At 45.1% G+C, this 56,698-nt stretch carries 58 protein-coding genes, 1 tRNA gene and 1 riboswitch (1 of these 60 only partly in view); of the genes, 45 read left to right on the top strand and 14 right to left on the bottom strand.

The window, feature by feature from the left end:
- Positions 1–828, bottom strand: the 5' portion of a protein-coding gene (locus AC5W14_RS03465; RefSeq protein ID WP_496059004.1) for a sodium-dependent transporter. 519 nt of this gene lie to the left of the window's left edge; 828 of the gene's 1,347 nt are visible here — the first part of the coding sequence; it begins with the start codon at positions 826–828; its stop codon lies off the left edge, out of view.
- Between the two features lie 205 nt (positions 829–1,033).
- Here AC5W14_RS03465 and yugI point away from each other — a divergent pair, with 205 nt between their 5' ends.
- The 5 genes from yugI (at position 1,034) to AC5W14_RS03440 (ending at position 3,711) form a co-directional block, all read left to right on the top strand.
- A complete protein-coding gene (gene yugI / locus AC5W14_RS03460; protein ID WP_496059005.1) occupies positions 1,034–1,477 on the top strand; it encodes a S1 domain-containing post-transcriptional regulator GSP13 in 444 nt (147 codons plus the stop codon).
- A gap of 157 nt (positions 1,478–1,634) precedes the next feature.
- Positions 1,635–2,987 carry a glucose-6-phosphate isomerase gene (locus AC5W14_RS03455; RefSeq protein ID WP_496059006.1) on the top strand — a complete coding sequence of 451 codons (1,353 nt, stop codon included), beginning with the start codon at positions 1,635–1,637 and terminating at the stop codon, positions 2,985–2,987.
- A 4-nt stretch (positions 2,988–2,991) separates the two neighbouring features.
- Entirely contained in the window at positions 2,992–3,213 is a 222-nt protein-coding gene (locus tag AC5W14_RS03450) for a hypothetical protein (protein WP_496059007.1), read from the top strand.
- Between the two features lie 52 nt (positions 3,214–3,265).
- Positions 3,266–3,341, top strand: a tRNA-Ala gene (locus tag AC5W14_RS03445).
- Between the two features lie 178 nt (positions 3,342–3,519).
- A complete protein-coding gene (locus AC5W14_RS03440) occupies positions 3,520–3,711 on the top strand; it encodes a hypothetical protein (RefSeq protein ID WP_496059008.1) in 192 nt (63 codons plus the stop codon).
- Between the two features lie 26 nt (positions 3,712–3,737).
- On the opposite strand, the gene AC5W14_RS03435 is transcribed toward AC5W14_RS03440, so the two are convergent.
- A complete protein-coding gene (locus tag AC5W14_RS03435; protein WP_496059009.1) occupies positions 3,738–4,100 on the bottom strand; it encodes a YhjD family protein in 363 nt (120 codons plus the stop codon).
- A gap of 212 nt (positions 4,101–4,312) precedes the next feature.
- Here AC5W14_RS03435 and AC5W14_RS03430 point away from each other — a divergent pair, with 212 nt between their 5' ends.
- From AC5W14_RS03430 to ytkD, 3 genes are all read left to right on the top strand, one after another.
- Entirely contained in the window at positions 4,313–5,476 is a 1,164-nt protein-coding gene (locus tag AC5W14_RS03430) for a MalY/PatB family protein (RefSeq protein WP_496059010.1), read from the top strand.
- Between the two features lie 69 nt (positions 5,477–5,545).
- Complete coding sequence (locus AC5W14_RS03425; RefSeq protein WP_496059011.1) at positions 5,546–6,022, top strand: YwpF family protein; 477 nt, start codon at positions 5,546–5,548, stop codon at positions 6,020–6,022.
- A 43-nt stretch (positions 6,023–6,065) separates the two neighbouring features.
- Positions 6,066–6,539, top strand: a complete 474-nt coding sequence (gene ytkD, locus AC5W14_RS03420; RefSeq protein ID WP_496059644.1) for an RNA deprotection pyrophosphohydrolase — start codon at positions 6,066–6,068, stop codon at positions 6,537–6,539.
- 36 nt (positions 6,540–6,575) lie between these two features.
- Here the strand turns inward: ytkD and pckA are convergent, their stop codons facing one another.
- Positions 6,576–8,174, bottom strand: a complete 1,599-nt coding sequence (gene pckA / locus AC5W14_RS03415; protein ID WP_496059012.1) for a phosphoenolpyruvate carboxykinase (ATP) — start codon at positions 8,172–8,174, stop codon at positions 6,576–6,578.
- A 211-nt stretch (positions 8,175–8,385) separates the two neighbouring features.
- A riboswitch (SAM riboswitch) is annotated at positions 8,386–8,499 on the top strand.
- A 178-nt stretch (positions 8,500–8,677) separates the two neighbouring features.
- On the opposite strand from pckA, the gene metK reads away from it, so the two are divergent.
- Complete coding sequence (gene metK, locus AC5W14_RS03410; RefSeq protein ID WP_496059013.1) at positions 8,678–9,889, top strand: methionine adenosyltransferase; 1,212 nt, start codon at positions 8,678–8,680, stop codon at positions 9,887–9,889.
- Positions 9,890–9,924: 35 nt separating this feature from the next.
- On the opposite strand, the gene AC5W14_RS03405 is transcribed toward metK, so the two are convergent.
- Positions 9,925–10,824 carry a helix-turn-helix domain-containing protein gene (locus tag AC5W14_RS03405; protein WP_496059014.1) on the bottom strand — a complete coding sequence of 300 codons (900 nt, stop codon included), beginning with the start codon at positions 10,822–10,824 and terminating at the stop codon, positions 9,925–9,927.
- A gap of 162 nt (positions 10,825–10,986) precedes the next feature.
- Here AC5W14_RS03405 and AC5W14_RS03400 point away from each other — a divergent pair, with 162 nt between their 5' ends.
- The 3 genes from AC5W14_RS03400 to AC5W14_RS03390 all read left to right on the top strand — a co-directional run bounded on the left by AC5W14_RS03400 (position 10,987) and on the right by AC5W14_RS03390 (position 14,753).
- Positions 10,987–11,115, top strand: coding sequence for a hypothetical protein (locus AC5W14_RS03400; RefSeq protein ID WP_496059015.1), 129 nt, complete (start codon positions 10,987–10,989; stop codon positions 11,113–11,115).
- A gap of 131 nt (positions 11,116–11,246) precedes the next feature.
- Positions 11,247–14,228 carry a formate dehydrogenase subunit alpha gene (fdhF, locus tag AC5W14_RS03395; protein ID WP_496059016.1) on the top strand — a complete coding sequence of 994 codons (2,982 nt, stop codon included), beginning with the start codon at positions 11,247–11,249 and terminating at the stop codon, positions 14,226–14,228.
- Positions 14,229–14,753 carry a helical membrane plugin domain-containing protein gene (locus AC5W14_RS03390; RefSeq protein WP_496193665.1) on the top strand — a complete coding sequence of 175 codons (525 nt, stop codon included), beginning with the start codon at positions 14,229–14,231 and terminating at the stop codon, positions 14,751–14,753.
- A gap of 79 nt (positions 14,754–14,832) precedes the next feature.
- Here the strand turns inward: AC5W14_RS03390 and AC5W14_RS03385 are convergent, their stop codons facing one another.
- A complete protein-coding gene (locus tag AC5W14_RS03385; protein ID WP_496193664.1) occupies positions 14,833–15,372 on the bottom strand; it encodes a gamma carbonic anhydrase in 540 nt (179 codons plus the stop codon).
- A gap of 102 nt (positions 15,373–15,474) precedes the next feature.
- Here AC5W14_RS03385 and AC5W14_RS03380 point away from each other — a divergent pair, with 102 nt between their 5' ends.
- A complete protein-coding gene (locus AC5W14_RS03380; protein WP_496059019.1) occupies positions 15,475–16,251 on the top strand; it encodes an alpha/beta hydrolase in 777 nt (258 codons plus the stop codon).
- A 54-nt stretch (positions 16,252–16,305) separates the two neighbouring features.
- Positions 16,306–17,364: a tetraprenyl-beta-curcumene synthase family protein gene (locus tag AC5W14_RS03375; RefSeq protein ID WP_496193663.1), complete on the top strand. Its 1,059-nt coding sequence runs from the start codon at positions 16,306–16,308 to the stop codon at positions 17,362–17,364.
- Positions 17,365–17,406: 42 nt separating this feature from the next.
- Here AC5W14_RS03375 and AC5W14_RS03370 read toward each other — a convergent pair whose 3' ends face one another.
- The 3 genes from AC5W14_RS03370 to mnmL form a co-directional block, all read right to left on the bottom strand.
- Positions 17,407–17,964 carry a beta-class carbonic anhydrase gene (locus AC5W14_RS03370; protein WP_496059021.1) on the bottom strand — a complete coding sequence of 186 codons (558 nt, stop codon included), beginning with the start codon at positions 17,962–17,964 and terminating at the stop codon, positions 17,407–17,409.
- A gap of 69 nt (positions 17,965–18,033) precedes the next feature.
- Complete coding sequence (mnmM, locus tag AC5W14_RS03365; protein WP_496059022.1) at positions 18,034–18,594, bottom strand: tRNA 5-(aminomethyl)-2-thiouridylate-methyltransferase MnmM; 561 nt, start codon at positions 18,592–18,594, stop codon at positions 18,034–18,036.
- Positions 18,591–19,556 carry a tRNA modification radical SAM protein MnmL/YtqA gene (gene mnmL / locus AC5W14_RS03360; protein ID WP_496059023.1) on the bottom strand — a complete coding sequence of 322 codons (966 nt, stop codon included), beginning with the start codon at positions 19,554–19,556 and terminating at the stop codon, positions 18,591–18,593. The genes mnmM and mnmL overlap by 4 nt, the downstream gene beginning before the upstream one ends.
- Positions 19,557–19,810: 254 nt before the next feature.
- On the opposite strand from mnmL, the gene leuS reads away from it, so the two are divergent.
- Both leuS and AC5W14_RS03350 read left to right on the top strand, forming a co-directional pair.
- Positions 19,811–22,231, top strand: a complete 2,421-nt coding sequence (gene leuS / locus AC5W14_RS03355) for a leucine--tRNA ligase (protein WP_496059024.1) — start codon at positions 19,811–19,813, stop codon at positions 22,229–22,231.
- Between the two features lie 283 nt (positions 22,232–22,514).
- Positions 22,515–22,895, top strand: a complete 381-nt coding sequence (locus AC5W14_RS03350) for a potassium channel family protein (protein WP_496059025.1) — start codon at positions 22,515–22,517, stop codon at positions 22,893–22,895.
- A gap of 67 nt (positions 22,896–22,962) precedes the next feature.
- Here the strand turns inward: AC5W14_RS03350 and AC5W14_RS03345 are convergent, their stop codons facing one another.
- The gene (locus tag AC5W14_RS03345) at positions 22,963–24,243 is read right to left on the bottom strand and encodes a BaiN/RdsA family NAD(P)/FAD-dependent oxidoreductase (protein ID WP_496193662.1); all 1,281 of its coding nucleotides are present in this window, start codon (positions 24,241–24,243) and stop codon (positions 22,963–22,965) included.
- Between the two features lie 121 nt (positions 24,244–24,364).
- On the opposite strand from AC5W14_RS03345, the gene AC5W14_RS03340 reads away from it, so the two are divergent.
- The 5 genes from AC5W14_RS03340 to AC5W14_RS03320 all read left to right on the top strand — a co-directional run bounded on the left by AC5W14_RS03340 (position 24,365) and on the right by AC5W14_RS03320 (position 29,120).
- Entirely contained in the window at positions 24,365–24,766 is a 402-nt protein-coding gene (locus AC5W14_RS03340) for a secondary thiamine-phosphate synthase enzyme YjbQ (RefSeq protein WP_496059645.1), read from the top strand.
- A gap of 104 nt (positions 24,767–24,870) precedes the next feature.
- A complete protein-coding gene (locus AC5W14_RS03335) occupies positions 24,871–26,487 on the top strand; it encodes a putative polysaccharide biosynthesis protein (RefSeq protein WP_496059027.1) in 1,617 nt (538 codons plus the stop codon).
- Positions 26,488–26,566: 79 nt separating this feature from the next.
- Complete coding sequence (gene ftsW, locus AC5W14_RS03330; RefSeq protein WP_496059028.1) at positions 26,567–27,703, top strand: putative lipid II flippase FtsW; 1,137 nt, start codon at positions 26,567–26,569, stop codon at positions 27,701–27,703.
- 57 nt (positions 27,704–27,760) lie between these two features.
- Positions 27,761–28,423, top strand: a complete 663-nt coding sequence (locus tag AC5W14_RS03325) for a hypothetical protein (RefSeq protein ID WP_496059029.1) — start codon at positions 27,761–27,763, stop codon at positions 28,421–28,423.
- Positions 28,413–29,120 carry a pseudouridine synthase gene (locus AC5W14_RS03320; RefSeq protein ID WP_496059030.1) on the top strand — a complete coding sequence of 236 codons (708 nt, stop codon included), beginning with the start codon at positions 28,413–28,415 and terminating at the stop codon, positions 29,118–29,120. Before AC5W14_RS03325 ends, AC5W14_RS03320 begins: the two co-directional genes overlap by 11 nt.
- A 79-nt stretch (positions 29,121–29,199) precedes the next feature.
- On the opposite strand, the gene AC5W14_RS03315 is transcribed toward AC5W14_RS03320, so the two are convergent.
- The gene (locus AC5W14_RS03315) at positions 29,200–29,418 is read right to left on the bottom strand and encodes a DeoR family transcriptional regulator (RefSeq protein ID WP_252314551.1); all 219 of its coding nucleotides are present in this window, start codon (positions 29,416–29,418) and stop codon (positions 29,200–29,202) included.
- Between the two features lie 239 nt (positions 29,419–29,657).
- Positions 29,658–30,590 (bottom strand): cysteine synthase A, encoded by a 933-nt coding sequence (gene cysK, locus AC5W14_RS03310; protein WP_496193661.1) that lies wholly within the window; start codon positions 30,588–30,590, stop codon positions 29,658–29,660.
- Positions 30,591–30,666: 76 nt separating this feature from the next.
- Between cysK and AC5W14_RS03305 the strand changes: the two genes are divergently transcribed.
- The 3 genes from AC5W14_RS03305 to AC5W14_RS03295 are packed head-to-tail and all read left to right on the top strand — an operon-like array spanning position 30,667 to position 32,706.
- Positions 30,667–31,032, top strand: a complete 366-nt coding sequence (locus AC5W14_RS03305) for a CidA/LrgA family protein (RefSeq protein WP_496193660.1) — start codon at positions 30,667–30,669, stop codon at positions 31,030–31,032.
- The gene (locus tag AC5W14_RS03300) at positions 31,025–31,714 is read left to right on the top strand and encodes an LrgB family protein (protein WP_496193659.1); all 690 of its coding nucleotides are present in this window, start codon (positions 31,025–31,027) and stop codon (positions 31,712–31,714) included. Before AC5W14_RS03305 ends, AC5W14_RS03300 begins: the two co-directional genes overlap by 8 nt.
- A gap of 50 nt (positions 31,715–31,764) precedes the next feature.
- Positions 31,765–32,706 carry an NERD domain-containing protein gene (locus AC5W14_RS03295; RefSeq protein ID WP_496059034.1) on the top strand — a complete coding sequence of 314 codons (942 nt, stop codon included), beginning with the start codon at positions 31,765–31,767 and terminating at the stop codon, positions 32,704–32,706.
- A 27-nt stretch (positions 32,707–32,733) separates the two neighbouring features.
- Here the strand turns inward: AC5W14_RS03295 and purU are convergent, their stop codons facing one another.
- On the bottom strand, positions 32,734–33,600 hold the full coding sequence (purU, locus tag AC5W14_RS03290) for a formyltetrahydrofolate deformylase (RefSeq protein WP_496193658.1): 867 nt from the start codon (positions 33,598–33,600) through the stop codon (positions 32,734–32,736).
- A 105-nt stretch (positions 33,601–33,705) separates the two neighbouring features.
- On the opposite strand from purU, the gene pulA reads away from it, so the two are divergent.
- From pulA to AC5W14_RS03250, 8 genes are all read left to right on the top strand, one after another.
- Positions 33,706–35,853, top strand: a complete 2,148-nt coding sequence (gene pulA / locus AC5W14_RS03285) for a type I pullulanase (RefSeq protein ID WP_496193657.1) — start codon at positions 33,706–33,708, stop codon at positions 35,851–35,853.
- A 41-nt stretch (positions 35,854–35,894) separates the two neighbouring features.
- On the top strand, positions 35,895–36,743 hold the full coding sequence (locus AC5W14_RS03280; protein WP_496059037.1) for a phosphotransferase: 849 nt from the start codon (positions 35,895–35,897) through the stop codon (positions 36,741–36,743).
- Positions 36,744–36,811: 68 nt separating this feature from the next.
- Positions 36,812–37,753 (top strand): carbohydrate kinase family protein, encoded by a 942-nt coding sequence (locus AC5W14_RS03275; RefSeq protein ID WP_496059038.1) that lies wholly within the window; start codon positions 36,812–36,814, stop codon positions 37,751–37,753.
- A gap of 18 nt (positions 37,754–37,771) precedes the next feature.
- The gene (trmB, locus tag AC5W14_RS03270) at positions 37,772–38,413 is read left to right on the top strand and encodes a tRNA (guanosine(46)-N7)-methyltransferase TrmB (protein ID WP_496059039.1); all 642 of its coding nucleotides are present in this window, start codon (positions 37,772–37,774) and stop codon (positions 38,411–38,413) included.
- A gap of 78 nt (positions 38,414–38,491) precedes the next feature.
- Positions 38,492–39,337 carry a YtnP family quorum-quenching lactonase gene (locus AC5W14_RS03265; RefSeq protein WP_496059040.1) on the top strand — a complete coding sequence of 282 codons (846 nt, stop codon included), beginning with the start codon at positions 38,492–38,494 and terminating at the stop codon, positions 39,335–39,337.
- Positions 39,338–39,590: 253 nt separating this feature from the next.
- Complete coding sequence (locus AC5W14_RS03260; protein WP_496059041.1) at positions 39,591–40,346, top strand: DeoR/GlpR family DNA-binding transcription regulator; 756 nt, start codon at positions 39,591–39,593, stop codon at positions 40,344–40,346.
- The gene (pfkB, locus tag AC5W14_RS03255) at positions 40,343–41,257 is read left to right on the top strand and encodes a 1-phosphofructokinase (protein WP_496059042.1); all 915 of its coding nucleotides are present in this window, start codon (positions 40,343–40,345) and stop codon (positions 41,255–41,257) included. Before AC5W14_RS03260 ends, pfkB begins: the two co-directional genes overlap by 4 nt.
- Positions 41,258–41,286: 29 nt before the next feature.
- Complete coding sequence (locus AC5W14_RS03250) at positions 41,287–43,203, top strand: PTS fructose transporter subunit IIABC (RefSeq protein WP_496059043.1); 1,917 nt, start codon at positions 41,287–41,289, stop codon at positions 43,201–43,203.
- A 279-nt stretch (positions 43,204–43,482) separates the two neighbouring features.
- On the opposite strand, the gene AC5W14_RS03245 is transcribed toward AC5W14_RS03250, so the two are convergent.
- The gene (locus AC5W14_RS03245; protein WP_252314565.1) at positions 43,483–43,788 is read right to left on the bottom strand and encodes a PepSY domain-containing protein; all 306 of its coding nucleotides are present in this window, start codon (positions 43,786–43,788) and stop codon (positions 43,483–43,485) included.
- A 149-nt stretch (positions 43,789–43,937) separates the two neighbouring features.
- Between AC5W14_RS03245 and AC5W14_RS03240 the strand changes: the two genes are divergently transcribed.
- Both AC5W14_RS03240 and AC5W14_RS03235 read left to right on the top strand, forming a co-directional pair.
- Entirely contained in the window at positions 43,938–45,011 is a 1,074-nt protein-coding gene (locus AC5W14_RS03240) for a M42 family metallopeptidase (RefSeq protein ID WP_496193656.1), read from the top strand.
- Between the two features lies 1 nt (position 45,012).
- Positions 45,013–45,522 (top strand): DUF84 family protein, encoded by a 510-nt coding sequence (locus AC5W14_RS03235; protein WP_496193655.1) that lies wholly within the window; start codon positions 45,013–45,015, stop codon positions 45,520–45,522.
- A gap of 45 nt (positions 45,523–45,567) precedes the next feature.
- Here AC5W14_RS03235 and AC5W14_RS03230 read toward each other — a convergent pair whose 3' ends face one another.
- Positions 45,568–46,008, bottom strand: coding sequence for a YtoQ family protein (locus AC5W14_RS03230; RefSeq protein ID WP_496193654.1), 441 nt, complete (start codon positions 46,006–46,008; stop codon positions 45,568–45,570).
- A 130-nt stretch (positions 46,009–46,138) separates the two neighbouring features.
- Here AC5W14_RS03230 and AC5W14_RS03225 point away from each other — a divergent pair, with 130 nt between their 5' ends.
- The 11 genes from AC5W14_RS03225 (at position 46,139) to AC5W14_RS03175 (ending at position 56,522) form a co-directional block, all read left to right on the top strand.
- The gene (locus AC5W14_RS03225) at positions 46,139–47,149 is read left to right on the top strand and encodes a PTS sugar transporter subunit IIC (RefSeq protein WP_496193653.1); all 1,011 of its coding nucleotides are present in this window, start codon (positions 46,139–46,141) and stop codon (positions 47,147–47,149) included.
- Positions 47,150–47,166: 17 nt separating this feature from the next.
- On the top strand, positions 47,167–47,493 hold the full coding sequence (locus AC5W14_RS03220; RefSeq protein ID WP_496059048.1) for a thioredoxin family protein: 327 nt from the start codon (positions 47,167–47,169) through the stop codon (positions 47,491–47,493).
- Positions 47,494–47,578: 85 nt separating this feature from the next.
- Positions 47,579–48,379: a DUF1444 family protein gene (locus AC5W14_RS03215; protein WP_496059049.1), complete on the top strand. Its 801-nt coding sequence runs from the start codon at positions 47,579–47,581 to the stop codon at positions 48,377–48,379.
- Positions 48,380–48,448: 69 nt separating this feature from the next.
- A complete protein-coding gene (gene ytpR, locus AC5W14_RS03210) occupies positions 48,449–49,081 on the top strand; it encodes a YtpR family tRNA-binding protein (protein ID WP_496193652.1) in 633 nt (210 codons plus the stop codon).
- Between the two features lie 103 nt (positions 49,082–49,184).
- A complete protein-coding gene (locus AC5W14_RS03205; protein WP_496193651.1) occupies positions 49,185–51,680 on the top strand; it encodes a DNA translocase FtsK in 2,496 nt (831 codons plus the stop codon).
- A 175-nt stretch (positions 51,681–51,855) separates the two neighbouring features.
- Positions 51,856–52,044 (top strand): hypothetical protein, encoded by a 189-nt coding sequence (locus AC5W14_RS03200; protein WP_496059052.1) that lies wholly within the window; start codon positions 51,856–51,858, stop codon positions 52,042–52,044.
- A 156-nt stretch (positions 52,045–52,200) separates the two neighbouring features.
- Positions 52,201–53,301 carry a nicotinate phosphoribosyltransferase gene (locus tag AC5W14_RS03195; RefSeq protein WP_496193650.1) on the top strand — a complete coding sequence of 367 codons (1,101 nt, stop codon included), beginning with the start codon at positions 52,201–52,203 and terminating at the stop codon, positions 53,299–53,301.
- Between the two features lie 17 nt (positions 53,302–53,318).
- On the top strand, positions 53,319–53,978 hold the full coding sequence (locus AC5W14_RS03190; protein WP_496059054.1) for a hypothetical protein: 660 nt from the start codon (positions 53,319–53,321) through the stop codon (positions 53,976–53,978).
- Positions 53,979–54,100: 122 nt separating this feature from the next.
- Positions 54,101–55,408 carry a UDP-N-acetylmuramate--L-alanine ligase gene (gene murC, locus AC5W14_RS03185; protein ID WP_496059055.1) on the top strand — a complete coding sequence of 436 codons (1,308 nt, stop codon included), beginning with the start codon at positions 54,101–54,103 and terminating at the stop codon, positions 55,406–55,408.
- 200 nt (positions 55,409–55,608) lie between these two features.
- Entirely contained in the window at positions 55,609–56,067 is a 459-nt protein-coding gene (locus AC5W14_RS03180) for a DUF948 domain-containing protein (RefSeq protein ID WP_496059056.1), read from the top strand.
- 5 nt (positions 56,068–56,072) lie between these two features.
- Positions 56,073–56,522, top strand: a complete 450-nt coding sequence (locus AC5W14_RS03175) for a YtxH domain-containing protein (protein WP_496059057.1) — start codon at positions 56,073–56,075, stop codon at positions 56,520–56,522.
- Positions 56,523–56,698: the final 176 nt, after the last annotated feature.

Genomic DNA, 56,698 nt, shown 5'->3' with positions numbered 1-56,698 from the left:
GAAAGCAAACACCCCGGGGAAAATAGCCAGTCCGGCAAGAAAAGCAATCAGTATACTAAGCCCGACGACAGATCCTGCAGAATGAACCAGGCTGTCCTGTTTTGACAGGTAGGAGCTGTAGGTAACCATGATAGAAACGCCCAGGCTTAAGGAAAAGAAAGCCTGCCCTAACGCAAATAATATCGTTTCGCCGGTAACCTGGCTGAAATCAGGCATGAGGAAGAAGGAAATGCCTTCCATCGCACCATCGAGCGTGACAGCACGGACAACGAGCAGCAAAAAGATAATGAACAACAGCGGCATCATTATCGTACTTGCCCGCTCAATTCCTTTCTGGATACCGTTTTGTACAACAAAAATGGTAATAATAATAAAAACGAGGTGGGCAGTACCTACTTCCCACGGGTTGGAGATAATGGAAGCGAACAGCTCGCCGTATTCTTCACTGGACCGGCCGGTCAGACCGCCGGACAGGCTTCGGAATAAGTATGTAACAATCCAGCCGCCGACCACCGCATAAAAAGACAGAATCAGGCAGGAAGAGAAAATACCGAGCACCCCAATGAAATACCAGGGAGAACCTGGAGCCAGCTCTTTATAGGCAGAAATGGGATCTTTCTGCGTCTTTCTTCCAATAATAAACTCGGCAAGAAGAAGAGAGGTGCCGAGCAGAAGCGTAAACAACAGAAAAATCAGGAAAAAAGCGCCTCCTCCATTCGTTCCTGCTACATAAGGCAGGCGCCATACGGCACCAAGGCCTACTGCAGAGCCTGCTGCCGCTAAAATAAATCCAATCTTGGATGTCCATTGTTCTCTTGCCTGTTTCACTGTATATACCTGCTTTCTTCTATTAAAAAATGTTTAGTCATGTTTTACACACAGTGTTAAAGAGTAGCTGAATTTTCAGCCGGTTGTCAAGAAGTTTATCAAAAAAGAAGTTAATTATCCAAGAAAAATATTCAGACTTCAAATTGCAGGAAAATAGGAAATATGGTATAATCATTAAGTTAATAAATAGTTAGGAGATGTTTGCATGACGGTACAGCAGTATGAGGTTGGTAGCATTGTTGAAGGAAAGGTAACAGGGATTAAACCTTTCGGAGCGTTTGTTGCCCTTGACACAAAAAAACAAGGTTTGGTTCATATCTCTGAAGTAGCGCATGGGTATGTGAAAGATATAAATGACGTACTTTCTGTCGGTGATGAGGTAAAGGTTAAGATCAAATCTATTGAAGAAGCTTCCGGGAAAATTTCTCTATCTATCCGTGATACACAGGAAGCTCCAGAGAAGCCCGAAAGAAAAGAAAGAAAAGATTTCGGAAGCAGCGGCCGCGGTGCAGGATATGCAGGCGCTTCCAAGAGTGCTCCAGTCCAGCAGAAAAGCCAGGGCTTCAACACGCTTGAAGACAAGCTTAAAGACTGGTTGAAGCAGTCCAACGAAATTCAGGCAGACCTTAACAAAAGAATCCGCAAGTAGAAAGAAAACAGCTGTTCTTTGAGGACAGCTGTTTTTTTTTGTATAAACGCTTCATTTGACGGATTAGAGGCGTTGTTTCAGAAAAAAATCTTGCTTTGCCCTCATTCCTTCTTTACATTGGAATAGAGGATATAAATGGAAGGGAGCATGATGTAACATGTCAAATCATATTCGTTTGGATTACAGCAATGCGCTTAACTTCTTTAATGAAAAAGAAATGCACCAGGCACAGGCTGCCGTTTCGACCGTGCATAAACAGATTCATGAAAAAACAGGGGCGGGCAGTGAATACTTAGGATGGGTCGACCTGCCGGAAGATTACGATCAGGAGGAATTTGCAAGAATCCAACAGGCGGCGGAACGAATCCGCAGTCATTCGGACGTGCTGATTGTTATTGGTATCGGTGGTTCCTACCTTGGAGCTAAAGCGGCACTCGAAAGCCTTTCCCACAGCTTTCGCAACCAGCAGTCCTGCGAAAAACGGACAGGTCCTGAAATATACTTTGCCGGACATCAAATGAGCCAGGCGTATCTACGGGATCTTCTGGAGATTATTGAAGGCAAAGATGTATCTGTCAATGTAATTTCAAAATCCGGAACGACCACAGAACCGGCTATTGCATTTCGTGTATTTAAAGAATGGCTGGAAGCTAAATATGGTCAGGACGAAGCGGCAAAACGCATCTTCGCAACGACAGACAAAAGCAAAGGGGCACTCAAGACATCTGCCGACGGACAGGGGTATGAAACCTTTGTGGTGCCTGATGATGTAGGAGGACGCTATTCTGTTCTTACAGCGGTAGGTCTGTTGCCGATAGCCGCCGCCGGGCTCGATATTAACAAAATGATGCAGGGCGCCCAGGATGCCAGAAAAGAACTGGCCGGCGAAAGCCTGGCTGACAATGATGCTTATCAGTATGCAGTTATCCGTCAGGCTTTTTATGCAAAAGGGTATGTGACGGAGCTTCTTGTGAACTATGAGCCGCGGCTTCACTTTGTCAGCGAATGGTGGAAGCAGCTGTTCGGCGAAAGCGAAGGCAAGGATAATAAAGGCCTGTTCCCGGCCGCGGTTGACTTTTCCACAGACCTTCATTCCATGGGTCAGTACGTGCAGGAAGGCAGACGCAACCTTTTTGAAACGGTGCTGCACATTAATTATACCGGTGAAGATATTCTGATCAAAGAAGATAAAGAAGATTTGGACGGTCTTAACTATCTCGCCGGGGAGTCGATTGATTACGTAAACAAAAAAGCGTTCCAGGGAACTCTTTTGGCCCATACGGATGGACAAGTGCCAAACCTTATCGTTGAGATACCAGAAATGAATGAATACTATTTCGGCTATCTTGTGTATTTCTTCGAGAAAGCTTGTGCGATGAGCGGATATTTGATGGGAGTTAATCCTTTCGATCAGCCGGGCGTGGAAGCATATAAAGAAAATATGTTTGCGCTTCTCGGCAAACCGGGATTTGAAGACCAGAAAGCAGAACTTGAAAAACGATTAAAATAAAAATATGGCAGAGCATCCGTTCTCTAAACAGAGGACGGATGTTCCTATTAAAAAGGCGGGGCTTATGTTTATTGAAGCGTTCATATTTGGATTGGCCATCTTTATTGGCTGGATGATTCTTGATCTTGTCAGGGAAAAGTCATTTCGAAAAGAAAGTATCTATCAGTCCTTAATTACCGGTATTGCAGCGGCGTTGGGGTGGATCGTACTGGAATTAATTTTTTAACGTTGACACGCGGTGTAAATCCACTTATAATAAAACTTGTCGTTCCAAGTATGGGGCATTAGCTCAGCTGGGAGAGCGCTTGGCTGGCAGCCAAGAGGTCAGCGGTTCGAGCCCGCTATGCTCCACCATACATATAAGACTAACAGCAATGGTTTGAGGATACACTCAGCCCATTGCTGTTTTTTTATGTTTTCTGCTGAAAATAACATCGTTTTATGACCCATTTCTGCTTTAATTTCGTTAGCTTAGTAACAGAGATAAAAGACCCGACCCTGGAATTGAAAACAGCCGGAGGAGGCATGACAGATGAAATATGCGATTAATCGTTACCTTCATTTGGTAGATGAGCAGATGCTGCTGGAGCTTTTGGACGAACCGACGCATTCGATTACGGCGGAAATGCGTCTCATTAAGCGAACGATGCAGATGGCGGGACAATTCGAAGGGTTCAAACAAGAAGTGACAAAAGAAATGCAAAGACAAAAAAGCACCGGATAGGAGGAACCCTCCGATTCTGTGCTTTTTTATACCGTGGAAAGACCGGCTTTCCGACGGGCTCTGCTGATGAAATACTTACCGGTTATACGTTTTGTGTCCTTGGAAGGGATAGAAAGCTCCTGCCAGCATCCGTTGATTTCCACATGGAAAAGCAGTACTTCTGTTTTGTAAGACGGCGGGAATAAAACACGAAGCTGCTTTTCTTTCATCTCCTGCTCAAGACGTTCAATGTGCTGGTGCAGGTCTTCTATTAATTCCCTGAAATATAACTGATAGTGAAGCTGAAGCGCAAATTGCCCGTTTAACTGCCTGGAGTCATGCTGTAACGTTTTTAAAAGAAAAACAGAATAAATATAATTGTCGATTAAGCCCTGGCAGTCTTCGTTCATAATGAATCTCCCTCCTTTGTTCTCTTATTATTATTATACACGAACATACGTTCTTTTAAACCTGTTTGCTCTTCATTTCTGCAAAGGACAGGACCAAAAACGGAGAAGAGAGATACAACCCCTTCCTCTTGAAAAATGAAGGTAAAAGAGGCAAACTAAAGAAAGATGTATAAAGATTAAGAAAACAACAGCTATTGGGAGGCCGACAGGACATGGTTTTTGAAAATGTAATCGATAGAAAGAAAACGAACTCAATGAAATGGGACTTTACCGCAGAGCGCTACGGATCCAGTGATTTATGGCCGATGTGGGTAGCAGATATGGACTTTCAGGCGCCAAAGCATGTACTCGATGAAATGCAGAAAATTGTAGAACACGGAGTGTTTGGTTACCACCGCAGACCTGAGAGCCTGCAGGAAGCAACGCTTGCGTGGATTGAAAAGCGTTTTGACTGGAAAGTCGAGAAAGAGCAGCTTGCCTTTACGCCGGGTGTAGTTCCTGCGATCAGCCACTTGATTCAAACATTTACCGAAAAAGGCGACGGTGTGATCATTCAGCCGCCGGTTTATTATCCGTTTTATGCACTCATTGACAATAACGAAAGAAAAATGATGAAAAATCCTTTAAAAGAAACAGAAGAAGGATTTACATTCGATCTGGAAGATCTCGAAGAGCAGATGAAGCAGGGAGCGAAGATGCTTCTACTCTGCAGCCCTCATAATCCAATCGGCCGTGTCTGGAAAAAAGAAGAACTGCAGGGAGTAGCCGCACTCTGTAAACAGTATGGTGTGTTTGTCGTATCGGATGAAATACACGCAGATTTAATTCTGGAAGGCACGCATATTCCATTCTCTACCATCGCAAAGGAGTACGGAGTGGAAACGATGACGTGTATGGCGCCAAGCAAAACCTTTAATTTGGCAGCTTTGTCTTTATCCTATGTCGTGTTTGACAAGGTAGATTCCAGAAAAGCCTACGAAAAACATCTGGCAAATGAATTTGTAGAAATCAACAACCCGTTTGCCACGGCTGCAGCAGAAGCTGCCTATCGTGAAGGCGAAGAGTGGCTGGAAGAGCTGCTTGTATATCTTCGCGGAAACGTAGAATATGTTAAAGAATATATAGAAAAAAACATGCCGGATCTTCATGTTATTAAGCCGCAGGGCACTTATTTAATCTGGATCGATATGAGAGCCCTCGGTCTCTCTGCCACAGAGCAGCAGAGCTGGCTTCGTGAAGAAGGCAGGCTTGCTGTAAGCGACGGCCATATCTTTGGAACAGAAGGCGCGGGCTTTATCCGTATCAATGTAGCCTGCCCGCGTGCGAACGTGGAAGAAGGACTGCAGCGTCTCTATAAAGCGTATCAGGCTCTTTAAGATAACAGTCACCAAAAAGAGGCCGGTTTTCGGCCTCTTTTACATAGAATGACTCAGGAGGAAACCAGAATGAAGACATTTCGGCTAGTGTCATTTCAATGCCTGGAACAAGAGAACGGACAGATTGTTCATCTTCCAATTCCTTTAAAAGAAGGGTTAATTATCAACCGGGAAGAAAAAGACGGAAGCTGGCTTATTAATGCAGTAGTGGACCGGGACCAGGAGAACTGGTTTATTCATTCCAGAGACCAGGAAAATCCGCTCGTTATGGAAGTTACGATTACCGACCCCCGAAATGAACCGGCAATTATGACAGGCACGGTAATGGATGAATCTGATTTAAGCGAAGGGATCAGCCTGTTAATCAAGGCAAAAATGGCAGGCGGCAAGGAAGATGTGTCGCAGATGATTTTAGAAGACCTGGCAGAAGAAGGCTATACGGGCCCGGAAATGATCGCAGAGTTTCAAGTACGCAAAAAGAATTCCAGCATAAGGTCAGCGAAAATGGCCCAGCGGATTTTCGAATCGTTCCGCAGCAAAAATTAAAGCAGGGCAGCAGGAGCACAAGCTAAAGGAGCCTTTCATGAACATTTTTACATTCCAGGATTATTATAAAAATGAAGTACAGCTGACATTTAACGATCGTGCTTTTATTTCTGAGCCGCGCCATGTACTGGTGATCTGTCGATACAGCGGAAAATGGCTGCTTACGAGGCATTCGCGGCGCGGATTGGAATTTCCGGGCGGGAAAGTGGAAGCTGGAGAACTTCCGGAGCATGCAGCGGTGCGGGAAGTCTGGGAAGAAACGGGAGCCAGGCTTGCTTCCATCGAATGGCTGGGACAGTACAAAGTAACCGGAAAAGCAGAAGTTATCTACAAAAATGTATATTTTGCACGGGTAGAAAAGCTTGTCCAAAAAGAAGATTACATGGAAACGCTTGGACCCGTGCTCTGCACGGATCTCCCGGCAGATTTAAAAAACGACGTATCCTTTAGTTTTCTGATGAGAGATGACGTTATTCCTTACTGCCTGAACGAATTGAAACAAAGAAATTGGACATAAAAAAGCACTGCCGCTGGCCGGCAGTGCTTTTTTTGTTTATTCTGCTGAAGCAAATACACTCGGGCCTGCTGCACGGATATTATCAGACACTGAAGTGAATTTTTTAAAGTTTTCCTGAAACTGCTGAGACAGCTCTTTTGCTTTTTCATCATAAGCTGCTGTATCTTTCCACGTCTGCCTTGGCTGAAGCACCTCATCGGGAACACCGGGGCAGCGAAGTGGGATATGCAGACCGAAAAATGGATCTTTAACCGTTTCACAGCTCTGCAGTTCTCCCTGCAGTGCAGCCTGAACCATAGCTCTTGTGTACGCAAGGTTCATTCTTTCCCCTACGCCGTATGGCCCGCCGGACCACCCGGTATTGACAAGAAATACATTGACCTCATGCTGCTCGATTTTTTCTCCGAGCATTTCCGCATAACGGGATGCTTCCAATGGAAGGAACGGAGAACCGAAGCAGGTGGAGAAAGTAGCTTCCGGAGCCGTAATGCCGCGCTCTGTTCCAGCAAGCTTACTCGTGTAGCCGCTTAGAAAATGGTACATAGCCTGCTCTTTGGAGAGCCTGCTGATAGGTGGCAGCACGCCGAAAGCATCAGCCGTTAAAAACACAATCGTAGACGGATGCCCGGAAACACTTGGCATCATCGTATTTGGGATACTGTCAAGCGGGTAAGCGGCCCGCGTGTTTTCCGTTAAGGATACATTATCGTAGTCGGGAGTCCGGCTGTCTTTGTCTGTTTTAACATTTTCAATCACTGCTCCAAAATTAATGGCATTCCAGATCTGCGGTTCTTTTTTGAAAGATAAGTTAATACATTTGGCATAGCAGCCGCCTTCAATGTTAAATACGCCGTTATCAGACCAGCCGTGCTCATCGTCGCCGATCAGGTAGCGGTTCGGATCCGCAGAAAGAGTGGTTTTTCCAGTACCGGAAAGGCCGAAAAACAAAGCCGTGTCGCCTTCTGTACCAACGTTCGCTGAACAGTGCATGGACAAGACATTCTGCTGGGGAAGAAGGTAGTTCATGACGGAAAAAATCGATTTTTTCATTTCTCCGGCATATTCGGTGCCGCCGATTAGTACAATACGTTCTTCAAATGAAATAATAACAAACGCTTCCGAGGACGTTTTGTCCACAGCCGGATCCGCTTTAAAGTGTGGAGCGGAAATAATCGTAAAGCCGGCTTCATGTGTCTGCAATTCTTCTTCCGACGGGCGGATAAACAACTGCTTGGCAAAAAGATTGTGCCAGGCATCTTCGTTAATCACCCGGATAGGAAGACGGTAGGCAGGGTCTGCACCTGCAAAGGCCTGAGTGACGAACAGTTCTTTTTGTTCAGCAAGATGAGCCATTACTTTTTTGTAAAGGTCTGTAAAGACCCGTTTGGATATCGGCTGGTTTACTGGTCCCCAGTCAATATCATTAAGTACGCTCTCTTCCTCAACAATGAACTTGTCTTTTGGAGAACGGCCCGTATATTTACCGGTTTCTACACTAAGGGCTCCACTGGCTGTAAGAATGCCTTCTTTTCTGGCCAACGCTCTTTCTACAAGGTGTGAAACAGGCAGATTCATATGAATGTTGTCACCATGAAGAAGGTGGTGAATTTCATTGGAAAAATTTAAAGTAGTCATGGCGGCAAAATCCTTTCTTTTCTTGAATAGTATCATCTAATTGTTAATTAGTATAACACATTAAAATCATTAGTCTATACTACAAATGGAAATTCCCAAAAAATATATCAGGCTATTCTGTGAATGGAAAAACATTTTTTGTGGATAAGAAAGGGAGATTGCTTTATTTGACAAGAGATTGGAACTAAGGTAACATATTTTCGAACGGATACTCTTATCCCGAGCTGGTGGAGGGACAGGCCCTGCGAAACCCGGCAACCATCCGTAAGTACAAAACGGAAAGGTGCTAACCTGGAGAGACGACTGTCGTCTTGGAAGATAAGAGGCGAAAAAGGAACGGATAGAAACCCCCTTTTCCTCGCCATGGAAAAGGGGGTTTTGTGTTTTCTTTCTCTTCTTCTTCTATATAATAAGGCGGCTTAGGCAGCGTGCATATGAAATATGCAGCAGGCAGAAGTACGGCAAGATAAGTTATAAGCAGGATAAAAAGGAGGATATATTTCATGGAAACAATTGGACGCCGCCTGTTTACATCAGAGTCCGTTACAGAAGGGCATCCTGATAAACTGTGTGACCAAATTTCAGATGCAATACTAGATGAGATATTGTCGCAGGATCCTAATGCGAGAGTAGCTTGTGAAACAGTAGTGAATACAGGCCTTGTGCTTGTTGCTGGAGAAATCAGTACATCTACGTATGTAGATATTCCGAAAATTGTAAGAGAAACATTAAAAGAGGTAGGCTATACGAGAGCGAAGTACGGATTTGACTCCGAAACATGTGCGATTCTTACTTCTATTGATGAACAGTCAGCAGATATCGCTCAGGGAGTCGATGTTGCGTTGGAATCACGTGAAGGTTCCATGACAGAGGATGAACTGGAAGCAATTGGAGCCGGAGACCAGGGTCTTATGTTTGGTTATGCTGATAACGAAACAAAAGAATTAATGCCTCTTCCGATTTCTTTAGCTCATAAATTAGCCAGAAGGCTGACTTACGTAAGAAAAGAAGGAATACTGCCTTATCTTCGTCCTGATGGTAAAACACAGGTAACAATCGAATACGGTGACGACGGCAAACCGCTTCGTGTAGAAACGATTGTTATCTCCGCCCAGCATCAGGAAGATATTACATTGGAACAGATCGACAGCGATCTGAAAGAACACGTTGTTGATGCGGTAGTCCCGGAAACTCTTTTAGATGAAGAAACAAAATACTTTATGAATCCAACCGGACGGTTTGTTATTGGCGGTCCTCAGGGAGATGCCGGCCTGACCGGAAGGAAAATTATTGTTGATACGTATGGAGGATACTCTCGTCACGGCGGCGGGGCTTTCTCAGGAAAAGACCCGACAAAAGTGGACCGTTCTGCATCTTATGCAGCCCGCTATGTTGCGAAAAATATAGTAGCTGCTGAACTGGCAGACCGGTGCGAAGTACAGCTTGCATATGCCATTGGAGTAGCGCGGCCTGTCTCTATTGCCGTTGAAACGTTCGGTACCGGAAAAGTATCAGAGAGCGTATTAGTAGACCTTGTAAAGGCGAATTTTGACCTTCGTCCTGCAGGTATTATTAAAATGCTGGACCTGCGCCGTTCTATTTATAGACAAACGGCTGCATACGGCCACTTCGGACGTACAGACGTTAATCTTCCGTGGGAAAAAACGGACAAAGCTGAACTGTTAAGCCAGCTTGCAAAAGCAAATAAGCAATAAAAAAGGACGGCCCTGCAAAAGGGTCGTCTTCTTTTTTATTCATAATGTGTTTCTTTTAGTACGCCTTCCTTGATAAACTGATTCAACTCCTTCTCCATTAAATCTACGAGTTGCTGCTGGCGTGTGGATTTGAACATGCCGGATGCATCATTCCAATGCTCGAGCCCTTTTTTCGTTTCCCCAAGAAGCAGCAGGTTCCGGCCCTTCTGGTAAAGCAGTTCCCCGAATACATACATCGTTCTTGTTTCGAGACATCGTTTTATACCTTGTTCGCACCACTGCGCCGATTCCTTATACCGTTCTTGTTTCGTGAGCGATATAGCGAGCGTATACGTTAATCTCGTTTCAATAGAGGGATCTTTTCTTTTTTTCATCCCTTTCCATTTAGTAAGCGCCTCTTTACAAAGTGTTTCCGCATCTTCGTAGCGTTTTTCCAGATTGTAAAACACAGCTAAAGAATTGCTTATTTCGGCTTTTCTTTCCGTGAAAGAAGGATTAGGGTCAATCGAGATGGAAAAGAGAAGCTGCTCGAAGGCTTCTTCGGTTCTTCTATAAAGATGGTATAAAAATATCCCTTTATGCCAGGCTATGTACTGTTTATACAGAGGAGGCGTAAATAGAGGGTTGTCTTTTTCATATAAAATCAATGCTTCCATCTGCTTATAATCCTGTGTGAAGCGGCAGTGTTCAAGCTGGTCAAAAACGTCCTGTACATAATCAGGCCGCTCCGAAACAGCCTCTTCAAAGAAATAATACATGTCTGCGCCAAGTTTTTCGGCAATTTGGAACAGCGTATTAGAATACGGAATAATTGATCCGTTTTCAATTTTGCTGATTTGAGCCTGAGTACAGATCCCATCCGCAAGATCAGCCTGGGTCATTTGATGGTACTGGCGCAGCTCCTGAATTTTCTTCCCTACTCTCGAAAAATCCACTAGATTTCCTCCTTTCTATGTATTCCTATAATTATTATAACAAACAGGTACTAAAGGTGGAAGTAAAAAGTCTATATAAAATAGCTATAAATGGCATTTTAAAGAAAAATCAAATGAATATTAGTTATATTATACTAATTTAAGAGAAGAGAGGTGATTTGAATGAATAAAACAGGGTATGGTATTTTTACTGCAGCTGCGTTAATCGTCCTAATAGGTTATCAGGGAACAGAAGGTCTTTTGGCAGGCATTTCACAAATAATGCCGCTTAACCTTCCCCATAAACATTAATTAACCAGTAATACTAGTACTTTACATAATTTGGATCATTTTCCTCAACGTTTGTCAAAATCCAATTAAGGGTATATTCTTGATATAGTTTGGGTTTATAACTCAAGAAGTATAGAAAGGGATGATGATCGTTGCCGGAAAGAATTCAAATCACCTTTAACGGTGAAAAGAAAACAGTAGAAAATGACCAGAGTGTCCTGCAATATACAATCGGAACACCGTCAGAACTTCCTAATGTATGCTATCATCCAAGCCTTGGTGCTATTGAAACCTGCGATACATGCATGGTGAAAGTGAACGGGGAAATGGTACGAGGGTGCTCCACGCCTTTAAATGATGGAGACGTTGTAGATTCTGTGTCATCAGATGTACAGGAAGCGCAAGTTGTGGCAATGGACCGGATCCTTCATAACCATGAATTGTATTGCACAGTTTGCGACTATAATAATGGCGGCTGTGAAATACATAACACGGTTAAGGAAATGCAGGTCGAGCATCAAAGCGAACCTTTTGAACCAAAACCGTATGAAGAAGATAATACAAACGCGTTTTACCGTTACGATCCGGACCAGTGTATTCTTTGCGGACGCTGCGTAGAAGCCTGTCAGGATATTCAGGTAACGGAAACGCTTTCGATTGATTGGGAGCTTCAAAAGCCCCGTGTTATCTGGGACAATGATGTGCCGATCGATGAATCTTCCTGTGTTTCCTGCGGCCACTGCTCTACAGTATGCCCATGTAACGCTCTTATCGAAAAATCAATGGTAGGGGAAGCCGGCTACATGACTGGAATCGATCAGCAGACGCTTCGTCCGATGATTGAAGTAACCAAGCAGGTCGAAACGGGTTACAGCTCTATCCTTGCGATCTCCGATATGGAAGCAGCAATGCGTGAAAGCCGCATCGAAAAAACAAAAACAGTATGTACATACTGTGGAGTCGGCTGTAGTTTCGATGTATGGACAAAAGGACGGGATATTCTAAAAATCGATCCGCAGATAGAGGCACCGGCAAACGGAATTTCGACCTGTGTGAAGGGTAAGTTCGGCTGGGATTATACAAATAGTGAAGAACGTATAACCAAGCCGCTTATCCGTAAAGGTGACTCCTTTGTAGAATCTACTTGGGATGAAGCTATCGCTCTTATTAAATCAAAATTCACTTCTATTAAAGAAGAGCACGGACCTAATGCGCTCAGCTTTATTAGTTCTTCAAAAACAACGAATGAAGAGTCATACCTCATGCAAAAGCTTGGCCGAGGCATTATTGGTACGAATAATATCGATAACTGTTCCCGTTACTGCCAGTCTCCCGCTACAATGGGACTTTTCCGCACAGTAGGTTACGGAGGAGACTCCGGCGGCATTGAGGACATTAAAAACTCCGAGCTTGTGATTGGTGTAGGTACGAACACTTCAGAGTCCCACCCGGTTCTTGCAACAAGAGTAAAAAGCTCGCATAAGCTGAGAAACCAGAAGCTGATTGTGGCGGATCTTCGTAAGCACGAAATGGCAGAACGCTCTGATTTGTTTATTCGTCCGAACTCCGGTACAGATCTCATCTGGCTTTCTGCCGCAGCGAAATACATTCTTGATCAAGGCTGGGAAGACAAGAAGTTCCTTGAAGAGAGAGTAAACGGTCTGGATGAATTCAAAGCCAACCTCGATAAGTACACCCTTGACTATGCTGTTGAAAAAACCGGCGTAGCTAAAGAGGATATTATTGAAATTGCCACAAGCATTTATGAAGCGAAAACGACCTGTATTCTTTGGGCTATGGGTGTTACGCAGCATCTAGGAGGAAGCGATACGAGTACCGCGATCTCCAACCTGCTATTGGTTTCAGGAAACTACGGCAAGCCGGGCGCCGGCTCGTATCCTCTTAGAGGCCACAACAACGTACAGGGTGCCAGCGACTTTGGAAGCATGCCGGACAAAATGCCTGGATATGAAGATGTTATGGATGAAAAAGTCCGTGAAAAGTACAAAAATGCCTGGGGTGTAGAACTTCCGGCTGATAAAGGCTTAAATAACCACGAAATGATTGATGCGATCCATGATGGCAAGCTGAAAGCTATGTACTTGAAAGGCGAGGAAATGAGCCTGGTTGATTCGAATATCAATTACGTTCAGGACGCTCTTGCCAAGCTGGATTTCTACGTAGTGCAGGATGTATTCCTCAGCCGTACGGCCCAGTTTGCAGACGTAGTACTTCCGGCAAGTCCAAGTCTTGAAAAAGACGGCACATTTACAAATACGGAGCGCCGTTTCCAGAGACTGTATAAAGCGTTGGAGCCAATGGGTGAATCCAAGCCGGATTGGCAGATTATTATGGAAGTGGCTAACGCAATGGGAGCTGAATGGAATTATTCCCATCCATCTGAGATTATGGATGAAGCCGCAGCGCTTGCAGAAATTTTTGCAGGGGTTTCCTACGACCGCCTGGAAGGCTACAACAGCCTGCAGTGGCCGGTATTTAAAGACGGCACGGATTCTCCTGTACTGTTCCTGGATGAATTTCCATTCCCGGACGGCAAAGCAAGATTGTATCCTGTAGATTGGACCATTCCTGTCCAGTATGATGAGCAGTATGACCTGCATGTGAACAACGGCAGAATGCTTGAGCATTTCCATGAAGGAAATATGACTTACCGGTCTAAAGGTATCAAAGACAAAACACCGAATAACTTTGTTGAGGTTTCTCCTGAACTGGCGATTGAACGAAATGTAAAGGACGGTTCTCTTGTCCGCATCATTTCTCCATATGGAGCCATTAAAGTGAAATGTTTAGTTACAGAAAGAGTAGCCGGTAATGAGCTGTATGTAACAATGAATGACAGTGGAGATGCAGCTATCAACCTGTTGACAAGCAGTTATTCAGATAAAGATACGGACACACCTGCATATAAAGAAGTAAAAGCAAAAATGGAAGTATTGGAAGTAGAAGGCGAAACACCGCTTCCAAAGCATAACTTCCGCTATGGTAATCCCCAGCCTCAAATTGGGGTGGAAGTGCACCGCAAATGGCAGCGCGATGATTATGAATTCCCAGGTGACACGGTTAAAAAGAACCGTGGTTTAACTAAAAGCCTAGTGAAAAAGGGGGACTCTTAAATGGCAGAGCCGATTACGTCGATTCAAAGGCGCACCCTGAGTAAGGAAGAACAGCAGAAGCAGGATTTAAAAGAAATTGAAGAGGTTCTGTTAGCCAATAAAGAAGGAATCCTGAGCTCTATTGAAATTTTAAATGGCCTTCAGAGCAAAGGCGTTCTTACCATTATCAACGGCCTTCTGAAAGAAGGGGAAGAAGTAATGGATATTCTCGTGAAAACCGTCGATCAGCCGGGAGTAACGAAAAGTATCAGAAACCTTCTTCTCATGGGCGGACTCGCAGGTTCTATCGATATAGAGAAGATCAAGCCGATGCTGGATCGTTTGAACAACGGGTTGGAACGGGTTTCCAACGAGGAAGAAAATCCACAAAAAACAAGTATTTTCTCCCTTCTTAAGCTGTTGAGAGATCCGGAAGTCAACCGCACTATTACCCTGATGGTAAGCTTTCTTCAGGGAATGGGGCAGGATCCTTCTGAGAGTGAAGCAATGCCAAAAGACAAACAGACTCCCGAAACAGACGTATAAAAACAAAAAAGCACTCATCCTCTGGATGGGTGCTTTTTTTCATTTTACAAGCAAAATAAGCGTCAAACCGAAAAATGTATCAGCTGTTCTGCTTATTTTTTTCTTCTTCCGCGATCCGTTTATAATACTGTCCCTTTTCTACATAACTTTGGCGGATTCGTGCCATATCTTTTCTATCTTCTTCATTCAGCTCGCGGATAACCTTAACTGGACTTCCAAATGCAAGTGAATGAGGGGGAATCGTTTTTCCGGGAGGAACAAGACTGCCGGCACCGACAAAGGCGCCTTCGCCAATTTCTGCGCCGTCGAGTATGGTGGCCCCCATGCCGATTAAAGCGTTTTTACGTATAATGGCACTGTGCAGCATCACTTTATGACCGACTGTGACATCATCTTCTAGAATAAGAGGGTTTTTTGGACTCTGGTGCAGCACTGAATGATCCTGAATGTTTACCCGGTTTCCGATAACGGTAGGGGCAACATCTCCCCGGATAACCGTATGAAACCATATGCTTGATTCCTCGCCTATTTTTACATCACCTGTAATAATAGAGTAATCAGCAAGGTAGACACTATCCGCGATATCAGGATATGTTCCGTCGTAAGGATATATTTTCATGAAGTCCTCCTATATGAGTTAATATATTGTACACTTATAGTACTAGTGTATCAAAGTTGAAATAAACAGAGAAGTAAGCAGGAGAGGCGGGTCAGGAACGTAATGAAAACATGGTTAGTCGAAAGGCCGAGGGCGACCGTCGTTATTGTGCATGGCAACGGGGAACACCATGGAAGGTATGAGTGGATGATTGAACAGCTGAACCGCCAGCGGTTTAACGTCGTAAGCGGGGATCTGCCGGGGCATGGAAGAACCCGTGGGAAGAGAGGGCATGTAGACAGCTTTGACCAGTACATAGATGCCGTATTCACCTGGTATACAGAAGCTGCAGGGTATGAACTGCCTGTCTTTTTATTCGGGCACAGTATGGGCGGATTAATTACAATCCGTACATTAATGGAAAGGCGAATGCGGATCCGGGGAGTTGTATTATCCTCACCTTGTTTGAGCCTTTATCAGCGGCCGGGCCGGATGAGAGACTTCAGTACAAAAATGCTGCACCGCCTAAATCCGACATTCAGCTCGAAATCAGGCATTCAGGCAGCGGATGTAACACGAAATGAAGAAGCAAGAGCCTCTTATGAAACAGATGAGTGGAATACCTCCACGGTAACCGTACGCTGGTACCAGGAACTAGTCAAAGCGATGAGGCAAAGCCACGCAGATGCTCTGGAATTTCCGGATGTCTCGCTTCTTGTCATGCAGGCAGGTATGGATTTAATAGTAGATAAGCATGCCACCCACCACTGGTTTAACAAACTTGAAATTACAGACCGGTCGCTGCGGGAGTGGAAAGGATTATATCACGAATTATTGAACGAGCCGGAACGTGAAGAAATATTTAGGTTTATGATGTATTTCATTCACATGAGATTATAAGGTACAATGGCACCGTGTTGATATTTTATTACGCAATAGGAGGATTTAATTATAGTGAGCGCCCCGACGACAATGTGGACTTTGATGTACCACATAAAAAAAGAAATAGTTCCGCGTGTCCACAGTATTTTGGACGAATGGCGCGTAAAAGCAGCCGGTATTCCAAATGAAGAGCTCCGCCGGCATGCATTGAACAGCATTAACGAAAATACATTTCACAGCGAAGGAGGAGGCGTCTATGCTCTTTTAACCAGAAAAGAAGCCCGGGACGACCTGCTTCGCTTTATTGTTGCTTATCAGATTATCTGTGACTATCTGGATAGTTTATGCGATGAAACAGATTCGTTTGACAGAAGAGACTTCCGTTCTCTTCATGAAGCACTCCGGCTGGCTCTGGCGCCGGAAGAGAAAACATATCCGTACTATGAGCATCACCCGGAGTCTGAGGATAACGGCTTTCTCCAGGAGCTTGTAGAAGCCTGCCAGAAGCAGGTGGCAGCTTTCCCCGGTTTTTCCCATGCGCGTGCTTCCATGGAAGAGCTTTCCCTGCATTACCGAAACCTGCAGGTGTATAAGCATGTGAAGAAAGAAGACCGGGAAGGGCTGTTAACGGAATGGTTTAAAGAAGAAAAGCAGCGCGTGCCGGACATGTCCTGGTACGAGTTCAGCGCTTCAACGGGCTCCACTCTTGGCATCTATGCGCTGGCATCGTATGCTTCGCGCAGCCATCTGGCAGAGTGGCAGGCAGAAACCATAAAAAACAGCTACTTTCCTTATGTACAGGGAATGCATATCCTTCTGGATTACTTTATTGATCAGGAAGAAGATATCCGGGACGACGAATTGAATTTCTGCACCTACTATCAGGACGAGGAAACGATGGTGCGCCGGATGGAACTGTTCAAGCGGGAAGGCGGGAAGCGGTTAAAACGCCTGCCTGACGCAGCTTTTCACTCGTTATTAAATAAAGGAATTATTGCAATCTATTTAGCAGATGAAAAAGTTCAGATGCGTCCGGAGTTAAAGAAAACTGCGAACCGTTTTATTCGGTTCGGCGGGCTTCCGACTGCCTTTTTCTATTTGAATTCCTGGGTATTCCGTAAAACAACATAACAGAAGAGCCCTGCCGGATGGCAGGGCTCTTCTGTTATGTTGTTATTCGGCTTTGTCGACTACAGTTAATTCGCCGGTTTCAGGAGAAATGACAAGTCCGTGAACCGGAGTGCCCGCGGGAAGAAAAGGATGCTCCCGTATAAGCTTTACGCTTTGGCGCACACTGTCTTCAACGTTTTCAAAGCCTTTCAGCCATTCCCGGACATTGCTTCCGGAGGCTTCTATTTCAGCTATTTTTTCATCGGTTAATCCATTATTATAGGCTTTTTCAAGAATAGGTTCCGGCTTCAGGCCGGCCATGCCGCAGCCATAATGGCCGACAACAGCAACTTCTTCTGCCTGCAGTTCATACAGCGCTACAATAATACTTCTCATAATACTTCCGTAGGAATGGGAAAGAACGGCGCCGGCATTTTTAATGATCTTGGCGTCTCCCTGCTGTAGGTTCATGGCTCTTGGAAGAAGCTCTGATAATCTGGTATCCATGCAGGTTAAAACAACCAGTTTTTTGTCAGGAAACTTAGACGTTTTGTATTCCTCATATTCTTTGTTTTGTACAAATGTCTGGTTAAATTCGATAATCGAGTCAATCGTTGGCATTGTAACGGCCCCTTCCCTGATATATTCGTGCGGCAGCTGCCTCACACTTCCATTATTATATAGTAAGATTTATCTTTTTTCCAAAGCATATACGAGAGGCGGGTTATTTATCTGATTGATAAACTGGTATTTGGCTGCATGAAAGGCGTGCTGATCGATCGCTGACACGTATTTGTCCACTGCAGTCTGCTCGCGTGCACCTTCATCGTGCCCCGGGTAAGCGGTAATAAGGATGACGCATCCTTTAGATAGAACAGGAAGCAGGTGATCCAGCGTCTGAAGCGTGGATGATGTCGTTGTCGTAATACTTTTATCCCCGGAGGGCAGGTAACCTAAATTAAACACTACCGCAGCTGTTTTATGGAGTACTTCTTTCGGCACCCGTTCCACTATATTTTCATGACTGTCATGAATAAGGTGTACATTGGTGAACCCGGCGCTGTCTACACGTTCGGCTGTGGCGTCAATCGCCTGCTTTTGAATATCAAACGCGTATACGACAGCAGCCCGTTCGGCCAGAAACAAGGTGTCGGCGCCTTTGCCGGCCGTGGCGTCAATAGCTGCGGCTCCTTTATGAAGGTATTTTTCCAAAAGAAGCCTGCCAAAGGGAAGAACACCGGGTATTTTCATTGGGAAGCCTCCCGGAAGCCATCGGCAAACTTACCCTGCCAGCTTCCGCGTCGTTTCAATTCATCATCGATGCCATTTAATACGCTCCACTTATTCATGCTCCACATCGGCCCTATCATCAGCTCGGCCGGCCCGTCACCGGTTAGGCGGTGAATCGTAATAGAAGCGGGAAGCCTTTCAATCTGGTCCGCCGTCAGCTGAATATAATCCTCCTGTGACATCAGCTCGACAAGTCCTTTTTCATATTGTTTTACCATCGGGGTTTTCTTTAACAAGTGCAGCAGGTGAATCTTAATGCCCTGAATATCAAGTCTGCTTACTTCCTCTACTGTTTCGAGCATCATCTCAGGCGTTTCCAGAGGAAGGCCGTTGATCACATGGGCGCAGACGTTAATATTGTGTTTTCTGAGCTTTTCTACGCCTTCTTTATAACAGTCGTAGTCATGAGCCCGGTTAATTAACAGGGCGGTTCGTTCATGAACCGTCTGGAGGCCGAGCTCCACCCAGAGATGGGTCCGCTGGTTTAATTCAGCCAAATAGTCAACCACATCGTCGGGCAGGCAGTCCGGTCGTGTTGCAATAGATAGTCCCACAACATCCTCTTGCCTGAGGATACTTTCAAACATTACTTTTAATTCTTCGACCGGAGCATACGTATTGCTGAACGCTTGAAAATAGCCGATATATTTTCCTTTTTTCCATTTTCGGTTCATTCGGTTTTTTACCGTGTGGAACTGGTCAATAATATCTTCTCCGCGGTCTCCGGCAAAATCTCCGGACCCCCGCTGGGAGCAGAACGTACAGCCTCCGGAAGCCACGGCCCCGTCCCGGTTGGGGCAGTCAAACCCCCCATCAAGAGGAACTTTAATAATTTTTTCGCCGAAATGATTTTTCAACTGATGATTCCATGTATAATATCGTTTGTCTCCCCAAAATACCGGAGAGGCTGTATCTGCATTCATGTGTATCTCTCCCTGTATAAGTACTTCTAGTGTATCCTTTATTCTATCACGCTTATTTTTGAAAACCCAGCGGTGGAATGGGAGTATACCTGCTCTGCCTTGACAGGCAAGGGGTTAATCCATAAAATATCATATATTGATTACCATTCTTCAGTGAAGAAAGCGAAAGTACGATATAATGTATTTATACATAGTATCTCTGCGATAGAAAGCATAGGAATAATCGTGATATAGAGAAAGAGGAGGCTGCAAACATGGCATTTCCGCATCAGGAAATTGAACAGAAATGGCAGAAGCACTGGGAAGAAAATAAAACGTTCCGCCTGGAAGATGAACAAAACGGAAATCCGGATTATTATGCACTGGATATGTTTCCCTATCCATCAGGATCAGGGCTTCACGTAGGCCACCCGGAAGGCTATACGGCTACGGATATTTTATCAAGAATGAAACGGATGCAGGGCTACAATGTGCTTCATCCGATCGGCTGGGACGCATTCGGTCTGCCGGCGGAACAATTTGCACTGGATACCGGAAAGCACCCGCGCGATTTTACGAAATCCAATATTGATACGTTTAAACGCCAGATTAAATCTCTGGGGTTTTCTTATGACTGGGACCGTGAAATCAATACAACCGATCCGGAGTATTACAAGTGGACCCAGTGGATCTTCATCCAGCTTTACAAAAAGAACCTGGCATACATGGATGAAATCGCTGTAAACTGGTGCCCGGCGCTCGGAACCGTGCTCGCCAATGAAGAAGTCATTGATGGAAAAAGTGAACGCGGCGGCCATCCGGTGGAACGCCGTCCGATGAAGCAGTGGATGCTTAAAATTACGGAATATGCCGATCGTCTTCTCGAGGATCTTGAAGAACTGGACTGGCCGGAAAGCATTAAAGATATGCAGCGCAATTGGATTGGGCGTTCGGAAGGCGCAGAAGTTACCTTTAACGTGAGAGGATCCGCGAAGTCTTTTACCGTGTTTACAACACGCCCTGATACATTATATGGAGCCACTTACTGCGTGCTTTCTCCTGAACATGAGCTCACGCCGGCTATTACAACGGCCGATCAAAAGCAGGCAGTTGAAACCTACCAGAAAGAAGTAGCAACAAAAAGTGACCTGGAACGTACTGAGCTTCAGAAAGAGAAAAGCGGTGTATTTACCGGTGCCTATGCGATCCATCCGGTTACCGGCGAAGAAGTACCCGTTTGGATTGCGGATTATGTTCTTTCCACATACGGAAGCGGTGCTATTATGGCCGTGCCCGCCCACGATCAGCGTGACTATGAATTTGCGAAAAAATACGATCTGCCGATTATCCAGGTGTTGGAAGGCGGCAGCATCGAAAAGGAAGCCTATACCGGTGACGGAGACCATATTCATTCTGGATTTTTGAACGGACTTAGCACAAAAGAAGCGATTGCAGCAATGATTAAGTGGCTGGAAGAGAAGGGAACCGGAGAAAAGAAAGTGACGTACAGGCTCCGTGACTGGCTGTTCAGCCGCCAGCGCTACTGGGGCGAGCCGATTCCTATCATTCACTGGGAAGATGGCAGCATGAGTGAGCTTCCGGAAGAAGAGCTTCCTCTTGTATTACCGGATATGGATGAGTTTAAGCCGTCAGGTACAGGGGAATCCCCGCTTGCCAACGCAAAAGACTGGCTGGAAGTAACCGATCCGGTAACGGGAATGAAAGGACGCCGTGAAACGAACACGATGCCGCAGTGGGCAGGAAGCTGCTGGTATTACCTTCGTTATATTGATCCGGATAACACGGAAAAGCTGGCAGACGAAGAAAAGCTGAAGCGGTGGATGCCGGTTGATATTTATATCGGAGGCGCCGAGCATGCCGTGCTTCATCTGCTGTACGCTCGCTTCTGGCATAAGGTGCTTTACGATATTGGAGTTGTTTCAACGAAAGAGCCATTCCAGCGCCTGTACAACCAGGGAATGATTCTTGGAGAAAATAATGAAAAAATGAGCAAGTCAAAAGGGAATGTAGTAAATCCCGATACGATTGTAAAAACTCACGGCGCGGACACGCTGCGTCTATATGAAATGTTCATGGGGCCGCTGGACGCCTCCATCGCCTGGTCGGAAAATGGGGTAGAAGGTGCCCGTCGCTTTTTGGATAGAATCTGGCGTCTGCTTATAAAAAATGATAATGAGCTGAGCCCGGCGGTTACAACAAAAGTAACGTCCGGTGATTTTGAGAAAACGTATCATAAAACAGTCGCCAAAGTGACGGAAGAATTTACACACCTTCGCTTTAATACAGGGATCAGTCAGCTGATGATCTTTATTAATGAAGCATATAAGCAGGATGAACTGCCTAAGCCATGGATAGAAGGGTTTACAAAGCTCCTTTCTCCGATTGCTCCCCATCTTGCAGAAGAGCTCTGGGCATATCTGGGCCATGAGGGTACAATCACGTATGAACCGTGGCCGGTTTATGATGAAAAAATGCTGATTGAAGATGAAGTAGAAATTGTCGTGCAGGTAAACGGCAAAGTGAAAGCCAAGCTGCTTATTGCAAGAGAAGCAGATAAAGCAGCAACGGAAGAACTTGCTATGGCCCAGCCGAAAATTAAAGAAGAAATTGAAGGCAAAACGATCCGCAAAGTTATCGTTGTCCCTGGAAAGCTCGTAAATATTGTAGCTAATTGAGGCTGTAGAACTTGTGAAGCCAAAGAAAGTCTATCCTCTTAAAAAAGTGGCTGTTGAAAAATCTGTCACTGTTAGATTCTTTAAGTCGATGATCATTAATAAAGCCGCTGATTTTCCAAAAACATGGAAAGTCAGCGGCTTTTTTTTAGAGTTTTGCTTTTCCTTGTAAAAGATCTTGTCAAAAGTTTTCTTCAAAACGCTGTACTTATCGGCAATAGGACGAAAAAAGGATTTTTGCACCAGGACGGCGAAATTTGTTACAAGGAAAAAGGGGGAGTGGAGCATGGTTTCATTTCTATTAGTATTTCGAAGGATAGTTAAGGCCATTCTTCGAGGGTTGCAAGAGCCGGAATTTCAGGTGCTGCTCTCTCTTACCGGAGGAATGCTGCTCTCCGGAACATTGTTCTACAGTAATGTGGAAGGACTATCATTGCTGGATGCGCTTTATTTCAGCGTGGTTACGCTGGCAACGGTTGGTTATGGTGATTTCTCCCCACAAACGAACTTTGGGAAAATATTTACTATCATTTACATACTGAGCGGTGTTGGGTTGATTTTGGCGTTTGCAACAAAAATTCTTTATTACATGCAGCAGTCAAAACTGAGCGATAAAGCTGCTAAACGAGAAAGACAGCTTAAAAAAAAGGAGGAAGATAATAATTGATTCGTGAAGGGATAGCACAGATGAAAGATTGTCTGTGAAAAGCACTATCCGCGTGACCAGTTTTGAATTATTTTGATAAAGGTGCCGTGTTTTTCAGTTCAGCGGCGGCGGTACCAGCAGAATAGCCGGTGGAAAACGCACAGGTGATATTAAAGCCGCCTGTATAACCATGCACATCCAGAATTTCTCCGCAGAAAAATAATCCTTCTGTCATTTTCGATTCCATCCGTTTCGGGTCAATTTCTTTAATTGAAATGCCTCCTCCGGTAACGAATGCTTCTTCAATCGACAATGTGCCGTGTGCTTCAATACGGAAGTCGGTTAGAAGCTCTGCGAGTCTGCGCAGGGCATCATTGGTAATCGTATTTAACGGTTGATCGGCAGCTATTTCTGCCCTCTCCAGGAAAAACACGAGGGACTTTTCGGGCAGCCATGATTTCAAGGCATTTTTACTGTTTTTTGTACCGTTTGTTTTTTTAAGAGTAATAAACTGCTGAAAAATAGATTCCGGACTGCTGTCCGGGTAAAGAGCTAGTGATAAAGAAATGGTGTCTGTTTTGTACTTTTTTAAGGCTTTTACAACATATTGGCTGCAGCGCAGGCTGATCGGTCCGGATACGCCAAAATGAGTAAAAATAAAACCGCCGCGGTGGGTTTTTATCTTTTTTCCTTTCGGCTGCATAACAGTTAAGGCTACGTCCTGAAAAGAAGCTCCCTGCAGTACTTTCTGCTGAATAAACGGTTCGCTGGACGTAATCGGAACTTCGGTAGGATAAAGCTCCGTAATCGTATGGCCTGCAGCTTCCGCCCACGGATAGCCGTCTCCGGTGCTGCCGGTCTGCGGAACAGATTTGCCGCCGGTCGCGATAATGACAGATGGTGCATACAGTTTTTCCCCGTCTTCGAGCACGAGCCCTTCTATTTTATTGTTTTCCATAAGAAGAGAAGCCACTTTTGTCTGCTTTCTCGTTTCAACCTGCAGCCTTTCAAGCTCCTGTAAAAGAGTCTGTACGACGGTAACAGCTTTATCGTTTACCGGAAACATCCGTCCCATATCTTCTTCTTTCAATTCAATGCCCAGTCCTTCGAAATAGGCAATAATGTCTTCATTGTTAAAATTGGAAAAAGGGCTGTACATAAATTTCCCATTACCGGGTATATGCTCAATAAGCTGTTTAAGTTCCATCCGGTTCGTAACGTTACAGCGGCCGCCTCCGGAAATCGCGAGCTTACGGCCGAGTTTCTTTCCTTTATCAAGCAGGAGGACGCGTGCCCCGTGCTCCGCGGCTGCAGCGGCCGACATCAAACCGGCAGGCCCGCCTCCTACTACTATCGTATCGTATCGCATAATAATATCCTTTCTCTGTGTAAACATGTAATAATCATTATATATCTGTAAAGTAACCCTATCATAACAAATAATCGTACTGTCTCCCACTTTAGAGACAGCCATAAAAAGGAGCTGGGAAATAATGAAGAAAATGCAGCTGAAAACAAAAACGAGAGACCAGTTTATTGATATTACAAGAGAAGTAGAAAAATATGTCCGCGAAGAAGAAATGGACGAAGGGATAATTACGGTGTACTGTCCGCACACGACGGCCGGTATTACGGTTAATGAAAACGCCGACCCCGACGTGAAGAAAGATATGATTATGAGGCTCGATGAAGTCTATCCGTGGGATCACGAGAAATACCGCCATGCGGAAGGCAATACCGCCTCCCACCTGAAAGCAAGCACAGTAGGCACAGGGCAGACGATCATTGTGGAGAACGGCGCATTAGTGCTCGGCACATGGCAGGGAATCTATTTCTGTGAATTCGACGGTCCCCGAACGAGAAGCTATTATCTGAAAGCTTTGAAAGGATAAGCGGATAAATTATTTGTTCATCTCCAATGATTTACAAGATTCTCAGAGAGAATTATGGTAAAATTCTCAAGGATGAGATTTAGTAACTAATTGGAGATGAATGTATGACCGACTCGAAATTTTTACGTGGTACGATGATTCTAACGATGGCAACGTTCGCCTCAAAGATTCTTGGCATGGTATATGTATTTCCTTTTGTCGCAATGGTGGGCCAGCAGGGACTGGCACTTTACCAGTACGGCTACCAGCCCTATGTTATCCTGCTCAGCATGGCAACGCTCGGCGTGCCTATGGCTGTCTCAAAATTTGTTTCCAAATATAACGCAATGGGAGATTATAAAACGGGTCAGCGCCTGTTAAAAACCGGTATTTTATTTATGAGTATTACCGGCTTCCTGGCATTTCTTGTATTGTTTTCGATGGCTCCTGTTATTTCCGGATGGATTATCAGTGATCCAGGTGATCTGGATGGAAACTCCCTGACAGATGTTACCTTTGTTATCCGCATGGTCAGCGTAGCATTAATTATTATCCCTGCGATGGCAGTTATCCGCGGGTTCTTTCAAGGAAATCAGTCAATGGGCCCGACAGCTGTTTCCCAGGTGCTGGAACAACTCATTCGGATCGTATTTATTCTCAGCATGGCTTATTCTGTTCTTTACATAATGGATGGAGACCTTGGCACGGCAGTAGGATTTGCTACATTCGGTGCTTTTGTCGGCGGCCTCGGCGGCCTGGCAGTCCTGTTGTTTTATTGGAAAAAAAGAAAGTATTTTATTCAGAAGCAGGTACAGGAAAGCACGGTTGACCATAATCTGCCATTAACCAATATGTATAAAGAGCTTATTATGTACGCTCTGCCGTTTTCGTTTGTGGGACTGGCTATTCCGCTTTTCCAGCTGGTGGACTTATTTACATTCAACAACGCCCTTACCGCCTCCGGCTATACGCTTGGGCAGGCGGAAACAATGTACGGCGTGTTCTCCGGTTCGGCACACCGTTTAATTCTGATTCCGGTAGCCATTGCAACAGCAATGAGCATTACGTTAATTCCGGCTATCACCAAGTCTTTTACAAGCCAGAACGATGAAGTGCTTCAAAACCAGATTACCCAGGCTTTTCAAGTAATCATCTTTTTAGCATTACCGGCTTCAGCTGGTTTAATGATATTGTCTTATCCTACATTTGCGCTTTTGTTTGGATTAAATGATATCGAGGTCGGCGGCTATATTCTGCGCTATTATGCACCGGTAGCCATTTTGTTTTCGCTTTTCTCTGTCAGCGCAGCGATGCTTCAGGGCATCAACCAGCAGCGGTTTGCGGTGCTTTCCCTTATAGTGGGGATCATCATAAAGTTGATTCTAACCTATCCGCTTTTAATTGCACTCGGTTCCATGGGAGCTATTATCAGCACGTTTCTTGGCTTTACTGCAGCGATTGTCTTTAATTTAGTGATTATCGCGAAATATGCTGATTTTGATTTTCTTCCATTGATCAAGCGGACCATTTTAATTGTGGCCGTAACGCTTGTAATGAGCCTTGGAGTGATTGTTGTAAAAGAAGGAGCAGAGCAGCTGTTTCCACTCGTTTCCTGGACAAACGCCCTCTTTGTAGAAGTGTTTGCCATGATCACAGGGATTCTTCTTTATTTCATCCTTACGGTAAAAATCGGTTTAGCCGGCCAGATCCTTGGCGACAGGTTCTCTATCTTGAAAAAATAAATAGCTGCCCCTTGAACTTAAGTGGTTCCGTACATGCTATACTCTAAAAAAAGAAAGGCCTTCGAGGTGAATAATCAACGTGCAAAAATATAAAAATTACGACTGGTGGATGATTGGTGCTTCGTTTGCGCTTGCTATTTTCGGGATGGTCATGATCTACAGCGCCAGTTTTCCACTTGCTATTGATTTATATGACAACCCTGCGCACTTTTTTCAAAGACAGCTTGTCTTTTTTATTCTGGGGACAGTGTTTTTTATTTTCTTTATGCACTTTCCTTACAGGCGGTTTCAAGTTTTTATTCCTTTCATGATGCTGGCATCGATCCTATCCCTTCTTCTTGTACTGCTTATCGGCAACGAAGTAAATGGGGCGACAAGCTGGTTTAACGTTGGTCCGTTTACGATTCAGCCTGCTGAATTTGTTAAAATAGCTGTGATTATTTATCTGGCTTATGTATATTCAAAAAAACAAACGTATATTAATCGTTTAGTTACCGGCGTTATGCCGCCGCTTGTGATGATTGTCATCGTTTTTGCTTTAATTGCCCTTCAGCCTGATATAGGAACGGCGGCTTCGATTATAATGACGACAGGAGTTATCGTCTATCTATCCGGAGCAAAAATAACACACATTGCCGGACTCGGAGCAGTCGCAGTGGTAGTTATAGGTATACTGGCCGCGATTGAGCCATACCGGGTCCAGCGGCTGACTGCATTCCGCGATCCTTTTGAAGTAGCGGAAGCAGCGAGTGGAAGCGGCTATCAGCTTATACAATCGTACATCGCTTTTGCCCACGGCGGACTGTTTGGAACAGGGCTGGGGCAGAGTGTGCAGAAAATGCATTTTCTGCCGGAGCCTCATACAGACTTTATTCTTGCGGTAGTGGCAGAAGAACTTGGTATTTTTGGTATTGGTTTTATTCTTTTATGTCTTGGAACGATAGCATGGAGAGGTTCATTGATTGGAATCCGCAACCGTAACCAGTTCGGCACGCTGCTGGCATTTGGAATTGTTTTTCAGCTTCTCAGCCAGGCTATCATTAACGCCGGCGCTGCAACAGGGTTAATGCCGATTACCGGTCTTACTTTTCCATTAATGAGCTATGGTGGTTCTTCTCTGCTGGTAACGATGATTCTGCTCGGGATTTTAGCTAACATCTCAAAATACACATCAATGGACCGAAAAAGGTCTGCTCAGGAAACCAACGCTATCTAGAGTCATATAGGTAGCGTTTTTCCTTTTAACGTATATTTATAAAAAGGAGAATCAGCCATGTTAATTATAGGATTTGGAAAGCTTGCAAAAATGATAGTGAATGGCCATCCGGATAAACCGCTTCCGGTATACAACAGAACAAAACAGCACGTGGAAGAAAATACAAATGCTTATTACGCACCGCCTGAATCGTTCGCCGAGTATATGAATGTGATAGTAGCACTCCCGGAAAAAGCTACGTTATCTTTTTTGGAAACACATATTCATGAATTTCCTAAACAGGCGGCTGTTTACATTACATCCACATCGATCCGCACGGAAGAAATAGCCGAACGGTATCCGGATTACAAAATGGTGCCGGCAAAGTTTGCCGGGCATGCGCTCCAATCCAATCTGGAAAAGAGTGGAGGAACATTTGTAGTGCCGGCAGCCTTTCCCAGGGAAAAAGAATATATTGAAAAATGGCTTCAGGAAGCTTTTCACGTGATACATGGAGAGGAAACAGAGGTGCTCGAAGCCAATCAGACAGCGGTGGAGGAGACAGTAGATCTTATTTTGCGGCTGGAAAAGCAGCTTAAAGCTAAAGGGATCCCAGAGCCGGTCAGAACGGCCGTTCTGCAGCAGATTCCAGCCGGGGTGATTCATGCGCATATCCGCGGAGAACATGGAGGTTTTGTACAGAAAATCTGGAAACAGAAGGAGGCGCAGCATGAGGATTGATAAACTCCTGGCCCATACAGGATACGGCACGAGAAAAGAAGTAAAAAAGTTAGTAAAGCAGGGAGCCGTTGAGGCAGACGGCAAAAAGATAAAAAGCTTTTCTGCGCAGGTGAATCCGGATAAGGACGTCATTACGGTGAAAGGGGAAACCGTAGAGTACAGGGAATTTGTGTATCTGATGATGAATAAACCACAGGGCGTGATCTCGGCAACGGAAGATGACATGCATGAGACGGTTGTTAACATATTGGAATTTGATGACGTGGTCCGGCAGCCTTTTCCCGTAGGACGGCTTGATAAAGATACAGAAGGCCTTCTGATTTTGACTAATGATGGTAAGTTTGCCCACGGCATCACTTCTCCCAAAAAGCATGTCCCTAAAGTATATGAAGCTGTGCTGGATCAAACCATTACAGAGGAAGACAAAAAACAGTTTGCAGAAGGCATTATCCTGGACGATGGATACCAAACAAAGCCAGCCGGCCTGGAGCAGGTGGACAGTGAAAAAATGCTGGTGCATATTACGATTTCAGAAGGGAAGTTTCATCAGGTGAAAAGAATGTGCCATGCTGTCGGTAAAGAAGTGCTGTTTTTGAAGAGAATTCAAATTGGCGGCATTATGCTGGATCCTAAACTGGAACCCGGGGAATACAGAGATTTACGGGAAGAAGAAATAGAGGAACTGCAGAATTCATAACAGACAGCAACCCTCCGGCTGCGCGCTGGAGGGTTGTGTGCTTTACAATCAGTTGGGGATAAAAGCAGCTTTCGGTATATCAGGATGCTTTAACGCGCTTTCGGGTAGTTGCCCACTTTCCTCTAGAAGGACTGTGAACAAGGTCATTATACTCCAAAACATTTAAATCTCTCTGAATCGTCCGCTGTGTGATTCCGAACTCGTCAACCAATTCTGTCGTTGTCACTGTCCCTTTCTGCTTAATATAAATATAGATGGACTTTACTCGTGTGATCATACGGTCGGTTGAAGTTCTCAAAAAACCACTCCTTATCCATGATTTATAAAGCGCTGTGTATAGGGGCTGCTTTACGTAATAGATCGATGGGTTGTGGGTCTGCTGGTATAAATAGAGTGTATGCAATAGACAAATGGTAGTATATGTTTACAAAAAATAGCACCCTTTACTCTCTTATTGTACAATAATTCAGAACCTTTTCCAATTTTCTAAATAAAACTCCATATAATCTTAATATATGGAGTCTTTTTACCTACCATTTACTCAAATTCAAATAAATCGGTGCTCAAATACCGTTCTCCGGTATCGCAGGCAATCGCAATGACGATCTCACCAGGAGAAAGGGTTTTTGCTTTTTCCAACGCGGTATAGCAGGCCGCGCCCGATGAGGGCCCAACGAGAATCCCTTCTTCTTTGGCCAGTCTTCTTGTGATATGATAAGCATCTTCATCGGTAACCGTATCGATACGGCTGTATACGTTCTGATTGAGTATCGGTGGAATAAACCCGGGACTCGTACCGACGAGCTTGTGCGGACCTGGTTTTCCTCCTGAAAGAACCGGTGAGCCAAACGGCTCAACAACAAGAACCTCAAGATCAGGATAAAATTCTTTTAATTTTTCACCGGTGCCGGTAATGGTGCCGCCGGTTCCGGAAGCAGCGACAAAAGAGGCGAGCGGCCGGCCGATTTCTTCCACTGCCGCCTTGATTTCCAACGCGGTAGTCAGGCGGTGGGCGTCCGGATTAGCTTCATTTTCAAACTGCATAGGCATATAGGCATTGGGAATTTCGTTTACAAGTTCATGGGCACGTTCAATAGCCCCGGGCATTTTTTTGTCTCCTGGTGTCAGCTCCACCTTTGCACCATAAGCCTTCAACAGGTTAATTCGTTCAAGCGACATCGTATCAGGCATAACTAAAATAGACTGGTAACCCCGGGCTGATGCAGTCATAGCGAGTCCGATGCCGGTATTACCGGATGTTGGTTCAATGATAACGGTATCCTTATGAATAAGACCCTGCTCTTCCGCGGTTTTAATCATATTTAAAGCTGCACGGTCTTTTACACTTCCGCTTGGATTCTGGTATTCCAATTTTAAATATACATCAGCGCCGGCCGGATCAGGCAGCCTGTTTAATTTAACGAGTGGCGTGTTTCCTACTAATTCTGATACATTGTTTACAACAAGCATGCAATCCCTGCTTTCTACACATTATTATCAAGGTTCCAACAGAATTTTACCATATCGTAAAGAGGTGTCCCACTAAATGGCTTTATTTCGCGTTATTCTGCATATTGCCGTCCTGTTTCTATTTTTCGGTGCGGGCTCTCTGCTTCAGCAGTGGCTTCAGCTGCCTGTACCGGGAAGCATACTTGGCATGATTCTTTTATTTCTGGCACTTTCAGCACGTCTTATCGATCCACGCTGGATACAGGAAGGAACGGCATTGGTTCTTCGGAATATGCCGCTTATTTTTCTCCCGGTTACTGTTGGTATCATGCAGTACTATTCGTTGTTTACGGGATCGGGTATATGGCTTGTAGGTATAACGCTTGCGAGCACCTTTATCGTAATGACTCTTACAGGTGTTACCGCGCAGCAGTTGATGGGGAGGAAACAAAAACATGAATGATGTGATCACTGCTGTAATAATGATCCTTTTGACAATAGGAATGTATTTAGCAGCAAAGAAACTGTATAAACGCTTTCCTTCCCCCTTTACCCTTCCTGTCCTGATAGGAACGGTGCTTATTATCATCGTGCTGGAAGCGGGAAATGTGACGTATACGGTGTATATGGAAGGGGGCCGGTGGATTGAATATTTCCTTGGACCGGCCGTCGTTGCCCTGGCGTATCCGCTGTACAGTCAAAGAGAAGTGCTGAAGCGCTATTTAATTCCCATTCTCTGCAGCTCCGCTGTAGGGGCGGCAGCAGGAACAGCTTCCGGTTGGGGTCTGTCTATATTGGTAACAAAGGAGCAGGAGCTGCTTGCTTCTGTTCTGCCTAAATCCGTCACGGCACCGATTGCGATGAGTGTAGCTGAATCTTTGGAAGGAATACCGGCCCTTGCGGCGGTATTTGTAATGATTGCCGGCATCGGCGGCGTCATGATGGCGCCGTATGTAACCCGGTGGTTTCATATTACCCATCCGTTTGCCAAAGGAATGGCATTGGGAAGCGGAGCTCACGCTATCGGAACTGCTAAAGCGCTTGAAAACAGCGAAGAAGAAGGGGCAGCCAGTTCTGTTGCCATGACTGTTAGTGCGATTATCGTTTCTATTATCGCACCGTTGCTCGCTTTTCTCGTTTTTTAAATAAGCAGGTGGAAGATTGTGTATACTATATATAAGAGAGGAGGGCGATTATGGCCCAGCTTTTAAAACTATCTGACTATGCTTCACGGTATGAGCTCGATATGTATCATTATTCCAGCCAGTTTTCCAGGTTTAAACAGGAGCGCTGGAAAAAAATGAAGACGGCCTGGCTTGAAGCCAATACTTCTTCTATAAATGAAACGCCGGGGGAACCGGATGTGGTGGAAGAGGAATGGTTTGAACCAAAACCCAGCTTCTTCAGACGAACAATTTTAAAGAAACGCCTCCGGGCGGCTGAACAACCTGCTTTACTGGAAAAAACATCCCCGGCCCAGGACAAACTGGCTTTTTACCGTGGAAAAACGAAAGAACAGCTTATTGAAGCGTTTTACGAAGAATTATTTCAATCCCAGCTGCGCTGGGCAAGCTCTTCTCTACTGGAAGAGTCGACTATCGCACCAGCACTGCGTTACAATCAGCATTTGAAATATTTCTTAAGGGAATGGCCGGATAATTTCTTTGTCTTATTCCGTCCTGTTTTTTATATAAAAAATGCTCCAGTAGAATTGGATATTATCGTGATAACCCCAACAGAAATCATCTGCATGCTTCTGTTGGAAGGAAAGATGAACAGCGTATTCGATACATCGACTGGAAGATTCTGGAATGAGTATGCAGAAGGAAAGATTACAAAAACCCTTAACCCTGCCATCCCGATGCAGCGTATGAGCAGCATGGCGGCAACTATTATGGAAGCCGATGGGATTGAGCTGCCAATTAGAAAAGAAATAATTGCTCCCGGTTCGATTATTGACCGCAAAGGGTATGCCGGAACGGCTGAATTAATAGACAAACAGACGCTCCCGACCTGGCTGGAAGCAAAAAAAAGAAACCCGGCTCCTGTAAAGCTCGCTCAGATTCAGGCAGCAGAAGCTCTTTTTAAACATACGTCCACGCAATCCCGCCTGAAAAACCGGCCGCCCTCTAATTAGTAAAAGAGGACGGCCGATTTATCACATTTATGGAAATACAATGGTTTTATTCTGGTTTACGAGAACTTTGTCTTCCGTGTGCCATTTCACCGCACGGGCGAGAGCTAGTTTCTCTGCATTTCTGCCAGCTACTTTTAGTTCCTTAACAGAATAGCGGTGGTTTACGCGCAGAACATCCTGCTCAATAATTGGGCCTTCGTCCAAATCATTCGTTACATAATGGGCAGTGGCCCCAATTAGTTTAACGCCACGGTCAAACGCTTTCTGGTAGGGATTGGCGCCAATAAACGCCGGCAGGAAAGAATGATGAATGTTAATGATTTTATTTTCAAGCGATTCTACAAAGGATTCGCTGAGAATCTGCATGTAGCGGGCGAGAACCACTACATCGATACGATGGGAATCGATTAACTTTAAAGCTTCAGACTCTGCAGACTGTTTATTCTTTTTATCAACAGGTATATGATAAAAAGAAATACCATAGCTTTCCGCGACATCTTTCATTGTTTCATGATTGCTGATGATGAGGGGGATTTCCGCATCCAGTTCACCGGAGCGCCAGCGCCATAACAACTCAAGGAGACAGTGATCCTCTTTTGAGACAAAGATGGCTATTCTCTTTTTTATTTGTGCATCTTCGAGGCGCCAGTCCATCTGAAATGAGGAAGCGACAGCGGAAAAAGCTGCCCGAAGCTCCTGCACAGACGCTTTCTGATTTGTATCAAGTTCGATACGCATAAAAAACATGCCGTTTTCCGGATCGGTCGTATACTGATCCGACTGCACGATATTAGCGCCCTGTGAAAAGAAAAAATCCGATACAGCGGCAACAATGCCGGGCTGGTCGGCGCAGGAAATAAGAAGCCGTGCTCTATGCTGAGATGATTTACTCATAAATATCCTCCTGTTTGCTGGAACTGCATTTTTATAATGGAACGGATAATACTATATCACTCTTTCTTTAGAAAAAAAAGATTACAACATGAGGAGCAAAAGAAGATGAATGCATCTGCTGCGGTAGAAAGTAACACGATCAGAGCCAGTATGAATGATATGCAGACCGTTACGGTTATTCCCACGTCAGGTATTAATAACGAAACACTGTATCTTATACAAGAGCCTGGAAAACAAAAGCTTGAAATAGAAAAAGTGGAAACTGTAGAAGAACGGACGATACTTTATCTGGCAGAAGAGCTTGAAGCGGGCACGAGGTACCGGATTTTATCAGAAGAAGAAGAGCTGGATATTCCGGTGGAAACCGGAGAAAGTCCAAGGTCACCGGCGTTCGAAGAAAAATACTATTACGATGGGGGGGACCTCGGTGTTTTTTGTGAAAAAAACAGAACCAGTTTCGCCGTCTGGACTCCAGTAGCAGAAGAGGCATATATTCTGCTGGTAAATATGGAAAACACGGATATTGTACTTGAAAGGCTTCCGATGAAACGAACCGAAAAAGGGGTGTTTCGTTTTTCTACTATCCGCTCTCTGCACGAAGCCGCATATCAGTACGAAGTGCTGATTAACGGGGAGTATAAACGGACGGTGGATCCGTATGCAATATCGTCCACTGTAAACGGCCGGGCTTCCGTCGTCGTGGACACTGAAAAACTGGAGTTCGGGAAGCCGGTTTCGCTTCCCGCTTTTTCGAGTCCGGTCGATGCCGTTATTTACGAAGTGCACATGAGAGACTTCAGCGCTCATTACAACAGCGGAATGTACCAAAAAGGAAAATACGGTGCCTGGACAAACATGGGAAAAAATAGAGAGGCGGTTTCTCCCGGGCTGGCCTATATTAAAGATTTAGGGGTCACACATGTGCAGATTCTGCCGCTGCACGATTTCGGCAGTGTAGATGAAGAAGAGTATCCGCCTGCCTACAACTGGGGATATGATCCGATTCACCATTTTGTGCCGGAAGGAAGCTACGCAGGGGACCCTCTTGATCCGATGGCAAAGGTTAAAGAATGCTGGCAGTTTATAAACCACCTTCATGCCCATGGCTTACGGCTTGTGCTGGACGTTGTATACAACCATTTTTATGATGAAGAAACATCGCCGCTGTCCATTCTCGTTCCGGGCTATTATTTCCGGTATACCGAGACAGGAGAATTATCGAATGGGACCGGAGTTGGAAATGATACAGCGTCTGAACGTGGAATGATGCGCAAATATATACTGGACAGTCTGAAGCATTGGATAGATTTCTACCACGTAGATGGATTCCGATTTGACCTTATGGGCATTCATGACATTGAAACTGTACGTCAGGCAAAGGCACTTGTATCTGCCCGCAAAAAAGACAGTTTGTTCTACGGAGAAGGCTGGGATCTCGATACGAGCCTCCCGCCGGAACAGAGAGCCACGCATCATCACGCGGGAGAGCTTCCGGACGTCGGCTTTTTCAATGACGGGCTGCGGGACTTTTCCAAAGGAAGCCATATGGATCTGGCGACTCCCGGGTTTGTAAATGGGGCAGGAGAAAATGCCGCGGAGCTTCCTTTTTACTTGAGCGGTTCGGTATTGGAAGAGATGGAACAGGGCCCGTTGTTCGAGTCACCTCTGCAGTCAATCAATTATGTGGAATGCCATGATAATTATACGCTTTGGGATCAGCTGGTTCAGACTAGGCCCGAGCTTGAAAAAGAAGACATTAAACGCATGCACAAACTGGCTTCTGCTCTCGTCATTCTCTCGCAGGGCGTGCCCTTTCTTCATGCGGGCCAGGAGTTTTACCGGACGAAATTTGAAGTGGAAAACAGTTATAAATCGCCTATCTGGATCAACCAGCTGGATTGGGAGCAGAAAGACCGCAACCTGGATACGGTGATTTTCACGAAAAATCTGCTGGACATTCGAAAGAAGTATGCCGTTCTCCGGCTTGATAATAAGGAAGACATCCGCAATGCCTTTGATGTGCTGTCCGCAGAGAATGGCTGTACGGCAGTGAAATGGGAAAACGAGGAAGAAGAGCTGCGGCTGTTTTTTAATGCCTCCCCGTTTGAACAAACCCTTCCGCTGGAAGAAGCGAAAACGTTTCATATGATCGTTGACGGAGATAGAGCTTCTTTGATACCATTAAGAACGATTCGCTCTAATAGGATAACGATACCGCCGTTAAGCACCGTTGTTCTTGCTGTGCACGTATAAAATAAGCCTTTACAGGCGAATAAATAATAAAGGATTCCATTATGAAAAACTCAGATGACACAAACAAAACGAGAGTGAATATATTGGAATTTCAATTAGGAGACGGATGGAACGTAAAGCCGGCAGGAGGATCAAGCGGAGAAGCCTATATTGCCTGGCTGGGTGAACGGAAAATTTTTCTAAAAAGAAATTCCTCTCCTTTTCTGGCTGTTCTTTCTGCGGAAGGCATTGTTCCGAAGCTTCTGTGGACAAAGCGTCTGGAGAATGGGGATGTTATTACAGCACAGAAGTGGGTTAACAGCAGAGAACTGCGTGCCAAAGACATGGGAGAACCACAGGTGGCGGAGCTTCTTTCAAAAATTCATTCATCGGCAGAGCTTCTCGATATGTTTCAGAGAATCGGCAATAAGCCGAGAACGCCGGAACTTATCGTGGAAGAGCTGGAAAGCAGCTACGAAAATCTCGGGGAAAAACATCCGGCGATGACAGATGCCCTCTATTATTTGAAAGAGGAGCTTCAGTATGTATATCCGGCTAAAATGGTCGTATGCCACGGAGATATGAATCATAATAACTGGATCGTCAACAGCCGGGGGGACCTTTATCTTATAGACTGGGACAGCGCTTCGGTAAGAGACCCCGCCTATGATATCGGCCTGCTGCTGCATGAATATATTCCCGAAAAAGAATGGACCACCTGGCTTGATCATTACGGGTTATCTTTGACAGAAACCCTGAAAACGAAAATGAACTGGTATGTTGTTTCGCATGCGTTTCAGCAGGCAGTGGAACATCAGCGGAAAAATGATCTGCTGACTGCTTCGCAGTGGGTAACCTATTTACAGACTGCTTCTTTTAAAACAACCGCAGAAAAAAAGCGGGAACAATAATGAAATTTATGCCTCTCTGGTTCTCAGAGGGGCATATTTTCCAGAATCATACATAAGGAGGAACAACAATGAAAAATGGTGTAATTTGTTTAGGAGAAGCACTTATTGACTTTATTCCCGCAGACAGCAGCAATTCTCAATTTATTAGAAGCCCGGGCGGCGCTCCAGCCAACGTTGCAGTTGGTTTGGCGAAAATGGGGATCGATTCCTATTTTGCCGGTAAGCTTGGAGACGATGTAATGGGAAGGTTTTTATTTGACACACTGCAAAATTTCGGAGTTAAAACAGATATGATTTCTTTTACAAAGCAAACCAAAACGGGTGTCGTGTTTGTTACGAACAGCAGCGATGGAGAAAGAGCGTTTGACTTTTATATTAACCCGGCTGCCGATCAGCTGCTAGAAGAAGCAGATATTAAGCAAGACCTGTTTGAACAGGCGTCTGTCCTGCATTACGGCTCTATTTCACTAATAGGGGAGAGCACCCGTCGTGCGACGTATAAAGCGGTGGATACCGCGAAAGAAAAGCAGATGCTGCTTTCGTTTGATCCCAACATCCGACCAGCCTTATGGCCGTCGATAGAAGAAGCCGTCGAGCGGATTAAGGATATGCTGCCTAAAGCAGATATTGTTAAAGTCTCGGAAGAAGAGCTGGAGCTGATCAGTGGGGAATCAGGAGAAGACAAGGCGCTTCAACAAATGCAGGCGTATACTATCCCGGTTCTTATTATTACAAAAGGGGAGCTTGGCAGCACGCTTGTAGTAGGAGAAGAAAAATGGGATATTCCCGCTGAAAAAGTACATGCGGTAGATACGACTGGAGCAGGGGATGCCTATGTCTCCGGGCTGCTCAGTGCCATCATTGAAAAGGGCCGCCCTATTGAACAATTATCAAAAGGAGAATGGCTGGATATCGCTCATGCGGCAAGTGTGTCAGGGGGACTGGCAGCTTCCGTCAAAGGAGCCATGGCGGCCCTTCCAACAAAAGAAGACGTCAACAGCCGAAAATAAATAAACAAGGAGTATGCTATGAGATTACGATACAAGCCGTGGGCTTCAGATTATATTAACGAAAACAAAAAGTATGTAAAACTGGCTGAAGATGCGCCTGCGGGCAGCTGGAAAAAAGAATTTGGAGAAGATCGACCGCTCCATGTGGAAGTAGGGACCGGCAAAGGTAAATTTTTGAATGACATGAGCCTTGCCAACCCGGATATTTCCTATGTTGGTGTAGAAGTCTACGATAGTGTTCTTGTAACCGGTGTACAGCGGGCCGTAGAAGAAGAGCCGGATAATTTATGCTTTATAAACGGCGATGTGTTTTTTTTGGAGGACATGTTTGCCGAAAACGAAGTAGATCAGCTGTATATTAACTTTACGGACCCATGGCCGAAAAAAAGACATGAAAAGCGAAGACTTACCTATTCTTTGTTTTTAGAGCTGTATAAAAAAGTGCTGAAACCAGATGGTTTGCTTCAATTTAAAACCGATAACCAGGGGCTTTTTGAGTATTCATTGGAAAGCATGAGCCAATTTGGCATGAAGCTGGAAACAGTGAGGCTTGACCTGCATCATAGTGAAGAGGCAGAAGGAAACATTATGACAGAATATGAAGCGAAATTTTCTGAAAAAGGACAGCCGATTTATATGGTACGTGCCCGTTTTCAATAGATAAGAGGGGCTCCGGCCTCTCTTTAATGATATACTAAATAATGTTAGCGATTACATAAAAAGAGAGGGGACAGCCATATGGATACACTTCGTATTGGAGATTACACATTAACCTGGCTCCGCGGCGGCGTGACGCATCTGGATGGAGGGGCTATGTTCGGGGTCGTTCCGAAAGCCTTATGGTCAAAGAAATATCCAGTGAATGAAAACAATCAGATTGAATTAAGATCCGATCCTATACTCATCCAGGGACACGGAAAAAATATCCTGCTCGAAGCAGGGCTCGGCAATGGCAGATTTAACGAAAAACAAATGAAAAATCTTGGCATAACCGAAGAATCTTTTGTAGAAGAAGATCTAAAGTCTCTTGGACTGGAGCCGGAAGACATTGATGATGTATTAATGACCCATATGCATTTTGATCACTGTGCAGGACTGGTAAAATGGGAGAATGAAAAGGAAGTACCATCTTTTACAAAAGCTGCGGTTCATATTTCACGGACCGAGTGGAAGGAACTGACGAATCCCAATATCCGTTCTAAAAGCACGTACTGGGAAAACAACTGGAAGCCAATTGAGCATCAGGTGAAGCTGTTTGATACAGAACTGGAGCTGCTGCCGGGGCTTAAGCTTCAGTGGACGGGCGGACACAGCGCAGGCATCAGTCTGCTGACGATTGAACAGGAAGACGATATGCTGATTCATATGGCTGATAACATGGGTACTCATGCCCACCAGAATGTACTGTGGGTTATGGCTTATGATGATTATCCAATGGATTCGATCGCCGTTAAACAGAAATATATGGATATAGGCTACAATAATGAAGCGTGGTTTACCTTTTATCATGACTACAAGTACCGGGCTATCCAATACGACAGCAGCGGCCAACCGAAACAAACGATAGAAAAAGGGAATGAATGAAAGGACGCCGGCAGAAGCTGCCGTCTGATAATTCTTTCTAAAACAGCCGATTGGCTGTTCTTTTTTTGTTTTATCGTGGCTGTTTTTGAATGAAAATGAATGATAATCAAAAATAATTGTCTTTTTTTGATTATTTATGATTGATTTTGAATGAAAGTGATGCTATTATCTTTTTAAGAGATCATTAATTCATGCGGAGGATCAAAAAGTAAACGCTTACTTTTTGAAAGATGCATGCAAAGGAGAGAAGGAGATGCTGCACGCTCAGAGAAAAGAAGCGATCATTCAGGAATTAAAGCTCAAAGAAGTCGTGTCTATTCAGGACCTGGTGGATAAAACGGGTGCTTCGGAGTCAACGATAAGAAGAGATTTAAACGACCTTGAATCAGATAACTTCATCAAGCGGGTGCATGGCGGCGCTTCTTTATCCCGACAAAAAATATATGAACCGACGATCGCAGAAAAAGAAGCCGCGAACCAGCCGGAAAAATACAAAATTGCTGAATGGGCCGGCTCGATGATAAAAGAAAAGGAAAGTATATTTCTCGATGCTGGAACGACGACGCTCGCACTCATCCCTTTTCTCGAAAACAAGCAGGTGACCGTTGTAACAAATGGCATTACCCACGTTCCGCTGCTTTTACAGCATAATATTCGAACGTATGTGACAGGCGGCCTTGCCAAGCCGGGAACAGCAGCACTTGCAGGCGAAAAAGCAGCCTCTTCCTTGAAGGAATTTCGATTTGATACAGCGTTTTTAGGCATCAACGGTATTCATCCTTATTATGGGTATTCCACGCCGGATCCCGATGAAGCCCTGGTCAAAAACACAGCCATTTCTTACTCCACGAGATCAGTGATTATTGCAGATCATTCAAAGATATACGATGTTTCTTTTGCAAACGTAGGAAAACTCTCAGACGCCCAGATTGTCACCAGCAGCTATGCAAATAAGGATCAGCTCAGAAAAATTCAGCAGGAAACTAGAGTAAAGGTAGTGGAAATATGATTTATACAGTTACGCTTAACCCCGCAGTCGATTATGTAATCGAAGTTCCACATTTTAAAGAAGGAAGCGTCAACCGGACAAGCCGGGAATGGAAGTATCCCGGCGGCAAAGGAATTAATGTGTCAAGGGTGCTCCAGAGAATGGGGGCACCGAGCAGAGCGCTCGGGTTTGTCGGCGGCTTTACCGGTGGGTATATTGAGACGACTCTGGCTGAAGAAGATATTGCGTCTGAATTTATTCAGGTAGAGGGAGACACCCGTATTAATATTAAAATCAGCGGGGACACAGAATCCGAAATCAACGGAGCCTCTCCTGACATTTCAGAACGAAACAAAAAAGAGCTGGAAGCACAGCTTGCCGGATTAACCTCTGAGGATAGTGTCGTCCTGGCAGGCAGCGTTCCGGCCAGCCTCCCAAAAACAATTTACAAAGAGATGATCACTTTACTAAAAGAGAGAAATATTACCTGCTACCTGGATACGAGTGGAGAAGCTCTGAAGGAAGCATTACAAGCAGGGCCCGATTTTGTAAAGCCGAACCATCACGAGCTGGCGGAGTTATATAACGCGGAAGTGGAAACGATGGAACAGGCGATTTATTATGGCAGCAGGCTTAGAGAAGACTTCGGCGTGAATCACGTTGTGATCTCGATGGCAGGAGAAGGGGCTTTGTATCTGCATGACGGAGGCCGCCTTGTTGCAAAGGTACCGCCCAGAAAACCGCTTAATTCGGTAGGGGCTGGTGATTCACTTGTAGCGGGATTCATTTATGAACACCAGAAACAGAGCATGCCGGAAGACATTATCTCTTTTGCGGTTGCCACAGGAAGTGCTACTGCATTTTCAGAAACATTCTGTACAAAAGAGCAGGTGGAAGAGCTTCTGAAGCAGATGGAGTGTACCACGGTATAACATAAAGTAATTTGGAGGGGTGAAAGGTTATGAAAATTACAGAACTATTAAAGAAAGACACGATTATTCTTGATCTGCGGTCTACAGAAAAAAGTGGAGTCATTGATGAGTTAGTGCAAAAACTTGATGATGCAGGCCGACTGAGCGACAAAGACCGTTACCGTGAAGCTATTTTAACAAGAGAAAGCGAAAGCACGACCGGAATCGGGGAAGGCATTGCTATCCCGCACGCGAAAACAAGCGCCGTGCAGACGCCTTCTATCGCTTTTGGACGTTCGAAAGGCGGCACGGATTATGAATCCCTGGATGGCCAGCCGGCCCATTTAGTATTTATGATCGCTGCAAGCGAAGGAGCAAATGAAAGCCACCTGCAGACACTTTCCAGGCTTTCCACTTTATTAATGGATGAAGGCTTCCGGGAAACACTGCTTGAGGCATCCAGTGAAGAAGAAATTCTGGCAGCTGTAGATCAGAAAGAAAAGGAAAAGCTTGGAGAAGCCGAAGCAGAAGAAACGGCTCAGGCGTCCTCAGCAGGCAATGCGGCAGATGCTTCTGTACCGACATATCTGGCGGTAACTGCGTGTCCGACAGGCATCGCCCACACGTATATGGCAGCTGATTCCCTAAAAGCAAAAGCAAAAGAGATGGACATGCGCTTGAAAGTGGAAACAAACGGCTCGGACGGTGTGAAAAACCGCCTGACGGCTGAAGATATTGCCAACGCCGATGCGATTATTGTAGCGGCGGATACAAAAGTCGAAATGGACCGCTTTGATGGAAAACCCGTCATTTCCGTACCGGTAGCAGATGGTATCCGCAAGCCGGAGCAGCTGCTCACTCGTGCCAAACAAAAAGACGCTTCCATCCACAGGTCATCCGGATCTGATGTGAAATCAGAAAACACCGGTGAAAAACGAGGCGTAATCAATACCATTTATCGTCACTTAATGAATGGTGTGTCGAACATGCTTCCATTTGTTGTCGGCGGTGGTATTTTGATCGCTATCTCCTTCTTATGGGGCATTGAGCCGGAGAACACCTTTGCTGTAGCTTTGAACGCTATCGGCGGCCAGTTTGCCTTTGGACTCTTTATTGCCGTACTTGCCGGGTTTATCGCGATGAGCATTGCCGATCGTCCAGGTTTTGCTCCAGGTATGATTGCCGGGTTTATGGCAACGCAGGGAGTCGGGGAAGATCCGGTAACAGCTGGATTTCTCGGTGGATTAATTGCTGGTTTCCTTGCCGGTTACATGGCTCTTGGGGTTAAGAAAGCTCTTGCCGGCCTTCCTAGAGTCTTTGACGGCATCAAAACGATCTTGTTCTATCCTGTTCTAAACATTATGATTACTGGTTTGATTATGTACTTTATCATTATCCCTCCTGTCGCCACCCTGAACCTATTCCTTCAGGATTGGCTCGGCGGACTGGGCACAGGAAATATTATTCTGCTCGGTATTCTGCTTGGTGGCATGATGGCAGTCGATATGGGCGGACCGATCAACAAAGCAGCCTTTACGTTTGGTATTGCCATGATCACAGCCGGTAACTTCGCACCCCATGCAGCCGTAATGGCTGGAGGCATGGTGCCGCCACTTGGAATTGCGCTCGCTACTACATTCTTTAAAAATCGTTTCACAGAAGAGCAGAGAGATGCAGGTGTCTCCAACTATCTGATGGGCGGGTTCTTTATCACAGAAGGTGCCATTCCATTTGCTGCAGCAGACCCGGCCCGGGTTATTCCGGCAGCCGTGATTGGTTCGGCTACAGCCGGCGGTTTGGCAATGTTCTTTAATTCAGAACTTCTGGCTCCGCACGGCGGCTTTATCGTATTCTTCCTGAATGCGGTACAAGGCAGCGGTCCATGGCTGTATGCCCTGTCGATCTTAATTGGTTCTGTAGTTACTATGATTTTGCTTGCCATTCTAAAAAAACCTATACGTGCATAAGAAAAAAGGGGCTTCCGATAAGGGAGCCCTTTTTTTAGATGGTCGAGAAATCACTCCATCAAGTATATCTATACAGGATCTGAATTCTTTAGAACGTCTGTCAACAATGAAGCAAAAAACAGGGGGGAGACTCCTGCAGAACAGCCATCGGCGAAGATAAAGAGGACGATTTTTTCCTCTTTAGCTGAGACATGGCCTGCGGAAAGCGACCCCGTACAGTTATTTTGCATAAAAAATCCTCCGCTGTGCAGCATCTGCACGGGGAGGATCATTGTTTATTTATGAAGAAAGTTCAAGAATGGTACCTGTTTTGGCGTCTACAATAAAGTCCATCTGATTGGTTCTGCCTTCTTTAGTGCTTGAAAGGCCGCCGCGGTAAACACGGTACTCCAATTGATCTTTCTTGTAGTTTTCCGGGGTCATGTGAATCCAGGAACCGTTAATGGAAATATGGTCTTTCACATTTTCTTTTACCTTTTTCAAGGCTTTTTCGGGCGAGATTTGGTCCTTTGCAGTGCATTCACTTAAAGCATAGCCGGCTACAATTCCAACGCCAACCCCTACTAGAATATCGCTTGTTTTCATTATTCAAACCTGCCTTTCCTCTTCTCGTTTCCACTTATTATATCGTATGGAATGATTTTTTCCAATGTCTATATATTCCCAAGGTAGATAAAAAGTTAAACCTTCGGTAAAATAAAATTAAATTGTTTGAGTCACGAAAGGAGTACATCATGAATCAGGAAACTATGGATATGTTTAAAACACTGACCGAACTGCCGGGAGCTCCGGGATTCGAACACCAGGTCAGAGACTATATGAAGACAGAACTTGCCAAATACAGCGAGGAAGTTATCCAGGATAACCTGGGCAGCGTCTTCGGCGTGAAAACAGGAAATCCGGACGGACCCAAGGTAATGGTCGCCGGTCATATGGATGAAGTAGGTTTTATGGTAAAGTCTGTAAACGAGAAAGGAATGATTCGTTTTCAAACGCTGGGAGGCTGGTGGAGTCAGGTGCTTCTGGCGCAGCGCGTGCAGGTTTTGACAGAAAACGGTCCGGTCACCGGAGTCATCGGCTCTACGCCTCCTCATCTGCTGGAAGAATCCCAGCGCTCCAAACCGATGCCTTTAAAGAGCATGTACATAGATATTGGAGCAGATGATAAAGAAGATGCGGAGCAGATCGGCATCCGCCCGGGCCAGCCGATTCTTCCAATCTGTCCGTTTACGCCTATGGCCAATCCGAAAAAAATCATGGCAAAAGCATGGGATAACCGCTACGGAGTGGGATTATCTATTGATTTATTAAAAGAACTGCAGCATACGGAACTGCCTAACCGGTTGTATTCCGGGGCTACAGTTCAGGAGGAAGTGGGGCTGCGCGGAGCGGCATCCGCATCGCAGATGATCAAACCAGATGTGTTTTATGCATTGGATGCCAGTCCGGCCAACGATGCCACCGGAGGAAAAGATGCGTTTGGCCACCTGGGGCAAGGAGCCCTGCTGCGTTTGTTTGACCGGACGATGATTACGCACCGCGGCATGCGTGACTTTGTATTAGATACCGCAGAATCAAATAATATTCCTTACCAGTTTTTCATGTCTCAGGGAGGAACGGACGCTGGACGTGTTCATACATCAAACGAGGGCGTTCCCTCCGCAGTGATCGGGGTATGCTCGCGGTACATCCATACCGCAGCGTCGATTATGCACGTAGACGATTATGCAGCGGCGAAGGAACTGATTGTAAAACTGGTTCAGAATACCGATCAGTCCACGCTGGATACGATCAGGAACCAGGCATAACATGAGCTTGGTTTCATTCATTACAGTCGGCTCTCTAAATGAGACAAAGATTAATGCTGTTCGTTCTGTGTATTCCGATTCTTTCAGCGTAATAGGGAGAGCAGTAGAGGGAACGATCAGCGGACAGCCGATGAGCGACCGGGAAACAAGGCAGGGAGCGATAGAACGGGCCGAATCCTGCTCGGGTAAGGACAGCCTTGGAATTGGCCTGGAGGGCGGAATAATGCTCGTAGAGAGCACATTGTATTTGTGCAGCTGGGGTGCTCTTGCCGACGGCAGTCAAATATATACAGCCTCTGGTGCCAGACTGGCTCTGCCTGATTCTTTTTATGCTTCTTTTCAAGAAGGCAGAGAGCTTAAAGATATCATGGACGCATACACCGGCCGCAGCGGGGTCAGCCATAAAGAAGGGGCTGTCGGCGTGTTTACGAACGGACTGATTTCAAGAACGTCTATGTTTTCCCACATCGTTCAACTGCTCGAAGGCCAAAGACAATACCATCGACAGTGAAAAAAGAACGCTTCCCTTCATGCGGGGAAGCGTTCTTTTCATCAATTAATCGAAAATGTAAGCCAATGCCTGCAGTGCCTGTTCCGGGGTCTCCACGACAGCATTCGCTTTATTGGCTAATTCTTTCACGGGGTGGTGCAGCTCTTTCGGCCGAATAATAATCAGCGGCTTCTGGAGCGTCAGGGCGGCGCTTGCATCCATAGCGGTATTCCACTGCTTGTACTGCTCTCCAAAGAGGGCTACGACTACATCGGCTTTCTGCATCAGCACCTGAGTCCGCAGGTTGTTAAAACTGGAAGCAGCTTCGTCTTTTGCTATTGAATCTGCTTGTTTTCCTAATATTTCTTCTCCGATATTATCAGAGCGGTGGTGGTCTTCCATCGGGCCGGAGAATGTAAGCGGCAGGCTCTTTTCTTCTGCCTGCTTTCGAAAAGATTCTCTCCAGTTGTCATGAATCTGTCCGGCCAGATATACGTTTAGTGTCATAAAATAATTCCTCCTTCTGTCTCTTCCTATTCATAGCCTTTTTGCCATTATATAAAACCTGCTTGTAATCCTGTGGATGGATTATTATAATAAAGAGGTTGAAGAAAAGTAAACGACAGGAGGCTCTTGAATGAAGTCCTTTTTTTTGCGTAAGGGTGTAAATATATCTGTAAAGACATACGGAGTTACGGCACTGAGCTACATGGCTTTAGGGTTATTTTCTTCCCTCATTATTGGTTTAATTATTCAAACGGTCGGCGAGCAGTTAAATTGGACGTTTTTTATAGAAATGGGAACTCTCGCGATGGGCCTGATGGGTCCGGCTATAGGTGCAGCGATCGCTTACGGTTTAAAAGCGCCGCCGCTCGTTTTGTTTTCGGCAGTAGTAACAGGAGCGGCCGGGGCAGAGCTTGGCGGCCCGGCTGGAGCCTTTATTGCCGCACTGCTGTCTATAGAAATTGGAAAGCTTGTTTCTAAAGAAACAAAGCTCGATATCATTGTAACGCCATTTGTAACTATTGCCTCCGGATTCACCGTCGCATCGTTTATTGGACCGATCCTGCAGAATGCGCTTGTTTCTTTCGGCGAGTTGATTATGTGGGCAACAGCCCAGCAGCCGTTTATAATGGGTATATTAGTAGCTGTATTAATGGGACTTGCGCTTACAGCGCCTATTTCCAGTGCGGCGATAGCTATTATGCTCGGTCTGGAAGGCGTAGCCGCAGGAGCCGCCACCGTTGGATGTGCCGCACAGATGGCAGGGTTTGCAGTAAGCAGCTACAGGGAAAATGGCGTAAGCGGCCTGGCGGCTCTTGGAATCGGTACGTCTATGCTGCAGGTACCCAATATTATTAAAAACCCATTAATACTTATTCCGCCTACAGTAGCCGGAGCGGTATTTGCCCCTTTGTCGACCATGGTGTTTTTAATGGAGAACAATGCAGCCGGAGCCGGGATGGGCACAAGCGGCCTGGTCGGCCCGATTATGACGCTGGAGAGCATGGGCTGGACGTGGGGAATCGTTGGTCTCATTTTTCTTCTGCAGATCGCAGGACCGGCGGTAGTCAGTCTCAGCCTCTCTGAGTGGATGAGAAAAAGAAATTGGATTAAACTAGGGGATATGAAAATAGATCAAGGATAAAAGGAGTGCTGGAGCATATGGAAAATATACAAACCAGAGATGAATGGAATAACGCAATTCAGGATGAGGCTGCAGTTATTATGTTCTCAGCCGGATGGTGCCCGGACTGTCGTGTCATTGAACCGGAACTGCCTGTTATTGAAAAAGAATATTCTTCGTTTACTTTTTACCATGCAGACCGGGATGAACTTATTGAAATCTGCCAGGAGCAGGGCGTTATGGGCATTCCAAGCTTTTTAACATTTTCAAAAGGACAGGAATTACACCGGTTTGTAAGCAGGGACCGGAAAACACCGGAAGAAATCAAGCACTTTCTGGATGAATCATTAAAAGAAAAAGCGTAAAATAACCAATAGGATAAACGGCGCTCTCAACAGCAGGTTCTGTGAAGCGCCGTTTGTATGTAATAAGGTCAAGGAGGCCGTTAATATGGAAATTAATGAATTGAAAGCAATACTTGAAAAAGAGCTGGCCGGAAAAAACCGAGTTATGTCTTATGATGAAGAAACGACGACCCTTCGCGTAGATCATACGACGATAAAAAAAGGGGTGGAGCTGGACCTTAACAAATGGCTCGCTAAACATGGAGAAAAAGCGGAAACATCGGTGGAAGATGCGGTGCGCTTTATTGCCGTTTCTTTAGAGGCCATGGAAAAAGATATTAAAATCAAAGGCCGCGAGTCTTATATTTATCCAGTTATCCGCTCCACGTCTTTTCCAATGGAAAAAGGTACCGGACAGGAGCTGTTAACATCCGAGCACACTGCAGAAACCAGGGTATATTACGCTTTGGATATGGGAGAAGCCTATACACTGCTTGATAAAGAAGCGCTGGCGGCAGAAGGATTGTCAGAACAGGCGATCAAAGAAGCAGCGCTGTTTAACCTGCGCGCTCTTGACGTATCCTACAAAACGGAAACCGTTGCAGGAAACACCTTTTATTTCGTTAACGCAAAAGACGGATACGATGCAAGCCGAATATTAAACGAAAAATTTCTCGAAGAAATGGATGCAAAAACATCCGGAGAGCTTGCTGTAGCTGTTCCGCATCAGGACAGCCTGATATTTGCGGATATTCAAAACGAACAGGGATTTGACGTGCTCGGCCAGATTGTATTCCGTTTTTTCCACGACGGCAAAGTGCCGATAACGGCGCTTTCGTTTACCTACGCTGCCGGAAAGCTGGAGCCTGTTTTTATTTTGGCAAAAAAGAAGCCCGGCCGTAATTAGAGGCTTACCTTTCAGTGGAGCTGTGATACAATATGGAACGAATGTGCAGAAAAAGGAGAGCTTATAATCATGAACGTTTTTTATAACAAGCAGGGTATAGGAGACACACTACTGGTCTCTTTAAAAGAAATTGCTAAAGAAAAAAGAAAAACAGAAGTACATGGCAGCGCAGCAAGGCTGTATCATGAACAAACGAAGGAAACGACCGGGTATACGATTTTTTCCGCGTCATCGTACGGTACGATTCATGGAGAAGGCATGCTTGCAGTAGATGCCGAATTGATCGCGTTAATTCAAAAAGCGCTTGATGAAAATGGCATCAAAGAAACTGCAGCCGTACCGGAGGAACCTTCTTTTGTCGTAGGCTATCTCGAGGAGATTGAAAAGCATCCGGATGCGGACAAGCTGAATGTCTGCCAGGTGAATATAGGCAGCGGCACAACGCAGATTGTCTGCGGGGCCTCTAATATAGAAGAGGGACAGAAGGTACCTGTTGCTCTTCCCGGCGCCTATATGCCGACAGGAATGAAAATAAAAAAATCAAAACTCCGCGGTGTCGCGTCCAATGGAATGATCTGTTCTGCCAAAGAACTTGTTCTGCCGTCCCGCCTCCAAAATGAGGGAATTTATATACTCGACGACAAATATGTAACCGGAGAAGACTTTTTATCTCAATATCATGCAAAAAAAAGTGAAAAATAATGAATAAATCCACTAGCGGGGCTAGTGGATTTTTTCCTGCTCCTTTACAATAGAGAAAGAACGGCTGATACTTAAGCTTAACATTGACAGGAGTGAGATATAAATGGCCGGATCATTTCAAAGATGGATGCAGTCCATTCAATCATTTTTTCTTGGCGAAGATGAAAATGAATATATTGAAGAAAAAAAGGAAAAACCTAAAAGTGAACCTACCCAGGAAGCCCGCACAAAGCAGCCTCCTTCAACTCCTATAAATATGACAGATAAAAAAACAAAACACGCTGAACCGATAGAACCATTTAAAAGAGAAGAAAAAGAACAGCGGGTGCTCCATCACTACCCGCAGAAGGGACAGTTTCGTTTCCCTTTAGCTCTGGATGAATCAGATGCAGAAAGCGAACCGCAGGAGCCGGGACCCCAGGAAATGAATGAGGGCCCGAGACAGCGCAGGCAGAACGTATATGACATTCCTGCTTTTGAGCGGAACAATAAAGACCGTCCGGCGTTTGTGCCGAAAATGGAAAAGCGTCCTTCTCAAAGGACGGAAAAGCGTCCGGCAGAGCCCTATCAGAAGCCAAAACGTCCGGAAAAGCGGGTGGAAGCGGTTAAAGAACCGGCGGCTTCCGAGAAAATAGAGTCAGGATACTTCCAGGGAAGGGACTTTAAAGCCCGTCACATTCCTTCTCCTGTATTCGGTTATGAAAATTTCCCGCTTCACCGCGATTCGTTAAAGAAAAAGCCGGAACATAAAGAAGAATACGAGCCGGAAGCCAGTCAGGATCATACATTGGAAAATCTTCAGGAACAGATGGAAACCCCGCCTGATTTTGAAGAAAATGAGCTTAAAAAAAAAGCTTATCTTTATCCGGAGGAACCAGAAGAGCTGTCTTCCGAACCCCCCGCCGGTGAAAAAATAGAAGTACCAAAGCCGAACGAAAGACGAAAGATAGAAGCCAGGCGGGCTCCGGTAATTGAAGTAAAAGAAGAAGTGAACGAACAAACCGGCAGAAAAGAAGAATCCAAAGTGCGGACTCTTTCTTTTGAAGAAACCGGAAGACAAGAAAAGCAGGAACACGAAGAAGCGAAAAAAAAACTGGAAAAACAGGAGAAAAACCCGTATAACGTGCTGATGCCCGCAAAACGGCGTTTAAGCCCCCAGCCTGCAGGCAGAAAAAACAAAGGTGGATACATCTATCCATCGCTTTCTTTATTAAATCCCCCGCCCCGTGCGACCAGCGACGATGAGGCATCACTGGCAGCGCAGCAGGAGCAGCTCGAAGCGGCCCTCCGCAATTTCAACGTAAAAGCAGTTGTATCTGAAGTGACAAAAGGTCCTTCTGTGACAAGGTTTGAGGTGCAGCCTGCACCGGGAGTGAAAGTCAACAAAATAACCAACCTGACTGATGATATTAAACTCGCCATGGCTGCGAAAGACCTTCGCATGGAAGCGCCGATCCCGGGAAAGAATGCTATTGGTATTGAAGTACCCAACGCAGTAAGCCAGCCTGTGTTTTTAAGGGAAATTCTGCGGCGGGACGTATTTATCCGCAGTGCCTCACCATTAACTGTGGCACTTGGACTTGATATATCAGGCGCTCCAATAACGGCAGATCTGCAGACAATGCCGCACGGCCTGATTGCGGGAGCGACGGGGTCCGGTAAAAGTGTCTGCATTAACTCCATATTAATAAGCCTGCTTTATAAATCATCACCTGAAGATTTAAAGCTGATGCTGATCGATCCCAAAATGGTAGAGCTTGCTGCTTATAAAGATATTCCTCATTTAGTGACGCCGGTTATTCATGATGCAAAAGAAGCAACAGCCGGGTTGAAATGGGCGGTACAGGAAATGGAAGACCGCTACAGAAAACTGGCGCATGAGGGAGTAAGAGACAGCAAAAAGTATAATGAAAAGATGGTAAGGCAGGGAAACTATGCTTCTAAAATGCCATACATTGTTATTGTCATTGATGAACTGGCTGACTTGATGATGGTGTCTCCTCAGGAAGTCGAAGACTCTGTCTGCCGCATCGCCCAGAAAGCGAGAGCATGCGGGATTCATCTGCTTCTTGCCACCCAGCGTCCTTCTGTAGACGTTATTACCGGATTGATTAAATCCAATATTCCTTCCAGAACAGCGTTTGCTGTGTCTTCCCAGATTGATTCCCGTACGATTCTGGATATGGGTGGCGCAGAAAGGCTTATCGGTAAAGGGGATATGTTATTTTATCCAAACGGCGCACCAAAGCCGATACGGGTTCAGGGCACCTTTGTGACAGATGAAGAGATTGAAGCCGTTACAGACTTTGTGAAAAATCAAAGCAGTCCGGATTATTTTATCGAACAAGAGGAACTTATTAAGCAGACAGAAACCGTGGAAGTCCAGGATGATTTGTTTGAAGAGGCGTGCTTGTTTGTGAGCGAACACCGCGGTGCTTCTTCTTCCCTGCTGCAAAGAAAGTTCTCGATCGGCTATAACCGGGCTGCCAAGCTGATTGATTTGATGGAAGCAAAAGGCCTTGTATCGGAAGCAATGGGAAGCAAGCCAAGAAAAGTACTTGTGTCACCGAGAGAACTGGAAAATATGAGCCAGTCCTAAACCGGGCGTCCGCTCCGGATCTTTCCTTTTGAATACAAAGTCTTGTCAATTACTTTAAGGTTCTATATGATAAGAGGTAACAAATGTAACAACCATTTTCCTAAGGCTTCAAACAAACAGGCAGAACCATGCTTTCCAGGCAAGCTGATTTCTTACAACCAGGGAGGGAGCTCTTATGGAACAGATTCAGCTCGATATTCTTTTGGAGTTTGTTTATCCGGAGGTTTTGGCTTTGTTAACAGATTACGAAAAAAATATTTCGATTGTGCTGCAGTATGGATTTGGCAGCGTAAAAGCAGAAGATGCGCAGGAAATAGTAGAAGCAATAATTATGGAACAAGGAAAAACCGCCTTGATTCACTAAAAAAATATGATTTAGGCGGGAGCCATATTCAGCATGCTGCCTATAAATCAAATGAAGTCCGCGGCCTCATGCGCGGACTTCATTTTGAGATTATCCATTAAATAATGATACGGCCCGGAAGCTACTATAAAGGTCCAGTATACAAGGAGTCTGTTTATGCCAAAAGAAATAGAATATAAGATGCGCGGAGAGATAAGCCGTTTAACAAATAAGACATTCAAATTTGATGAGCGGGTGGGCGAAGGATGGTTTTCTGCTGTTTATTTTTTAAAAACAAGAGAAATTGCTAAAAAATATAAAAGCAGTGATATTGTTACTACCCAGTTTTTCCAAAAAGAAAATGCTGTCCTCTGCGGCACAGATGAAGTGATCGCTTTGATAAAAACGTTTGCTGAAGATCCGGAAAGCCTGGAGATTATGTCTTTGAAAGATGGAGACAAAATTGTTCCTTATGAGACAGTGCTCTCCGTTACCGGGCCTTATCAGAATTTTGGCTTTTTAGAAGGGGTTATCGATGGTATTTTTGCCAGAAGAACCTCTGTTGCTACAAACGTATACGATGTCGTAAAAGCAGCCAGGCGTTCGGGCTCTCAAAAACCTGTTATTTTTATGGGGGATCGTGATGATCATTTTACACAGCAGGCAGGGGACGGCTATTCAGCACATATCGGCGGTTCGACCGCCCAGGCGACACATGCGATGAGCGAATGGTGGGGGAAAAAAGGAATGGGAACCATGCCCCACGCGTTAATTCAGCTGTTCCGTGGAGATCTTGTAGCTGCAACCCGGGCATATAAGGAAACATACCCGGAGGACGAATTGATGGCACTGGTGGATTACAATAATGATGTTATTACTGATGCCTTAAAAGTAGCGCGGGAGTTCGGAGAAGACTTAAAAGGTGTACGTGTGGATACATCCAATGGAGTGGTCGATCAGTATTTCTGCAGAAATCCGGAAGTGATGGGTGCCTTTGATCCCCGTGGTGTTAATCCGGAACTTATATTTGCCCTGCGTGAAGCGTTAGATGCGGAAGGTTTTCAACATGTGAAAATTGTCGCGAGCGGTGGCTTCACGGTGGACCGGATTGCTATGTACGAAGATCAGCAGGTTCCTATTGATATGTACGGTGTCGGCGGAAGCCTTCTTAAGATTCACATCGGCTTTACGGGAGACAACGTGCTTTTAAACGGAGAACATGAAGCAAAATCAGGCAGGAAGCACCGTCCGAATCCACGATTGGAAAAAATTAATTAGAAAAGCAGGGGTGTCTCATGTCAGATGAAATTCCTGACTTTCAAGCGTACAAAAAACAGCAGCAGGCGGAAGCTGATGAAGCGCTTTTGTCCATGCAGAGACAGTTCTCTTTATGGACCGACTCGCATATTAACCTTCGGGAAAAAGTAAGGGCAAAACATTTATTTGAAGAGTGGACCGGTTGTCCAACTGCTTTTTTGGAACAGGGATCGTGGAATATATTTTTTTTGGACTGGATGAAATATGACTATAAAAGCGTAGCGGGTTCCCGGCTGTTTGACCAATTTATCAAAGCAGAGGCGGCTTCGCTTTCCTCTACCCAGCGGCAGCTTGCTGCATTGATTATGGTATCAGCTCTGGAGCCGTTTACAATAGATGCACGGCGCGAAGCAGTTATCGAAGGACGCTTTTTTCTCGAAAGTTCGTCCACGTCAGCGGTGCATCTTTTTTCGTATGAAAAAGAAAAGCCCCTGCCCGGTCCAATAGTGCTGATTCGAGCGATTACATACCGTGGCAAAACATATACCATCCATACACCGGCGTCTCTTTCTTTGAACGAAACAGAAGCAGAGTATTTTTGGACCGGAGAAAAAAGCGGCCGGTCTTCTGCGGAATTCAAGAGACTTTTTGCAAAAGATCATGGTATTATATGGTACAGACATGTTCTAGGTCATTAGCAGGATTATAAGGACATTTATTGGATGAAGGAGACCTATCTGCTATAATGATGAAGTGTTTGTCCAATACTCGATTTAAAGGTCTCTGCCCTACAGCAGGATGAATACTGGAGGTATTTAACATGAATACGCACCACCTAATTGGAATTAAAGGATCAGGAATGAGTGCCCTGGCACAAATCCTGCATGATATGAAGATACCAGTACAAGGCTCCGATGTAGAAAAGCCTTTCTTTACCCAGCTTCCTCTCGAAGAAAGAGGCATTCCTATTTATCCTTTCCAGGAAGAGAATATTAAAAAAGGACAGGTACTTATCTCTTCTGCGGCTTACGGAGAAAATCATGAAGAAGTAAAACGGGCAAAAGAATTGGGTATGACCGTTATGGAATATCCCGTATTTCTTGGAGAATTTGCAAACCGTTTTACATCTATCGCGGTAGCGGGTTCACATGGCAAGACGTCAACGACCGGACTTCTCGCTCACGTGCTTAGAGCGTATAAGCCGACTTCCTATCTTATAGGAGATGGAACCGGAAAAGGGGAAGAAAACAGTGCTTTTTTTGCTTTTGAAGCCTGTGAGTACCGCCGTCATTTTCTTGAATACCAGCCGGATTATGCGATTATGACAAATATTGATTTTGACCATCCCGATTACTTTAAAGACGTAGACGATGTAGTAGATGCTTTCCAGGAAATGGCTCAAGGCGTGAAAAAAGGTATTGTAGCCTGTGGAGATGATGAACATCTGCAGAGCCTGCATGCCTCTGTACCGATTATGTACTATGGCATTGACGGCAAGTATGACTTTAATGCAGACAACATTCAGACGAGCGAAGCAGGCACTTCATTTGACGTTCACATTAGAGGAGACCGCTACGGCACATTCTCTATCCCTGGTTTCGGCCGTCATAACGTGCTTAATGCGCTTGGAGTCATTGCACTCTGTCACTATGAGGAAATGCCTGCTGAACTTATAAAAAAGCAGCTGGAAAGCTTTGGCGGCGTAAAGCGCCGGTTTTCAGAGAAAAAAGTCGACAGCCAAATACTCATTGACGACTATGCGCATCATCCAACTGAAATTAAAGCGACAATTGAATCAGCCAGACAGAAGTACAGCAACAGAGAAGTCATTGCCGTTTTCCAGCCCCACACCTTTTCAAGAACTCAGGCATTTCTTGATGATTTTGCAGAATGCCTGAAACAGGCAGATCATGTTTATCTTTGCAGCATTTTTGGCTCTGCCCGTGAGCAGGATACAGAATTAACAATCGAAGACCTTCAGAATAAAATTCCGGATGCCTCTCTGATTTCCGAAGAAGATATGGATCAGCTTTCCAAACATAAGGATGGTGTTATTTTATTTATGGGGGCCGGGGATATTCAAAAGTTTCAAAAGGCCTATGAGAACGTAGCAAACGTTTCAGAATAAAGATCAGGCACCTGCTGCGAGGCAGGTGCCTTTTTTAAGTGAAAATATGAAAATTAAAGCCCGTCTTGATAAAAAATGGGAAAACCTTCTTTTCTTATAAGAAAATTTAGTTACAATAGAGAAAGAAAGATAATATTAATGTTTCAGTTTTAACCAAGAGTGGTATTAAAAGTAGGTAAAGAAGGAGGTGCAGTACGTTTATGGAAATCTTACTCTACATAAGCGCATTAATCGTTGCTATCGCGTTTGCTGTGCTTGTTATATTCATTGTCCAGACACTAAAAGCTGCTTCAAGCACCATGAAAAATGTAGCAGGTACGCTGGACCGTGTGGAGAAACAAGTAGAAGGCATAACCACAGAGTCGGAACATCTTGTACAGAAATCTACAATCATTGTAGACGATGTGCAGAAAAAGTCTCAATCTTTAAATGGACTGTTTGAATCATTAAAAGATGTAGGAGATTCGGTGCAATCTATAAATTATACTTTTAAAGAAATGTCCGACACTGTTACACTGCAGTCCAAGCAGCAATCCGAACAAGTGGCCCGCGCAATGCAGTGGGGTAACGCTGCGATTGATTTGTACACGAGATGGCAGGCGAGACAGCCGCGTCCCGAGGCAGAAGCTCAAAATACTAATACGACGACTGGGGGATGAACAACATGGCAGATACTAATTCAAAAGACTTTTTAATTGGAACGCTTATCGGCGGCATTGCAGGCGCCTGCGCGGCATTGCTTCTTGCGCCTAAGTCGGGCAGCGAGCTTCGCACAGATATTACAGACAGCACGAAGTCAGCTTCATCCAAAACGTCAGACTTCACTACTACTGCTTACGATAAAGGGTCGCAGTGGGCGTCTACAGCTAAAGAAAAGTCATCCACTATCGCTAAAAGCGTAAGTGAAAACTCAAATGAGTTTTATGACAAAGTAAAAACAGCTGCAGCGGATGCCGCAGGCAACGTAAAACAGGATACAGAGAAAACGGCGGATGAACTTGCTGATGAGCTAACAGAAGAACTCGAACATGCAGACAGCGAGCAGTCTTCGAAAATTAAATCAGAAGTCGAAAAGCTTCAATCCGACCTGAATAATAACAAACCTTCAAATTAAAGGTAACAGCCCGCATTGAGAAATGCGGGTTTTTTTATGGAAAAGAAACAAAAAAATTAAAAATAGATAGGATAGCAAGTCTGTTAATAAGGCATAAAACGCTTTAGTGCTTAAAAGCGTCTAATTAATAAAGAAAAAAAGGCTGACATAGTAATAAACTTCGTTTATAATAGCAA

The sequence above is a fragment of the Sinobaca sp. TMA16-18 genome, from assembly GCF_059510535.1.
This window is presented reverse-complemented; position numbering and strand designations above follow the sequence as displayed.

What these genes read in the sequence shown, in the direction of transcription:
- AC5W14_RS03215 (WP_496059049.1), top strand. Translation starts at nt 47,579, where the DNA reads ATGGAAATTAATGAATTGAAAGCAATACTTGAAAAAGAGCTGGCCGGA.
- metK (WP_496059013.1), top strand. Translation starts at nt 8,678, where the DNA reads ATGGAAACAATTGGACGCCGCCTGTTTACATCAGAGTCCGTTACAGAA.
- AC5W14_RS03180 (WP_496059056.1), top strand. Translation starts at nt 55,609, where the DNA reads ATGGAAATCTTACTCTACATAAGCGCATTAATCGTTGCTATCGCGTTT.
- AC5W14_RS03305 (WP_496193660.1), top strand. Translation starts at nt 30,667, where the DNA reads ATGGCTTTATTTCGCGTTATTCTGCATATTGCCGTCCTGTTTCTATTT.
- AC5W14_RS03205 (WP_496193651.1), top strand. Translation starts at nt 49,185, where the DNA reads ATGGCCGGATCATTTCAAAGATGGATGCAGTCCATTCAATCATTTTTT.
- AC5W14_RS03320 (WP_496059030.1), top strand. Translation starts at nt 28,413, where the DNA reads ATGAGGATTGATAAACTCCTGGCCCATACAGGATACGGCACGAGAAAA.
- AC5W14_RS03280 (WP_496059037.1), top strand. Translation starts at nt 35,895, where the DNA reads ATGAAAAACTCAGATGACACAAACAAAACGAGAGTGAATATATTGGAA.
- AC5W14_RS03430 (WP_496059010.1), top strand. Translation starts at nt 4,313, where the DNA reads ATGGTTTTTGAAAATGTAATCGATAGAAAGAAAACGAACTCAATGAAA.
- ytpR (WP_496193652.1), top strand. Translation starts at nt 48,449, where the DNA reads ATGAACGTTTTTTATAACAAGCAGGGTATAGGAGACACACTACTGGTC.
- AC5W14_RS03220 (WP_496059048.1), top strand. Translation starts at nt 47,167, where the DNA reads ATGGAAAATATACAAACCAGAGATGAATGGAATAACGCAATTCAGGAT.
- AC5W14_RS03225 (WP_496193653.1), top strand. Translation starts at nt 46,139, where the DNA reads ATGAAGTCCTTTTTTTTGCGTAAGGGTGTAAATATATCTGTAAAGACA.
- AC5W14_RS03350 (WP_496059025.1), top strand. Translation starts at nt 22,515, where the DNA reads ATGGTTTCATTTCTATTAGTATTTCGAAGGATAGTTAAGGCCATTCTT.
- pfkB (WP_496059042.1), top strand. Translation starts at nt 40,343, where the DNA reads ATGATTTATACAGTTACGCTTAACCCCGCAGTCGATTATGTAATCGAA.
- AC5W14_RS03385 (WP_496193664.1), bottom strand. Translation starts at nt 15,372, where the DNA reads ATGAAAATATATCCTTACGACGGAACATATCCTGATATCGCGGATAGT.
- AC5W14_RS03325 (WP_496059029.1), top strand. Translation starts at nt 27,761, where the DNA reads ATGTTAATTATAGGATTTGGAAAGCTTGCAAAAATGATAGTGAATGGC.
- murC (WP_496059055.1), top strand. Translation starts at nt 54,101, where the DNA reads ATGAATACGCACCACCTAATTGGAATTAAAGGATCAGGAATGAGTGCC.
- AC5W14_RS03370 (WP_496059021.1), bottom strand. Translation starts at nt 17,964, where the DNA reads ATGCCAACGATTGACTCGATTATCGAATTTAACCAGACATTTGTACAA.
- AC5W14_RS03250 (WP_496059043.1), top strand. Translation starts at nt 41,287, where the DNA reads ATGAAAATTACAGAACTATTAAAGAAAGACACGATTATTCTTGATCTG.
- AC5W14_RS03450 (WP_496059007.1), top strand. Translation starts at nt 2,992, where the DNA reads ATGGCAGAGCATCCGTTCTCTAAACAGAGGACGGATGTTCCTATTAAA.
- AC5W14_RS03240 (WP_496193656.1), top strand. Translation starts at nt 43,938, where the DNA reads ATGAATCAGGAAACTATGGATATGTTTAAAACACTGACCGAACTGCCG.
- AC5W14_RS03260 (WP_496059041.1), top strand. Translation starts at nt 39,591, where the DNA reads ATGCTGCACGCTCAGAGAAAAGAAGCGATCATTCAGGAATTAAAGCTC.
- AC5W14_RS03345 (WP_496193662.1), bottom strand. Translation starts at nt 24,243, where the DNA reads ATGCGATACGATACGATAGTAGTAGGAGGCGGGCCTGCCGGTTTGATG.
- mnmM (WP_496059022.1), bottom strand. Translation starts at nt 18,594, where the DNA reads ATGAAAATACCCGGTGTTCTTCCCTTTGGCAGGCTTCTTTTGGAAAAA.
- pulA (WP_496193657.1), top strand. Translation starts at nt 33,706, where the DNA reads ATGAATGCATCTGCTGCGGTAGAAAGTAACACGATCAGAGCCAGTATG.
- AC5W14_RS03265 (WP_496059040.1), top strand. Translation starts at nt 38,492, where the DNA reads ATGGATACACTTCGTATTGGAGATTACACATTAACCTGGCTCCGCGGC.
- AC5W14_RS03425 (WP_496059011.1), top strand. Translation starts at nt 5,546, where the DNA reads ATGAAGACATTTCGGCTAGTGTCATTTCAATGCCTGGAACAAGAGAAC.
- AC5W14_RS03195 (WP_496193650.1), top strand. Translation starts at nt 52,201, where the DNA reads ATGCCAAAAGAAATAGAATATAAGATGCGCGGAGAGATAAGCCGTTTA.
- mnmL (WP_496059023.1), bottom strand. Translation starts at nt 19,556, where the DNA reads ATGAATGCAGATACAGCCTCTCCGGTATTTTGGGGAGACAAACGATAT.
- AC5W14_RS03390 (WP_496193665.1), top strand. Translation starts at nt 14,229, where the DNA reads ATGGCAGAGCCGATTACGTCGATTCAAAGGCGCACCCTGAGTAAGGAA.
- AC5W14_RS03245 (WP_252314565.1), bottom strand. Translation starts at nt 43,788, where the DNA reads ATGAAAACAAGCGATATTCTAGTAGGGGTTGGCGTTGGAATTGTAGCC.
- purU (WP_496193658.1), bottom strand. Translation starts at nt 33,600, where the DNA reads ATGAGTAAATCATCTCAGCATAGAGCACGGCTTCTTATTTCCTGCGCC.
- AC5W14_RS03455 (WP_496059006.1), top strand. Translation starts at nt 1,635, where the DNA reads ATGTCAAATCATATTCGTTTGGATTACAGCAATGCGCTTAACTTCTTT.
- AC5W14_RS03200 (WP_496059052.1), top strand. Translation starts at nt 51,856, where the DNA reads ATGGAACAGATTCAGCTCGATATTCTTTTGGAGTTTGTTTATCCGGAG.
- leuS (WP_496059024.1), top strand. Translation starts at nt 19,811, where the DNA reads ATGGCATTTCCGCATCAGGAAATTGAACAGAAATGGCAGAAGCACTGG.
- AC5W14_RS03435 (WP_496059009.1), bottom strand. Translation starts at nt 4,100, where the DNA reads ATGAACGAAGACTGCCAGGGCTTAATCGACAATTATATTTATTCTGTT.
- AC5W14_RS03190 (WP_496059054.1), top strand. Translation starts at nt 53,319, where the DNA reads ATGTCAGATGAAATTCCTGACTTTCAAGCGTACAAAAAACAGCAGCAG.
- AC5W14_RS03380 (WP_496059019.1), top strand. Translation starts at nt 15,475, where the DNA reads ATGAAAACATGGTTAGTCGAAAGGCCGAGGGCGACCGTCGTTATTGTG.
- pckA (WP_496059012.1), bottom strand. Translation starts at nt 8,174, where the DNA reads ATGACTACTTTAAATTTTTCCAATGAAATTCACCACCTTCTTCATGGT.
- AC5W14_RS03295 (WP_496059034.1), top strand. Translation starts at nt 31,765, where the DNA reads ATGGCCCAGCTTTTAAAACTATCTGACTATGCTTCACGGTATGAGCTC.
- yugI (WP_496059005.1), top strand. Translation starts at nt 1,034, where the DNA reads ATGACGGTACAGCAGTATGAGGTTGGTAGCATTGTTGAAGGAAAGGTA.
- AC5W14_RS03335 (WP_496059027.1), top strand. Translation starts at nt 24,871, where the DNA reads ATGACCGACTCGAAATTTTTACGTGGTACGATGATTCTAACGATGGCA.
- cysK (WP_496193661.1), bottom strand. Translation starts at nt 30,590, where the DNA reads ATGCTTGTTGTAAACAATGTATCAGAATTAGTAGGAAACACGCCACTC.
- AC5W14_RS03440 (WP_496059008.1), top strand. Translation starts at nt 3,520, where the DNA reads ATGAAATATGCGATTAATCGTTACCTTCATTTGGTAGATGAGCAGATG.
- AC5W14_RS03235 (WP_496193655.1), top strand. Translation starts at nt 45,013, where the DNA reads ATGAGCTTGGTTTCATTCATTACAGTCGGCTCTCTAAATGAGACAAAG.
- AC5W14_RS03400 (WP_496059015.1), top strand. Translation starts at nt 10,987, where the DNA reads ATGAATAAAACAGGGTATGGTATTTTTACTGCAGCTGCGTTAATCGTC.
- AC5W14_RS03230 (WP_496193654.1), bottom strand. Translation starts at nt 46,008, where the DNA reads ATGACACTAAACGTATATCTGGCCGGACAGATTCATGACAACTGGAGA.
- AC5W14_RS03275 (WP_496059038.1), top strand. Translation starts at nt 36,812, where the DNA reads ATGAAAAATGGTGTAATTTGTTTAGGAGAAGCACTTATTGACTTTATT.
- AC5W14_RS03175 (WP_496059057.1), top strand. Translation starts at nt 56,073, where the DNA reads ATGGCAGATACTAATTCAAAAGACTTTTTAATTGGAACGCTTATCGGC.
- trmB (WP_496059039.1), top strand. Translation starts at nt 37,772, where the DNA reads ATGAGATTACGATACAAGCCGTGGGCTTCAGATTATATTAACGAAAAC.
- AC5W14_RS03300 (WP_496193659.1), top strand. Translation starts at nt 31,025, where the DNA reads ATGAATGATGTGATCACTGCTGTAATAATGATCCTTTTGACAATAGGA.